Origin of the sequence: Actinoplanes sp. TBRC 11911, from assembly GCF_012933445.1 — a bacterium.
Classification (GTDB): domain Bacteria; phylum Actinomycetota; class Actinomycetes; order Mycobacteriales; family Micromonosporaceae; genus Actinoplanes.
Genome location: NZ_JABBNC010000047.1, coordinates 1 through 57,671 on the forward strand (window position 1 = coordinate 1; position 57,671 = coordinate 57,671).

Consider the following 57,671-nt stretch of genomic DNA (forward strand, 5'->3'; position numbering starts at 1 on the left):
ATATATGGGCGCAACTCTCCAAGGTCTTGAGCAATCCCAGGATGCGGTCGGCACATCCCACGTTGCAGGATGCAAAACAGCCCGCGACGCGGGAGTCGACAGCGTCAGCCGTGCCGCGGGGGCGGGACTGGCCAAGGGCGGGACTGACCGCAGGCGGGACTGACCGCAGGCGGGACTGACCGCAGGCGGGACTGACCGCAGGCGGGACTGGCCAGGGCGTGTGACGGGACAGGAGCGGGACTGGCCAGGAGCGGGACTGGCCGGGGTGTGTGACGGGACAGCCCGGTCGGGCGTGAGGAGATGTTGTTGCACCGAAGCTGGGCGAAGCCTCGGGGACCTCTCCCCCGGGCGTACATCTTAGAGAGAAAGCACTATCCGCCGGGTGGCCTCACCGGTTGCCTGGCGCTGCCACGCGTCGGCCACCGCGTCGAACGGGACCACCTCGTGCTCCACCGTCAGCCGGCCCGATGCCGCGTACGCCGCCACCGCGGCCAATGATTCCGCGCGCTGCTCGATCGTCAGCTGGTTGTTCGTGTAACCGATGATGCGCAACGAACCGCTGCGCAGCGTGGCCGAGTCGATCGGGGCCGTCGCGCCGGCCGCGCTGCCCAGGTTGACTAATCGGCCCTCGGGACGCAGCACGCGCAGCGCCGCGGCGGCGGGGCGGCCGAAGACCGGGTCCAGCACCAGGTCGACCGGGCCCTCGGCCACCGAACGGATCCGGTCGGCCAGCACCGCCACGTCGTCCTCCTCGTACAGCGGGACGGCGACCGCGGCGCCCAGCAGCTCGGCGCGCTCGCGGGAAGCCTCGGAGCGGGCCACCGCGATCACCCGGCGCGCGCCGGCCAGCAGCGCGAGCTGGATCGCGGCCTGGCCCACGACGCCGCCGGCGCCCAGCACGACCACCTGCTCGCCGGGTGCCACGCCGCCGGCCCGGGTCAGCGCCGCGTGCGCGGCCACCGCCGAGAGGCCCAGCGCCGCGATCGCCTCCAGCGGTACGCCGTGCGGCAAGGTCACCACGTCGTTCGCCGGGACGGCCACCGCCGCGGCCATGCTGCCGTCGCCGGGACGCATTCCGGCCGAGGTGGCGAACCACACCGGCGTGCCGTCCTCGCGGTGGCCGACGCCCTGCACGCCGGGCACGTACGGCAGTTCCGGCATGCCGAAGTAGCTGGTGCCGGTGGCGCAGAGCAGGTCCAGCGGGGTGATCGGCGCGGCCGCCACGCTGATCCGCACCTGGCCGTTGCCGACCGGGGGCACCGGCCGTTCGCCGACCGCGGGGGGCCGGCCACATATCGTCAGGACGGCCGCCCGGATCATGTGGTGATATCCGGGTACGGGAGGGAGAAATGCGCGAGCCGGGCCCCGTACGCCTTCTGGTACTCCAGCGGCTCCTTGTTGTCGCGCTCGAACATCGCGATGAACAGTGTCAGCGTGAGGAACGGGTGCGCGCCGAGCTCGAACAGCTTGACGTGGTCCTGGGCGACCAATGCCTCGCGCTCGGCGGGGGCGAACGACTGCCACGTGCTGTCCTCGGCGCCGACGCTGTTGAGCAGCGAGTTGGCCATTGTGGACTCCCACCACTCGACCGTCTCGCGGGGTTCGGCCCGATAGCGTTCCACCAGTTCGGGATCGCGGTCGACCGTGTAGAGGAACTTGTCCAGCAAATACTTGCTCATGCGGGCTCCCCGTTCGGGTACCAGGTGAAGTACGCCTCCATAGTGTGGAACAGATCGAGCGTGTCCACGTGGTCGGCTTTGCGGCCGGCCCCCGCGACGCCCATCATCAGCATGAAGTCCATGAAGCCGTGGGTGGCGTTGCCGGGCGCGTGCAGCGAGTCCAGGGTGACCTCGCGCAGGCAGTTGTCGAGGTCGCCGGTCGCGATCCATTCCACGGCGCGCTGATCGAACTCGGGGTCCGGCCCGTGCGGTCCGAATTGTCGCGGCCCACCCAGCTCGAGCGAGAGGTGGCCGGTGCCGATGATCGCCACCCGGAGATCCGAGGGCCACGATGCCACTATTTCCCGAATCGTCTCGCCTAGTTGGACGAAACGCTTCGGCTGCGGCAGCGGCGGGGCGAAGATATTCGTATATATCGGGACAATGGGGAGATCGCCCTCGGGCCGCAACGTGATGATCGGGCACGTGATGCTGTGGTCGATCCGCAACTCGTTGCTGAAGGCCAGATCGAACCCGGCGTCCAATCCGGAACGCAGGATATGCCCGGACAGATCCTCCTGCCCGCGCAGCGTCATCCGCGGCAGCCCGAACTCGCGCTCCTCGTTGTACCAGTTCGCGTCGTAGAACGGCGCCTTGCCGACCAGGAACTGCGGCATGTTGTCCAGCCACAACTGGTGGAAATGATCGGAGCCGACCATCACCAGCACGTCCGGGTTCGCCCGGGTCAGCGTCTCCCGGAAGGCCAGAATCTTGCGGGTCCACTCGTCCGCGAACGGCGGCCGATCCTCCCCGGTCGACGTGCTGGCCCGGTAGTAGAAGGGGTGGTGGGTGGAGGCGATGACCGCGACGATGCTAGCCATACTCAGTCCTCTCCGGGTTCGTAAACGGCGTTGCGGTCAACGGCACGGTAGATCTCCATGCCGATCGGCCGGCGGCGCTCCTCGGCCAGATGACCGAGCAGTCCGGCGGCGCGCGCCAGCAGGGCGAAGCCGCGCAACAGGTCGGTGGGCAGTCCCAGGTCGGCGAGGGCGGCGCCGCAGACTCCGGCCCCGTTGAGCGGCAGCGTCCGCCCGAGCACCTCGGGATGCACTCGGCCGATGGCCTCGAAAAGACGCAGATGCGGGCCTTTGAGACCCTCGGCCTCGGCGATGGAGATCAGCACGGCGGTGCGTGGATCAGCTTGCTTGTGTACGGGATGTCCCAGTCCCGGAACGAACGTTCGTTTTTCCTTCGCCCGCCGCACCGCGTCCCGCGCGATCACGTCGTAGTCCCGCTCCGTCCCGGCCTCGACCAGCGTCTCCGCCAGGAAGCGCCCGGTGTCCTCGGTAACGCCCAGGAACCGCGACCCGCCACCGAGCAGCCCCGCCGCAAGCGCCCCCTGCAACGATTCCGGCGCCGACAGATACGTCAGCCGCGCCGCGATCGCCGTCGGCGTGAACCCGTGATCGGCCAGCGCGACCAGCACCGCCTCGAACACGCGCAACTCCCCAGCCGTGGGCCGCCGCCCGGCAACCAGCCAATAGGCCAGCTCCCCGAACCCCACCTTGCCCATCAGGTCGGCGGCCAGATCCTGCCCGAGCAGCGAGATCGACGTCGGGGTGGACGTGCCGATCCGGGTCGGGAAACTCAGCTCCTCAGCCACGCGCGGATCTCCTCGCCGTGTTCGTCGAGCCCGGGCGGCGGCAACTCGTACCGCGCGGGCGTGTCGGAGAACGTGATCGGATTACGTACCGAGGGAATGCCACCCACCGTGACCACCGGCGCCAGGCCGAGCTCGTCGGCCAGCGCGACCCCGCCGTCGATGGTGTTGATCGGGGCGCACGGCACGCCGGCCGCGAGCAGCTCGCGGAACCATTCGTCCTTGGTGCGTTTGGTGAGGCGCTCGACGAGGATCGGCCGCAGCTGCTCCCGGTTCGCGGTGCGGTCCTGATTGCGCCCGAAGCGGGGGTCGTCCGGCAGGCCGGGCAGCTCGAGCACCTGGCACAGCTTGCGGAACTGCCCGTCGTTGCCGGCGATGACGATCAGCTCACCGTCCGAGGTGGGCAGTGGCTCGTACGGGAAGAGGCTGGGGTGTGCGTTGCCCATCCGGAACGGGATCGTGCCGCCGGCGACGTACCCGCTGGAGTGGTTGACCAGTCCGGACAGTGCCGACGACAGCAGGTTGACCTCGACGTGCTGGCCGCGACCGGTCGTCCCGCGATGGTGCAACGCGGCCAAAATCCCGATATTCGCGTGCATGCCGGCCATGACGTCGAAGACGGAAATGCCGGCGCGATAGGGCGACCCCTGCGGGTCGCCGGTCAAGCTCATCAACCCGGAGATCGCCTGCACCATCAGGTCATAGCCGGGCATCGAAGCACCCGCCCCGGACCCGAACCCGCTGATACTGGCGTAGACGATCTTCTCGTTCGACGCCGCCACCGTGTCGTAGTCCAGTCCGAAACGGACCAACCCGCCCGGCCGGAAGTTTTCGATCATGACGTCGGCGCGATGGGCCAGTTCCCGCGCGGCGGCGAGATCGTCGTCCTCGCGAAGATCCAGGGCGATCGAGCGCTTGTTGCGGTTGATCCCCAGGTAGTACGTCGCGACACCGTCCCGGATCGGCGGCATCCAGGTGCGGGTGTCGTCGCCGCCCGGACTCTCCACTTTGATCACCTGCGCGCCGAGGTCGGCCAGCAGCATCGTCGCGTACGGCCCGGCCAGGATCCGGGAGAAATCCGCGACGATCAGGCCCGCCAGGGGTGGGTCCGACATTACCAACCGCCCGTTCTGCGGACACTTGTCCGCCGAGTCAGCGTGCCGCGCTGATCCGAACCTGTCAACACGTTCTTCATGATCCCGAAACGATCTCTTGACACCCCTTCGTGACCGGGAACACACTGGCGCCACCGCGCTGCCCGCACAGCGGACAGGCGTCCGAGAGGGGTGGAGATGAGCGCGAACGACCGGCCGGTGATCTTCCGTAACGGCCTGGTTCTCACCATGGACGACTCGCACACGGTGCTGCAGGACGCCGACGTGCTGGTCGTGGACGGCAAGATCGCTTCGGTCGGCCAGGGTCTGACCGCACCGGACGACGCGCTGGAGATCGACGCCTCCGGCGGCATCGTCATGCCCGGCATGATCGACACGCATCGGCACATGTGGCAGACCGCGATGCGCGGGTACGGCGCCGACTGGACCCTGACGCAGTATTTCGTCTGGTATTACCTCGAGTCCGGCAAGCTGTTCCGGCCCGAGGACATGTACGCCGGCAACCTGCTCTCCGCGATCGAGGCCGTCGACTCGGGCGTGACCACCACCGTCGACTGGTCGCACGGCCTGCAGTCGGCCGACCACGCCGACGCCGCCGTGGACGCCATGGAGTCGGTGCCCGGCCGGTTCGTGCTCGCCTACGGCAACATCCAGCAGGGCCCGTGGGAGTGGTCCACCTCGCCGCAGTTCATGGACTTCTACCGGCGGCGCATTGACGGCGGCAAGCTGGCCGGCTTCCAGATGGCGTTCGACGTCACCGGCGACCCGGCGTTCCCGGAGAAGGCGGCCTTCGAGGTCGCCCGCGAACTGGGCGCCGCGGTCACCACGCACGCCGGCGTCTGGGGTGCCACCAACGACGACGGCATCCGGCTCATGCACGAGAACGGCTTCATGGGTCCGAACAACGTGTACGTGCACGCGGCCACGCTCAACCCCGACTCGTACAACCGGATCGCCGCGACCGGCGGCTCGGTCTCCGTGTCGACGGAGAGCGAGCAGAGCGCCGGTCAGGGCTACCCGCCCACCTGGATGCTGCGCAAGCACGGCATCCCGGTGTCGCTGTCGATGGACACCAGCGTGTGGTGGAGCGGCGACCTGTTCTCGGCCATGCGCACCACGCTCAGCGCGGACCGTTCCCGCGAGCACCTGGAGGCGCACAGCAAGAAGGAGACGGTCACCCACCACCACCTACGCGCCGAGCAGGTCGTCGAGTGGGCCACCCGCGGCGGCGCGCAGGCGCTGGGGATGGACGCGCAGGTCGGCGCGCTGACCCCGGGCCGGCAGGCGGACGTCGTCCTGATCAAGAACGACGACTCGCCGGCCATGTTCCCGATCCTCAACCCGTACGGGCACGTGGTCTACCAGGCGCAGCGGGCGGACGTGCACACCGTGCTGGTCGGCGGCCGCGTGGTGAAGACGGACGGCAAGCTGGTCGATGTGGACCTCCCCGCCGCCCGCGCCAAGATCGAGGCAACGGTCTCGTACCTGCGCGACGCGTTAGGCGAGGACGCCTGGCAGGGCGGCATGAACCCGGACGTCCCGGAGACGAGCGTGCGCGAGAACCCGTACCAGTACACCGACTACGACGCCGGCTCGGCGCAATGGAAAAATTAGGTGGTGACCGATAACGGAAGGAGCGACTTCATCGAGGCGCTCGCACGCGGCCTCGACGTCGTCCGCTCCTTCCGGCCGGGGTCACCCTCGATGACGCTCAGCGAGATCGCCGCGCTCACCGGTCTGGCCAGGCCCACCGTGCGGCGCATTCTGATCACATTGGAGGAGCTGGGGTACGCCCGTACGGCCGACCGTGGCTACGCCCTGACGCCGCGCGTGCTCGAACTCGGCATGGCGTACGTGAACGCCCTGAACATGTGGGACGTGGCCCGGCCGCACATGGAGAAGCTGGTCGCGCAGACCAACGAGTCCACCTCGATGGCCCAGCTCGACGGCAGCGACATCGTGTACGTGGCCCGGGTCGCCGTCCCGAAGATCGTCACGCTCGCGGTGACGATCGGGACGCGGTTCCCGGCCGCCGCGACGTCGATGGGAAAGGTGCTGCTCGCGGCCCTGCCCCCGGCCGCGGTGCCGGCGGTGCTCGCGGAGCCGAGCCGCTCCGGGATCACGCCACGCTGGCAGCCCTCACCGGACGCGCTGTCGACGGCGCTGCGCGAGGTGCGCGCGAAGGGCTGGGCGCTGGCCGACCAGGATCTGGCGCCCGGCGTGCGTTCGGTGGCCACCGGCGTCCGCGACGGCGAGGGGCGCGTGGTCGCCGCGATCAACGTGACCGTGCACGCCGCCGAGACGTCGGTCGAGACGCTGCTGGAGGAGCACCTGCCCCGCCTGCTCCGCACGGCCGCCGACATCAGCCACGACTGGTCGCTGACCGCCGCGATCCCGCTCGCCTGACCGCAGCCCACCACCCGCCGACGCCCCGATTCCGCCGGCGCGTTTTGCGGCTCGGGCCGACGCCCCGATTCGGCCGGCGCGTTTTGCGGCTCGGGCCGACGCCACGATCCCGGCCGCCGACGCCCCCGTTCTCGAGGATCACCCCCGGCCCCCGAGCCGTCGATCGCTTCGATGCTGGTATGGCGGGGAGCCCAACCGATCCGGCCGGCGGGACTGCTGCGGTTGGACGCCGGTCGTGCCAGCCTTGATGTCATGAAGCTTGTCACCGACCTCTTCGACCCCGAGCCATTGCAGTGGGGCTTGCGCGGCGACCCGTGGGCTTGGCGAGCACTCCGCGAACATCTCTCCGGCATGTACCTCCCGCCATCGATGGGCGAGGTCGAGATGCTCCTGTACGCCTCGTTCGACCGCGTCGTCGGAGTGGAGCTTGCGACCGAGCCCGCTCCCTGGGTGTACCGCGACGAGTTCGCCAACGACCCGGGCCTGAGCAGCGGAAACGTCCACTTGGAAACGTGGCGCTCCACTTTGCTGCCCCTCTTGATCGACCGCGCAAGCTCCGAGATCAGGGAGTAGCGCGACTGAGCGAGGAGCCGCGCCAAGATCGCCAGCAGTACGCCCCTCGACGCAAGATCGCCAGCAGTACGCCCGTGCTCAGCGCGAGCCACGACGCCTGCACCCCTTCGGCGCCCGCATCACACAGCGCACCTTCGACGGCGCAGCATCCCACGCCACCCGGATTTGTTCCCGACCACCGCGCAGCGCGACCGACGCGATGCCCCTCAATTCCGACGGCGCGGCATCCCACGCGACCCGGATTTGTTCCCGACCACCGCGCAGCGCGACCGACGCGATGCCCCTCAATTCCGACGGCGCGGCATCCCACGCGACCCGGATTTGTTCCCGACCACCGCGGAGCGCGACCGACGCGATGCCCCTCAGTTCCGAACGCCACCCGCACCCGAAACATCGGGATAAATCGTCATAAGACGTCATTGCCTGCGAAGCTTTGGCCGGCGCCGCGGGCTGGCGAGACCGGCGCCCGACGGCGGGGATGACCAGCGCTGCAGCCGGTGCGGGGATGACGTCGGGCGCAGCAGGAAGACCGGCGACCCAAAGTGGCCGCGAAGGCGCGGCTGACCCCCTTCCGAGTCGCGATGACGAACCGACATTTGACGCCAATCCGACAGCGGTCTCACGATTCGGAAACGGAGGCCCGCATCGTGGACGACCGTCCGAACAGGACAGTCATTTCGGCCACTTTTGCCCAACTTTGCGGTCCGCCTCGACGGCCCGATTTCGAGACCTTGGAGAGTTACGCCCACATTCGAGCCCTAACTCTCCAAGGTCTCGAATCTCGCCGCTGGCAATGAAGAGGCGGCAGTTGAATAAGGTGAAAAATGCCGAAATAACGCCGCCAAGGCCACCGGCCACGGGCGATTCGTGGCAGCGACGGACACCGGCCCCGCCGCCGATGCGGAACCTGGCCGGTATCCATCCCGTCCTGCTTGCCCCAGGCTCAGGCGGGTGCGGCGACACTCCCTACGGACGTTCGACGAGCAGAATTCGGAACTCGCGCCGCCCGAGCAACTTTAGAACGATCTCCCCCGCCAGCCCAAAAGCCCGGATCCCCTCCCGATACGGATATTTCCGGATTTTCCCGATCGGGTACTCGACCTCGCCCAGTGCCACCACGCAGCCGCCAGCCACCGCGTTGCGATACCAGTCCGCGCTCTCGCCATAGGTTAATTCCGCCACGAACCCGCCGTCGACGCGGACGAGAAGCATCGGCGTCTCGTACATTTTGCCGGTGCGGCGCCCCACGTGACGCACGACGGCGACGGGTCCGATCCCCGCATGCGCCATCCGCAGCGCGACCCGGTTGATCGTGTTCCGGACGACCCACAGCCACGCGCGGCGCGCCGTCTTTCGCTTTTGAGCGTTACCACTCACGCAGGTCGCCGGGGTGGGGTGAGCGTTTTGGACGCGCCAGCGGCCAGCTCGCCACGCCCCGGCCCTCGGCGTGAGCAGCGATCCGTACCCACCACCCCGCTACGACATCTGGATCTTGATCTTGGGGGGCTAATGGCCGTTGAAGGCGTCTCGCATCCGGCTGAAGAAGCCGCCCTGCTTGCTCAGCTCCGCGATGTCCTCGCCGCGGGTCTTGGCGAAGTCGCGCAGCATCCGCTCCTGATCCGAGGTCAGCTTCGTCGGCGTCTTCACGTCGAGGTGCACGAACAGGTCGCCGCGACCCTGGCCACGCAGGTGCGGCACGCCCTTGCCCCGGATGCGCAGCGTCGAGGCCGGCTGCGTCCCGGACTTGACCTCGATGTTCTCCTCGCTGTCCAGCGTCTTGATGGTCAGCCGGGTGCCCAGCGCCGCGGCCGTCATCGGCAGCGTCACCCGGCAGTGCAGGTCGTCGCCCTTGCGGGAGTAGACGTCGTGCGGCCGCTCGTGGATCTCCACATACAGGTCGCCGGGGGTGCCGCCGCCGGGGCCCACCTCGCCCTGCTGCGCCAGCCGGATCCGCATGCCGTCCTCGACCCCGGCCGGGATCTTGACGGTGAGCGAGCGGCGGGTGCGCACGCGCCCGTCGCCGCCGCAGGTCGGGCAGGGGTGCGGGATGACCGTGCCGTGGCCCTGGCAGACCTGGCACGGGCGGGAGCTGACCACCTGGCCCAGGAACGTGCGCTGCACGCTCTGCACCTCGCCACGGCCGCCACACGTCTCACAGGTGGCCAGATGGGTGCCGGGTGCGGTGCCCGCCCCGGAACACTGGGTGCACAGCACCGCGGTGTCGACCGTGATCGGCGCTTCCACCCCGAACGACGTCTCCACCAGGTCGAGCTCGAGCCGCAGGATCGCGTCGGCGCCCGGACGGGTGCGCGGGCGCGGACCCCGCGCGCCGCCGCCGGCCGCGGTGCCGAAGAACGCGTCCATGATGTCCTGGAAACCGACGAACGGGCCGCCGGCACCACCGGGACCGCCGGGAGCGCCACCGCCGCCGGGCGCGAGCGGGTCACCCCCGAGGTCGACGATCTGCCGCTTCTTGTCGTCGGACAGGACCTCGTACGCGGCGTTGATGTCCTTGAATTTCTCCTGCGCGTCCGGATCCGGGTTGACGTCCGGGTGGTACTGCCGAGCCAGCTTGCGGTAGGCGCGCTTGATCTCGTCGTCGGTCGCCTCCCGGCTCACGCCGAGAATGCCGTAGTAATCCTTGGCCACGGGGTTTGAGGTCCTCAATGTCAGTTCTGTGCCAGTAGGTCGCCCACGTAGCGTGCCACCGCGCGAACCGTCGCGATGGTGCCGGGGTAGTCCATCCGGGTGGGGCCGAGCACGCCGAGCCCCCCGACGATCGTCGCCCCCGGCCCATAACCGGTGCTCACCACGGACGCCGACCTCAGGTTGTCGATCTCGTTCTCGTCGCCGATCCGCACCCGCGTCTTGCTGGGTTCGAGGTCGCCGATCAGCTTGAGCAGGATGACCTCCTCCTCGAGGGCCTCCAGGACGGGACGGAGTGTCCCCTGGAAGTCCAGCACACCGCCTCGTGTCAAGTTGGCCGTCCCGGCGAGAGCGAGACGTTCGTCGCTGCGCTCGACCAGAGTCTCCAGCAGCACCGAGGCCAGGCAGGCCATGGTGCCTCGGCTGTCCGGCGCGCAGTCGTCGACCAGGCCCTGGACCAGCGGCGGGGTGTCGGCGAGCTTCTGCCCCGCGAGCTTCTCGTTGACCCGGCGGCGCAGGTCGGTCACGTCGTCGGCCGGGATCGGCTGCGGCAGCTCGACCAGGCGCTGCTCGACCCGGCCGGTGTCGGCGATCATCACCAGCATGATCCGCGTGGTGGAGACCGGCACCAGCTCGAGGTGGCGCACCGAGGAGCGGGCCAGCGACGGATATTGCACGACGGCGACCTGGCGGGTGAGCTGGGCCAGCAGGCGCACCGTCCGGTGCACCACGTCGTCAAGATCAACCGCGCCGATCAGGAAGCGCTCGATGGCCCGGCGCTCGGCCGGGCTCAGCGGCTTGACCCGGGACAGGCGGTCGACGAACAGCCGATAACCGGCGTCGGTGGGCACCCGGCCCGCGCTGGTGTGCGGCTGGCGGATGTAGCCTTCCTCCTCCAGCACGGCCATGTCGTTACGCACGGTGGCCGGGGAGACACCGAGGTGATGCCGCTCGACGAGGGCCCGGCTGCCGACCGGCTCCTGAGTCTCGACGAAGTCCTCGACGATCGCCCGGAGCACCTCGAGCTTGCGGTCATCGAGACTCATATGACCCTCCCTCGTCTGGCACTCCTGGTAACAGAGTGCCAGTCTACGTCGCTGCGGGCCGGTGCGCGATGATCGAACGGCTGTCGATTGGTTGACTAGAAACGCATGTTCCACTCGACCGGTTTGAGCTGCGCTTCTACCGTGTCAGTCATGACCGAACCGCCTCGTGGACCTGGTAGCGGGAGCCCGAACGACCCGACCGAGCCGTTCAACCCATATGCGGGTAACGACCCGGCCTCCGGTTCGACACCGCCACCGCCCGGTTATTCACCGCCTTACTCACCACCACCGGGGTATTCGCCTCCGCCACCCGGTCCCGACTACGGCGGTCCTGGGTACGGCTCTCGCACCCAGGACGACCGCACCTGGATCCTCACCGCTCACTTCGGCGGCGCGGCCGGCACGTTTCTCGGCGGCGCGGTGGCCGGCTGGATCATCCCGCTGATCGTCATGCTCGCCAAGGGCAACGAATCGCCCGTGGTGCGCAACGAGGCCGTCAAGGCGCTGAACTTCCAGCTCCTGTGGTCCATCATCGGCTTCGCCGGCTGGGCGCTGATCTGCATCGGCGTCGGCTACGTGATCGTCGGCATCGCCTGGATCGTCGCGGTCGTGTTCGGCATCATCGCGGGCGTCAAGGCGGCCAACGGCGAGCCGTACACCTATCCGATGGCGGTCGCGATCGTCAAATAGTCAGACCACGTCACGGATGACGGCATCGGCCAGCAGCCGCCCCCGCAAGGTCAAGATCAGACGACCTTGCCCGTACGCCTCCGCGTCGAGCAGTCCGTCCTCCAGCGCCTGCTTCGCGCCCGCCGGGTCCACCCGGTCCAGCGTGATGCCCTCGCGCAGCCGCACCCGCAGCATGACGTCCTCGACGTGGCGGTCCTCGTCGGTCAGCACTTCGCGCCCGTGCCCCGGCGAGACGCCTTCGGCGAGCCTCTTCCCGTACGCCACCGGATGCTTGACGTTCCACCACCGCACCCCGCCGACGTGGCTGTGCGCCCCCGGCCCGAACCCCCACCAGTCCGCGCCGGTCCAGTAGAGCAGGTTGTGCCGGCACCGAGCCGCCTCGGAGGTAGCCCAGTTCGACACCTCGTACCATCCGAACCCGGCGTCGCTGAGCGCCCCTTCGGCGGCCAGATACCGATCCGCGGCGACGTCGTCCGACGGGTACGGCAGCTCCCCGCGCCGCATCTTCGCCGCCATCCGGGTGCCGTCCTCGACGATCAGCGAGTACGCGCTGACGTGATCCACGCCCGCGTCCACGACCGTACGCAAGGATTTCTCGAAGTCCTCGGCGGTCTCCCCCGGCGTCCCGTAAATCAGGTCCAGGTTGACGTGCTCGAAGCCGGCCGCGCGCGCTTCGAGGGCGGCCTGCGGCGCCCGGTTGGGGGTGTGCTTGCGGTCAAGGATCCGCAGCACGGTCGGCGAGGCCGACTGCATCCCGAGCGAGATCCGGGTGAAGCCATGCTTCCGCAGCGCCCGCAGGTAGGCGGGGTCGACGGACTCGGGATTGGCCTCGGTGGTGATCTCGGCTCCGGGCGCGAGCCCCCAGGTCCGGTCGATCCCGTCCAGGATCCGGCCCAGGTCGTCGGCGCTGAGCAGCGTCGGCGTCCCCCCACCGAAGAAGACGGTGTCCACGGCCCCCGAGCCCGTCCGAACGCCCGCACCACCCGATTTTTCCGGATTTATCACGTTTTTTGCGAGCTTAAGCTCCCGCAGCAGCGTCTCGGCGTACTCATCCCGGCTCGCCCCGCCGCCCAGCTCACTCGCCGTATACGTATTGAAATCGCAATACCCACACCGGCTGGCACAGAACGGCACATGGACATAAACGGCAAATCCGTTTTTCCCGACATGCTGCGTCGCGGATTCGGGGAGCGATCCATCCGCGGGTACGGGTTCGCCATCGGGAAGTGCGCCTGCCATCCGTCAAGTGTGCACGGCCACCGTTAGGGTCTCGGCATGGATCTGGTCCGTACCGCCACCGACGCCGGGGTGACCACAATGACCCTGGACAGCCCCGCCAACCGCAACGCCCTGTCCACACCGCTGATGCGCCATCTCCTGGCGGCTCTCGGCGAGGCGCTGACCGACCCGGCCGTACGCGTCGTGGTGATCTCACACACCGGACCGGTCTTCTGTTCCGGCGCCGACCTCAAGGAGACCGCCGAGGCCCGCGCCGCCGGCCGCGTCCCCGCCGAGTTGCTCGCCGACGTGCTCGCCGCCCTCTGGGAGTTCCCGAAGCCGGTCGTCGCGCGGATCGGCGGCCCGGCCCGCGCCGGTGGCCTGGGGTTGATCGCCGCCGCCGACATCGCCGTCTGCACCACCGAGTCGACCTTCGCCTTCACCGAGGTGCGCCTCGGCGTCATCCCCGCGGTCATCAGCGCCACCGTCCTGCCGCGCCTCTCCGCCCGCGCCGCCGCCGAGCTCTACCTGACCGGCGACGTCTTCGACGGCCCGCGCGCCGAGGCGATCGGTCTGGTCACGGCCGCGGTCCCGGCCGATCGCCTGGACGCGACGATCACCGGCTACTGCGATTCGCTCGTGCTGGGCGGTCCGCTCGCGCTTGCCGGTGCCAAACAACTTCTACGCCGTACGCCGGAAGCCTCGGTCCGTGCGGAGCTGGCAGATTTGTCCGCTCGCTCCGCCGGTTACTTCAAGTCGATCGAGGGCGTCGAGGGCGTCACGGCCTTTCGCGAGAAGCGTTCGCCATCGTGGGTTCCGGGCGGTGATTCAGTAGGCTAGGTCACCGGAGCTAGATCACAGTGGGGGGTGTGGGTGCGCAGGACCCCGGCCGTAGCGGCCCTCGTTCTTGTGCTCGTCGCCGCGCTCGGTGGCTTCGCCCTCAGCCGCTCGTTATCCCACAGCGGCATCAAGATTCCGCTGGTCATCGGACCGGAGTGCACCGTGCGCGGCGACGGCGAGGTCACTCTCGACACGGTGCAGATGGCCAACGCCGCCACCATCAGCGCGGTCGGCATCCGACGTGGCATGCCCGAGCGGGCGATCGTGGTCGCGCTGGCCACCGCGCTACAGGAATCCAAGTTGGAGAATCTCGACGACGGCGACCGTGACTCGGTCGGCCTTTTTCAGCAACGTCCCAGCCAGGGTTGGGGAACGACCGACGAGATCAAGGATCCCCGGTACGCGGCGAACAAGTTCTACGCCTCGCTCAAGCGCGTCAAGGGCTGGGAGAAGATGCGCATCACCGACGCCGCGCAGAAGGTGCAGCGTTCGGCCTACCCCAACGCGTACGAGAAATGGGCTGACGAGGCGTCCGTGCTGGCCAACGCGCTCACCGGCCGGGCGACCGCGGCCGTGGCGTGCACCGTGACCGGCGCGCCGGTGCTGCGAGGCGCCGCCGCGACGGCCGCGCTGACCGACGGCCTCAAGCTCGACTGGGGCAAGGGCCTGGCGAGGACCAAACTGGCCGAGCAGAGCGCCGGCCTGACGCTCGGGGTCGACAACGCGAGCGCCGGCTGGCGGTACGCCCACTGGCTCGTCTCGCACGCTTCGGCAACCGGTCTCGAATGGGTACGTTTCGCGGATCTCGAATGGCACGCCCCGGACGGAAAGTGGCAGCCTGTAACCGACGACAACGGCATCGATGAACGTAAAGTCATCGCCGAGGTCTTCAGCTGAGGTCGGTCTTTCGCTGCTGGCGACCGGTTTGGCCGCCGTTCGCGGGTCGCTCTGCGTAATGACGACCGATTCCGAGGCGGAATTGCACTGCGTATACATCGACGTGGACAGACAGCTACACCCCTGGTACTAAGTAGGGCGTGTCAAGGGCGATCGAATGGATCCTGCTGGGTGCGGGCAGTTGTGGCGCGCTCATCTTCGGGGTGATCCGGCACCGTCCGGCCCGGATCGTCCCCTGGCTGCTGCTCGCCGCCGCCCTGGCCAGCCTGGCCGTGGGCGACGTCTTCTATGCGCTGCGCGACATGCCGGCCGCGGACGCCGCGTACCTCGCGATGTTCGTCCTGGTCGGCGCCGCGCTGCTGCAGTTCACCCGCGGCGGCGCGCTGCTGGTCGACCGGGCCCGGCTGATCGACCTGACGGCCTTCACCTGTGCGACGTTGCTGGTCGTCTGGGTGTTCGTGATAGGCGACAAGGGACAGCTCGGGAAAATCTCCGCGTCCGATGTGATCGGTGGCCTGATCCTGGTCGGCGTGGCCGCCCGCCTGCGCTGGGCGGCCGGCCGCAACCTCGCCGCCACGCTGCTGCTGCTCGGTTCGGTGACGATGCTGCTCAGCGACATCATCTACCCGCTGGCGCCGAACCCCACGACCGAGGCCGGCTACACGATCCTCTACATCGCGTGGGGCCTGGCCGCGCTGCACCCGTCGATGGTCCGCCTGACCGAGCCGATGACGCCGCGCCTGACCCAGTGGAACGGCCGCTGGGCGGCGCTGCTGGGCGTCTCGGTGGCCGCGCCGCCCGTGGTCCTGCTGATCGAGTCCGTCACCGGCACCGTCGAGGACGGCGTCGTGATCGCCGTGGCCAGCGCCATCACCTTGACGCTCGCCATCACCCGCCTGGCCGACTCGGTCAACTTGAGCACCCAGGGCCTGTCCCGCGAGCGCGCCTTGCGCTCCGCGACCGCCAGCCTGGTCGCCGCCGCCGACCTGCCCGCCGTGGTCGAGGCGGTGCGCGCCGCCGTCCGCGAGCTGGTCCCCGCCCAGGCGATCACCAAGGTCGTCTTCGCCACCGACGACCGCCAGCTGGCGCTGGAGGCCATCCCCGCGGTCCCGTCCGGCCCCCACCCCCGCAGCTGGTGGGCCGGCGACGACGAGGCCGAGACCCCGGCGCCCGAGGCAGCGGGTTGGCGCCGCCTCCTGCCAAGGCGCCACCCCACCGCGCTCGCTGCCAGCGAAGGCCCCCAGCCGGCCGGCCGCACCCCCAACCACCTTCACCGCGGCGACCACGCAAGCGACCCCAAGCACCCCCACAACCGCAGCCAGCCCCGCGGCAGCGACGAGGGCCGCGAGCTCAACCGGGACGGAGACCTGGACCTGGCCCGCGACGTGAACCTTGACGGCGACATGGACCTGACCCCGGACTCCGATCGCGATCACGACCGCAGCGTGCGGGGTGACCAATCTGTCTCGGACGACGGCGGTCGAACCCGCGACGCGCACGAGCCGAGGCGCGCCACCGACCGCGCATCCGCTTTATCGGGATTCCTCGCCATTTTCTGCAAGCGCCACACCGCGGCCGCAGCCACCGACCAGGAGGGCACCCTCGTCTGTCCTCTGTGGCTAGAACCACTGGCCGTGGCCCGCCCCAGCGGCGGCGCCCTGGTCCTGACCGGCCGTCGCACCGGCCTGACCTTGGCCCGCGACGCCTTGGAGGTGCTGGCCGGCCAGGCCGCCTTGGCCCTCGACCGAATCACCTTGGTGGACGCCGTAGGCAGGCGCGACAGCGACCTGTATCTAAGAGCCGTAATCCGAAACACGGCAGACTTGATGCTGGTGATCGACGAGGACCGCCGCATCCGCTACGCCAGCCCCGCGCTGCACGACCTCTTGGGCGCCGACGACCTCTCCCCGCTGTCCACCTTGGAGGACCTGGTCCACGACGACGACCGCGCCCAGATCCGCACCGCGTTCGCGGCCGAGGGCGACGGCACCCTGTTCTTCGCGCTGCGCCGCGCAGACCACTCCCAGGCCTTGGTCGAGGCCACGTACCGCGACCTGCGAGACGACCGCCTGGTCCAGGGCTTCGTCGTAACGATGCGCAACGTAACGGCCGCCCACGACCCGGTCGAGCAACTCCCCCAGCTGAGCCACGTTGACGAACTCCCAGCCTGGGTAAACCGCCGCAGCGCCCAGCACAAGTTCCGCTACTAGCTGCCCCCGCGCACCCCGGAACCCTTGGTGGGCGGGCGTTCCGACTATGCCTGGACGGCACCCGATACATCGCCCTCGAACCAGCCGGGCAGCTGGAGCGTCGGGTGCCCCGACCTACATGGAAAACGCGCCCAGACCGTGGATTTTGCGAACCTTGGAGAGTTGCGCCCACATACGAGCCATAACTCTCCAAGGTTCACATCTGGCCGGAAAAACCTGCCGGACAAAAGCCGCATCGCATCACGAAAGCATCCTCTACAGTGGACGCGAGTCTCACATGGCGGACGGTGGTTTCAAGACGTGGTCACCGGTCCCAGTACGCGGGCGCAGGTCCCACAGAATGGACCCTCGGCCCGTCACTCGCCGGGCCCCCCTGCAGCGCTGCGACCCAACCGACCCACCTGATCACCAGAAATATCGGATATGTGCGGCATGGGTGGGGGCACACGCCGGTTCCCAGCCACTCCGCCAACTGTTCGACGGGACGCTGACCGCGCGACGTGCGCCGACCGCGGCTCGTCCACCGCGTGAGCCACCTAGCCGCCCGGGGCGCCCCACTCGCCGCGTCCGGGGGTGTGGGGAATCCGGGGGCGCGAATCCCCGCATAGGGGCCGGCGAATTTGGGGTTGGGCGCGGCCATTCACTCACGTCGCCGGGGTGGGGTGAGTGTTTTGGACGCGCCAGCGGCCAGCTCGCGCCGCCGCGGCCCTCGGCGGGAGCAGCGATTCGTACCACCCACCCCGCTACGACATTGAGATTTTGAATGTGGTCCGGAAATGACCACTCGGATATCGAAGAACGACAATTCACAGACATGGCGAAGCGCCGGGCCGAAGGGGCCCGGCGCTTCGTGCGCGCGTTATCGGGTGAGCCGGCGGCGGCTGCCCATGCCGGCGACCAGCGCGACGCCGATCGCGGCCAGCACCACCTGGAAGAGCAGCTCGATCCAGTCGATGCCGTTCGTGTCGCCGACGCCGACCGCGTTGGCGATGACCGTGCCGAGCAGCGCGGCGACGATACCGATCACGATCGTCAGCCAGATCGGGATGTGCTGCTTGCCGGGTACGACCAGACGGCCGAGCGCACCAATGATGAGACCGACGATGAGCGCGGAGATGATGCCGGAGACAGTCATGGGGGTTCCTCCTCGGGTGGAGCTTGTTGCGTCCGTCGAGCCCCAGAGTTCCCGAGGGAATCAGAAACCAAACCGCCCTATTTTTTGCTCGCTCCCTTGACGTCCGCGGAGTCGGAAGTCGACAACGCGGCGATGAAGGCCTCCTGCGGCACTTCGACGCGGCCGACCATCTTCATCCGCTTCTTGCCTTCCTTCTGCTTCTCGAGCAGCTTGCGCTTTCGGCTGATGTCACCGCCGTAGCACTTCGCGAGCACATCCTTGCGGATGGCGCGAATCGTTTCGCGGGCGATGATCCGGCTGCCGATGGCCGCCTGGATCGGCACCTCGAACTGCTGCCGCGGAATGAGTTTCTGCAGCTTGGCGGCGATCGTCACGCCATAGTTGTACGCCTTGTCCTTGTGCACGATCGCACTGAACGCGTCGACGGGCTCGCCGTGGAGCAGAATGTCCACCTTGACCAGTTCGGCGACCTGCTCGCCGGAGGGTTCGTAGTCGAGCGACGCGTAGCCCTTGGTCTTGCTCTTCAGCTGGTCGAAGAAGTCGTAGATGATCTCGGCGAGGGGCAGCGTGTAGCGGAGCTCGACCCGTTCGGAGGACAGATACTCCATGCCGAGCAGGCTGCCGCGCCTGCTCTGACACAGCTCCATGACCGCGCCGACGTAGTCGTTCGGCACCAGGACCGTGGCGCGCACGACCGGCTCGTGGATCTCCGCGATCTTGCCGCTGGGGAACTCGCTGGGGTTGGTGACCACGTGCTCGACGGCGTCGTCGGTGAACACGCGATAGACCACATTGGGCGCCGTGGAGATCAGGTCGAGGTTGAACTCGCGCTCCAGCCGCTCCCCGATGATCTCCAGGTGGAGCAGGCCGAGGAAGCCGCACCGGAAACCGAACCCGAGCGCCGCGGACGTCTCCGGCTCGTACACCAGGGCGGCGTCGTTGAGTTTCAGCTTGTCGAGGGCGTCGCGGAGGGCCGGGTAGTCCGAGCCGTCGATCGGGTAGAGACCCGAGTAGACCATCGGCTTCGGATCCTTGTACCCGCCGAGCGGCTCCTTCGCCGGGCGCGCGTTGCCGGTGACCGTGTCGCCGACGCGGGACTGGCGCACGTCCTTCACGCCGGTGATCAGGTATCCGACCTCCCCGACGCCGAGCGCGTTCGCCTTCTCCATCTCGGGCGAGACCACGCCGATCTCGAGCAGCTCGTGGACCGCGCCCGTGGACATCATCCTGATCCGGTCGCGCGCCTCGATCCGGCCGTCGATGACCCGGACGTACGTGACGACGCCCCGGTAGACGTCGTACACCGAGTCGAAGATCATCGCGCGCGCCGGGCCGTCCGCGTCGCCCACCGGCGGCGTGAACTGCCGGACGATCTCGTCAAGCAGGTGGTCGACGCCGACGCCGGTCTTTCCGGACACGCGGAGCACGGTGTCCGGCTCGACGCCGATCAGACCGGCGAGCTCGTCGGCGTACTTCTCGGGCTGCGCCGCCGGCAAGTCGATCTTGTTGAGCACCGGGATGATGTGCAGGTCGTTCTCCATCGCCAGATACAGGTTGGCGAGGGTCTGCGCCTCGATCCCCTGCGCGGCGTCGACCAGCAGGATCGCGCCCTCGCACGCGGCGAGGCTGCGGGACACCTCGTACGTGAAGTCGACGTGTCCCGGCGTGTCGATCATGTTGAGGACCGCGGTGTCGCCCTTCCGGTCGCCCTCGCGGACGGTCCAGGGCATGCGCACGGCCTGCGACTTGATCGTGATGCCGCGCTCTCGTTCGATGTCCATCCGGTCGAGGTACTGCGCGCGCATCTGACGCGGGTCGACCACCCCGGTGATCTGCAACATCCGGTCGGCCAGCGTCGACTTGCCGTGGTCGATGTGGGCGATGATGCAGAAGTTACGGATGCGCGCGGGATCGGTAGAGCCGATCACGTTCACTCCGGGGTCGAGCGGTCCTGGCACGTTCCACCGTTCTTCGCAAGCTGAAGGATGCCGGGCATGACGCCCGGCGCGTTCTATCGTCCCACGTCCGTGCGGGCGGCCCGCTCACACCCGCTCAAGGGGCGCGTGCGGCGGCGGCGGGAACTCGACGTGGACATGGTCACCAGCGCGGATGTGACCACCCCGCAGCACCACCGCCATGATCCCGGCCTTCCGGACCAGGCTGCCGTTCTCGTCGTGCCCCACCACCTCCTTCAGAAGCCCTTGCTGGAAGCCGTTGATCTGCGCACACGGGTTGCGCAGTCCGGCGATGACGACGGCCGGGCGGGGGTCGTCGCCGGTTTCTCGGGCGGCCGCTGTCGCGACGGCAGCGGCGGCCTTGGTCGTGGACTCGTCAAGCACGGCCGCCGAGGCGGCCGCCAGCACAGCCCGTACGGCTGTCGCGGGCTCTGCGGCTATCGCAGGCCCTTCGCTCCGGCGCGCGGTCGCTCCGCCGCCGGCAGCCGGTCTCGTGTGCGCCTCAGCGCCCGGCCCGGCCGTCTCTCCAGCCGGTGGACCGAAGCGCAGGATCGTCCCCAGCGGCAGCGCTAGCAGATCGATACCACTTGTCGTCACGTTCTCGCCCAGATCGCCGGGCGTGACCGCGTAACCCTTCTCCCCGACCTCCCCGAACAGCTCCGCCTGCATCAGGTGCACCTGACGAAGGTTCGGCTGAGTCGGGTCGGCTTTCACCCGCGAGCGGTGCCTCACACGCACTCCCGCGTGCACGTCTCCCTCGACCCCGAAGCCTGCGACCAGGACGATCTCGTCCCGGACCGGCTTCGTGAACGAATAAACGTCGTTACAACTGACCGAAACCACCGAACCGCGCCGCGAACTCATAGCGCGATCCTCCCCGAGCGGCGGCCCGGGGTTCGACCCGTTATTTGCTAGATGATCGTCACTCCGGCGGCGCCAGGAACAGCCCGGAAAGCCGGGGCAGCCGGCGCTGCATCTCCTCCTCGTTGTCGAAATCCCACAGATCGGCGGCATCGGGCCTGGTCACCGGCGTCTCTCCCACCGGCATCTCCGACCCCGTGGCCTGCGCATAAGCCTCCGCGGCGATGGACAGCACCTCCTCCGCCTCGAAGACCGCACCGCTGTCCGCGGCCGAGCGGACGGCCGGCAGGTCGGCCAGCGCATCAGGGGACTTCACCGAGCGCGCGACGGCCTCCCGCCCGTGCGCGATCAGCCAGCCCCGGAAATTGTCGAATCCCTCCTCGGAGCATCCGCCGTTGATCAAATAGGCGGCCGCCCACAAATCCTGCGTGCCGGAGGCGACCATGACCTTGTCGAGGTGCCGAGCCCACGCGACGATCTCCTCCGGGTCTCGGGTGGCCAGGTCGGCGGCGGCGCGTTTGGCCACCTCGGCGGGCGAGGAGGGCCGGTCGGCCGTCGCCCGGTCGATGACGGCCCAGAAGTCGTCGGTTCTCATGGCCTGGATACTGCCAGCGGGGTACGACAAAAATCGGCCGGGAGGATGGCGTGGTGCGACCGATTTCGCTTCCGGACGTCGCGTACGGGACCACCGCCGTACGCCCAAGCTGGTCTGACCTGCCAAAACGCCTGCAGAAAGCGATCTCCGACCGGCTCGGCTCACCAGTTTCCGCGGCGCGCAGCGCAGGCGGTGGCTTCACTCGCGCCTTCGCCGCGGTCCTCACCACGTCGGCCGGCATCAGCGTCTTCGTCAAGGCTGCACCGCTCAGCAACCCCAATTCCCGCGCGTACGCCCGTGAAGCGTCGATCACCGCGGCCCTGCCCCCGGCGGTCACCGCGGCCCGCCCGCTCTGGACGATGGTGGAATCCGACTGGTTTGTCCTTTGTCTCGAGGCGATCGACGGCCACGTGCCGGCCCTCCCGTGGGAGCCCGCGGAGTTACGGTCGGCGCTCGACGCCTGGTCAGCGGCCGCCGCGGCGCTCGCAAAGCCGACAAACGAGCTGCTCAAGACCGGTGTGCCGGCGCTTCCCGAGATCGTGCGAGCCGAGATGTCCTGGTGGTCGGAGATCAAGTCAGGGCAAGAGCCATTTCCCCGTACGGCGTGGGAGACGGTCGCCCGGGATCGGATCGACGAGCTGGCCGTCTTGGAGCGCGGCCTGCCCGACCTGGTGGCCGGTGCCGGGCTCATGCACGGTGACCTGCGGATCGACAACGTGCTCGTCGACGGTTCCGGGCGGGCGTGGCTCTGCGACTGGACGTGGCCGTGTCTGGGCGCTCCCTGGTTCGACACGGTCACGTTGCTGGTCAGTGCGTACGCGAGTGGGTTGGACGCGGACGCGTACCTCTCCGGATGGAACGCTCCGCCCTCCGGTGTGGAGGGGGCGCTCGCGGCTTTGGCCGGGTATTGGCTGGTCCGCGCCGATGGCGGGCCGAGCAGCGCGTCCCCGCACAGCCGTCAGCACCAGCTCTTCAGCGGCAGGCAGGCGCTGGCCTGGCTGGCGGACCGGCGTGGCTGGTCGTAGGCCCGACCTGAGCGCCCCGCACGCGACCGCCCACCCCTGAGCAGGGCCGTCGTTTTGGTCGGCCGCGACCGGGCTGGTAGGCTGGCTAATCGCGTGTGGTGACGTGCCGCTCTTCGCTGCTTCGACTCAGCACGCTTGAGACCAGTTTCCGAACACCTAGTCAGGACAAGGCTGTCGCGTGGCGAACATCAAGTCCCAGATCAAGCGCAACCGGCAGAACGAGAAGGCCCGGCTGCGCAACAAGTCGGTCAAGTCGTCGCTGAAGACCGTGATTCGCAAGTTCCATGAGGCGAGCGACGCGGGCGACGTCGAGACGGCGACCGCGCTGCAGCGTGCCGCTTCGCGCCAGCTCGACAAGGCCGCCAGCAAGGGCGTCATCCACCAGAACCAGGCGGCGAACCGCAAGTCGGCCATCGCCAAGAAGGTCGCCTCGCTGTCTGCCTGACCCGTCAGGCTCCGACACGTGTCGCAGTGAGGCAGCACGCGTCAACGCTCGCGTAGTCGCGAGCCGGTCGACGACCACAACCGGGCATCGCCGGACCAGAGCGTCCGCAGCGGTGCCCGGTGGCGTTTCCAGCGGAAAAGCCCTCAAGGTAGGGAACCTGGAGGGCATGCACGGCGCGCAGGCGCCGTCGGTCTGGGATCAGGTGTGGCTGCCGCAGGCAGTCACCGGCGGTTATTCGTAACGGCGGGTCGCTGCCTGGCGCATCCACTGCTGCTGGGCTTCCACCTTTTCCGCCCACGGCCGCTTGATCGGCTCTCCGCGATCGCCCTCGATCACCCCGGGAAGCCGAATCGTGGCATCGTCGGCGACGCGGCTGACCACATCCGGCCGCCCGGCAGCGGCGGGACGCAGCATCGGCGCGTCCGCCGGCACCGGCCGGGACGGCGCGGGCCGAGATGATGCCGGCCGCGACGGCCCCGGCCGCACCGGGGCTGCGGCCCGCACCAGCGAACCCGCGATCAGATCGTTGAGCTTGACCATCAGCGCCACCGTCACGGGCAGTACCAGGACGCCCCACCAGCTCACCAGCTCGGCCAGGGCGAGCAGCAGCCCGAGCGCGATCGAGCCCTCGAGAAAGACGAAGCACAGCAGCCCGGTCGGAGCGATGTGCCGCAGCCGGAGCATGCGCGCGTAGAGCGGGCGGCGTTCCGCGCGCTTCATCGCGAACCCCCCGACCGCCGGGCCTCGGCAACGGCGAAGAGGGCCTGTTCCAACGCGTACCCCCGGTCTTCCGCGCCGCCCTTCACCGCGGCGTTGCAGTCGGCCGCGGCCTGCATGGCGTCGACCAGGCCCTCGGGCGTCCAGCCGCGGGTGCGTTCCTGCGCGCGCTTGATCTTCCAGGCGGGCATGCCCAGCGTGGTCGCCATCTGGTACGGGTTGCCGCGACCGGCCGCCGCAACCTTGGCCACCGTACGGACGCCGTCGGCGATCGCGTCGGCGATCGGGACCGGGTCGACGCCGGTGTGCAGGGCCCAGCGCAGCGCCTCGAGCGCGCCCGGCAGGTCGCCGATCATGACGGCGTCGGCCACGTTGTAGCCGCTGACCTCGGCACGACCCCGGTAATAACGCGCCACGACCTCGGGGGTGATCTTGCCGTCGGTGTCGGCGAGCAGCTGCGAGCAGGCCGCCGCGATCTCGCGCAGGTCGTTACCCACGGCCGCGAGCAGCGCCGACGCGGCCGTTTCGTCGCAGCGGCCACCGTTGCGGCGGAACTCGTCCCGGATGAACCTGGTCAGCTCGCCCTCACCGCGCAGCTTCGCGACCGGCACCACGGTGGCCCCGGCGGAGCGGAGGCCGTCGGCCAGCGCCTTGCCTTTGGCACCGCCGAGGTGGGTCACGATGAGCGACACCTCGGGGTCGGGTGCCTTGGCATACGCGAGCAGCGCGGTCGTGAGGTCTTTGCGCGCGTCCTGTCCACTGCGGATCACCAGGACCCGGCTGCCGCCGAACAGCGACGGGCTGAGCATCTCGGCGACCTCACCGGCGGCCAGGGCGCCCGCCTCGTACTCCCGGACGTCGGCGCCGGGGTCGGCGGCACGCGCCGCGTCGACCGCCGACGTGATCGCGCGGGCGGCGAGCAGTTCCTCATCGCCCTGGACGAGCACGAGCGGGTCGGGAGGTGCGGTGTTCACGCCCAATATCGTTGCACGAGGGGCTGACGTTTCCGCGCGGCTCACTCCTACGCGCAGAGTGGCTGATCACGCAATGCGAAAGCAGACATATCGGCGCTGGCGCATGTATCCGGGAACGTAGAGTCGCTCGATCAGCCTGAATGCGTAGCGCCCGCGCGGCCCACCCCGGCACTTCGCATCGAATCCAATCATCTGGCACAAGTCATGACTGAACGGACGACCCCGGGCGTGTCGGCATCTCCTCCGGCACCATCGAGCCGATCCAGGCGTCCACGCGCTGCCCGCGATGCACGAGCCGGCGCCGCAGAACCGCCTCGAACCGGAACCCGGCCTTCTCCGCGACCCGCCGCGACGCCACGTTCCCGACCTCGGCCCGCCACTCGATCAGCCCAAGCCTGAGCGCGCCGAAGGCCCACCCGCACAGCGCCCGAACCGCAGCGGTCGCCACCCCACGACCGCGGGCGGCCGGATCCATCCAGTAGCCGATCCGCGCGCCACCAAGCAGGTCGTGGTCAGGCCCACCGGGCCGGTCGAGCCCAGGCCCGCCGAGCCGGTCGTGGTCAATCCCAACGAACTCGTCCAGGCCCAGCCCGACGCGCCCGAGCCGGGTGCCGTCGCGGACCTGCTCCACGACGAACTCGACCCGCTCCCGCCGCCCCCACGCCGCAATCGCCATCTCCCGCACGAAGTGCTCGGCGTGCTCGACCCGGTATGGCAGCGGGATCTCGAGGTACCGCTGCACGGCGGGATCCAGCGACACCGCGTACACCCAGGGAATGTCCTCCTCGGCGAACGGCCGGAGGATGATCTCGCCCGCGCTGATGGTCTCCTGCTCCACGCCCGCATTCTGCGCGATCACGGCTCCGGCGGGTCGCCGCGGGCAACCACGCCGAGACCACGACCGGTCGCCACGGCGGCGAGGTCACCCCTTTCGTCGGTACGCATCACCCGCGTCCCGCCCCGAACCAGCCGCGTGAGCAGGGCCGCATTGGGATGCCCGTAGTCGTTGTCCCGGCCGACCGAGACGAGCGCCACCGCCGGATCGATCTCGTCCAGAAACCGTGGCGACTGGTAGGCGCTCCCGTGATGCGCGATCTTGAGCACGTCCGCCCGGATCGCGTCGGCACCCAGGTGCTCGAGCAGTTCCTCCTGCTCCTCGGTCTCGGCGTCGCCGGGCAGCAGGACGGTCCGCCCCAGCGACCGGGCACGCAGGACCAGCGAGTTGTTGTTCGGATCCGAGTTGGTGCCGTGCAGCGGCTCGAACGGCCCGATCACCGTGATCTCGAGCCCGCCCACCGCGTACGACCAACCCGGCCCGACCTCGTGCACCGGCACCGGGCCCGCAGCTCGCACCACCGCGGAACGCCCGCCCGTCGGCTCGGGCCAGTCCGGTCCGACCACGGCCCGCACGTCCCGCCCCCGGAACACACCGGCCACCCCGCCCACATGGTCGGCGTGGAAATGGCTCACCACGAACAACACGATCTGCCGTACGCCAAGGCGCCGCAGGCAGTGGTCCACCGCGTTGGGCTCCGGACCGGCATCGACCACGACGGCCCGCCCCGTGCCCGCGGGCAGCACGATCGCGTCACCCTGGCCGACCGCGCAGACCACCACGACCCAGTTCGCCGGCGGCCAGCCGGGCGCGAGCACCCGCACCGGCAGCGCGCCCAGGACACCGGCGACCGCCACGATCGCGGCGAATTTGCGAACCAGGGGCCGCCGGGCCGCGACCAGCAACGCCACCGTGATGACGGCGAGCAGCAACGCGCCCGGCACGCCCTCGGGCCAGGGCAGCGCACCGGAGGGCACCCGGGCGCCGTTGGTGGCGACGAGCACCAACCACTTCACCGGCCAGTGTGCGAGCCAGGCCAGGAACTCGGCCCCGCCCGGCCAGATCGGCGAGACGACGGCCGCACCGACCCCGAGCAGGGTGGCCGGCGGGATCGCGGGCACGACCAGCAGGTTCGCGGGCACCGCGACGAGGCTGACCGCTCCGGACAACCCGGCGACCACCGGGCCGCAAGCGACCTGAGCGGCGGCCGGCACGGCAAGCGCCTCGGCCACGCCCGACGGCCACCCGCGCCGGCGTAGCGCGTCTCGCCACACCGGCGCCAAGAGCAGCAGACCGCCTGTGGCCAGCACGGACAGCGCGAATCCAACATCGGCCGCCAGTTCCGGGTCGATCAGGATCAGGATGGCGACCCCCGCACCCAGCGCCGGTAAGGCGGCGCGGGGACGCCCGGACGCGAGCCCGATCAGCGCGATCGCGCCCATCGCGGCGGCGCGGACCACGCTCGGCGACGGTCGCGCCAGGATCACGAACCCGGCCAGCGCCATCACACAGACCAGCGCCGTGACGAGCGGCCCGGCCCGGGTACGCCGCACCGCAAACACCACAACGCCCAAGATCAACGCGACGTTGGCTCCAGAAACCGCCACTAGATGGGTCAAACCGGTCGCTCGGAAATCGTCCTCCAAGGCCGGGTCCAGCCGGCTCGTGTCGCCGACGACCAGACCGGGCAGCAGTCCACCCGCGTCGTCGGGCAGCGGCTCGCAGGCACGCTGCAGCCCGGCGCGCAGTGTCCCCGCGGCCCGCTGGATCCACGGCGCTCGACCGACCAGGATGGGCGCCTGCCGCACCGAGATCACCGCGGCACGCAGATCACCGCCACGCGGCGCCAGCAGCTTCCCGGCGGCGGTCACCCGCTGGCCCGGGAGCAGCGAACGCCAGGCCGGATCGCTTCCTAGCACCAGGGCCCGCACCGACAGTCGCATCGGCGCGTGGTCATCCGCCTCGACCCGGCGCAGGTCGACGGCAACCAGGTAGGTCGGTGGCATGCCCGGCGACCCGCTCACGGCTCGCGGATCGTCGCGCACCACCGCTTCCACCCGTACGCCGCGTCCCTCGCGCACCAGAGTCGCCAGCGGTTCCGCCTCGCGGACGCCGACCCGCACCGCCGTCGCGACCGCCCCGGTGCCCGCGCCGACCAGGATCGCGACCGCGACCCACAACACGCGCCTCATCGAGGGCCGATGCCGTGCCACCGTCAGCGCGAGCACTCCGGCCGCGACAAACGCGCTCGCACCGATCACCGCACTCGCCGGCACGGGTAGATACAAGGCGGTCAGCGCCGAAAGCCAGATCGCAACCGCGAACCCGGCCAGCCGCAGGTCCGGCCCGGCCATGGCCGGCTCGCGACGACGCGCTCCCCCGCTCACACCGTCACCAGGTCCTTGAGCTGCTCGTACCGGGCGTCGCCGATCCCGTCGACCTTGCGCAGATCGCTGACCGCCCGGAAGCCGCCCTGAGAGTCGCGCGCGTCGAGGATCCGCTGGGCGAGCACCGGCCCGACACCGGGCAACGTGTCGAGGTCGGCAAGCGTCGCCGTGTTCAGGTTGATCGGACCGGCGGCCGCCGAGGCAGTGCCGCCGGCTCCCGGCGGCGCGGGCGCTGTCGTGACCCCGGGCGGCGGCGTGACACCCACCATGATCAACTCACCGTCGACCACCTTGCGTGCCAGGTTCAGCAACGCGACGTCCACGCCCGGGGCCGCGCCACCGGCCGCGGTCAGCGCGTCGGCGACGCGCGCGCCCGGAGGCAGCCGCACCAGACCGGGTTTGCGCACCTTGCCACCCACGGCGACGACCACCTCGGCCACCGCCGAGCTCGGACCGCTCCGCCCGGGCGACACCGCCGGGGTGGTCGCCACCGAGTCGAACGATGGCGGCGCCACGGGATCCACCCGAGGCCGCGCCCGCCACGCGAGCAGAGCGGCCACCACGATCGCCACGGCAGCGACCGCGGCGAGCGCTCGGACACCGCGCCGGCCAGGATCAAACGCCCGGATGCCGAGCTTGCGATCATCGCCGAACGCTCCCGCGCTCGTCAGTTCCGGCGGCTCGTCGTCGGCCTCCGGCGCCGACCAGGCGGGCCGGGATGCCAGCGCGTCCTCAAAGTCCTCTTCCGGCAGCACCCAGGTCGGTGGCGGGAGTGGCCGCCGCACGTTCCCGGCCACTCCGTCGAAGTCGTCCTTCATCGGTTCTCCCAGCCTTGGCGCAGCTGCTCGCGGGATAGTCACGGCAGGCGAGAGCGGCCCACCCGGCGGACTCGCCCAAGGTGTCCCGGCACGAAAGCCGCCGGTCGGCTCACGAAGAGCCGGGGACGGCGGAGCGCGTCCCCCGTCGTCGGAACTTGACTCCGAGGCCCGCCCGAGATCGACGTCGTCAGGCCAGGCCGGAATGATGTCCGACCAGCGCAGGGGCTCACCCAGGTCGGCAAGGTCGCCAAGACCAGGCTCAAGCCGCGCCTCGGCTCTCGCCTCGGGTCGCCCCTCGATCCGCCCAAGCGCCTCCTCGACCGGCCGATCAACCGGCCCATCGCCCACCGAACCGGACAGCACCGACCGCAGCCGTGCCGCCACGTCCTTCTCCGCGCTCTTCCGTTCTCGCACGCCAGGCACCGTAGGGATTCGGCGGCCCCGGTGCGCGGCGCCTTGTGGACAGTCGGGCAATGTGGATAACTCCGATGATCATCGGAACTGTGCTAAGGAACGGCTTGTGAGACCAGGAATTCCAGCACCCGCGATCGCCGAGGCGATCACCCGGCTACGTGCCGCGGGCTGCGTGTTCGCCGAGGAAGAGGCCGCCGTGCTCAGCGAGGCCGCCGGCGACGAGGCGACCCTCGCCGCGCTGGTGGGCCGGCGCGCGCTGGGCGAACCGCTGGAGCAGGTCGTGGGCTACGCCGACTTCTGCGGCGTGCGGGTCCGGCTGCGACCCGGTGTCTTTGTTCCCCGCGTACGCTCCGAGCTCCTGGTCCGCATCGCCACGAACACCGAGTCCGAACGCCCGGTCGTGGTGGATCTCTGCTGCGGGTCCGGCGCGCTGGGCCTGGCCGTGCGCCATCGCCTGCCGCAAGCCGAAGTGCACGCCGCCGACGTCGATCCGGTCGCGGTCGCCTGTGCACGGGACAATCTGGGCGGCAACGTCTACCAGGGCGACCTCTTCGAAGCGCTGCCCGAGGGCCTGCGCGGCCGGGTGACGATCCTGCTGGCCAACGTCCCATACGTGGCCACCGCGCACATCCCGCTGCTCCCCGCCGAGGCCCGCGATCACGAACCGCACACCGCGCTCGACGGCGGCACCGACGGTTTGGACGTGTTTCGGAGAGTTGCGTCCGGTGCACCCGATTGGCTCGCCCCCGGCGGGATCCTGCTCTCCGAGATCACCGAAACCCAAGAAGACCAGGCAGTCCAGGCCGTACGCCTCGCCGGGCTGGACGCCGACGTCATCTACGACGATGATCTCGAAGCCCGGGCGATCCTGGGCCGGAAAAATGTCGGCGGCATGCGATAAGGTCGGCGGCCACAAGGGAGAGAGACGTCGGTGGGCCTGTTTCGGAGAGTCGCTCGAGCGCGGCTGGCCGGTCAGGTCGTCCGGCGACTGCGTCGGACCGGCATGGCCGACGTGCGTTACGACCCGCTTGGCTTCCAGGTCCGCTTCACCGTGACCGGGGACGATGTGCCCACCATTCTGGAGCTTGCGCCGTTGCTTGCTGCCCGTGGCCGACGCCGCGGGGTGGAGATCAGCAGATTCGTCGCGAGTCTGGGATCGGGCGCCGGAGTGCCCCGGACGTGGACGGAAGCACGGCCATTGCTACGCCCGGTGCTGCGCGGCGGCACGCCCGGGTCGTCGCTGAGCCGGCCGGTGCTGCCGTTCCTGTCCGAGTTCGTGGTCATCGACGGCCCCGACACGATGACCTATGTCGGGCCGGAGCAGCCGGCCATGTGGGGCGTGAAGGTGAACGATGTGTTCGCGGCGGCCCGGGCGAATCTGTCCGGGGCGACGCTGCAGGGTGCTGCCACCGAGCCGGTGGTGGTGCGCTTCGTAGACGACGGGGATGCGTACTGGACGTCGCATCTCCTGCTCGAGCATTGGCTGGGACGGCTGGCCCTGCAGGTCGGCGGCACTCCGGTGGCGTTCGCGCCGGAGCGCGGGACGCTGCTGGTCACCGCCGACGGAAGCGATCATCTGCGCGGGCTGTTCGCGCAGGCAGAGGAGATCTATGCGAAAACGTCACGACCGATAAGCCCGATGGCGTACGCGAGCGACGCCGACGGCCTCCCCGTGCCGTACGCGGCGCCGCCCGGCCATCCGCTGCACCACTCGGTGGAGCGAGCCGAGCGAGTGCTGGCGGTCGAGGAGTACGCCCGCCAGGCGGCCCGCCTGGCCGAAGCGGATCGACCGGCGTCGGAGACCGTCGCCGAGTTGCTGCTCATCGGCTCCGACGAGCAGGGCTGGCGCACCCGCGCCATCTGGGAGCGTGACGAGCCGGCTCTGCTGCCGGAAGCCGACGAGCTACAGATCGGCGAGGAGATCCTCCCGTGGGCCGAGCTGGCCGCCCGGCTCAAGCCGGTGGCGGGTATGCAGCCGGCCCGCTGGGCCGCCGCCTCCTGGCCACCCGCCGGACCGCGACGCGCCTGACGGCAGCGCGCCTGACGGCAGCGCGGCTCACGGCGGCGCGGCTCACGGCGGCGCGGCTCACGGCGGCGCGGCTCACGGCGGCGCGGGGAGGTCAGGGACGCCGGTGCACGACCACGCCGGTGACGCCCGGTCCGACGTGGGCGGCCACCACCGCGCCGAGCTCCGTGATGTAGCAGTCGCGCAAGCGGTCGCCCAGGCGGATTGAGACGGCGTCCGCGAGGGCGGTGGCGCGGGCCTGGGCCTCCAGGTGGTGCACGGCTATGTCGACCTCGCCTTCGCCGGAGGCTTCCACGGCCAGTTCGACCAGCTTGGTCAGTGCGCGGCCGGCGGTGCGGACCTTGTCGCGGACGACTATCGCGCCGTCGACCACGTGCAGGATCGGCTTCACCGACAGCGCCGTGCCTAGCAACGCCGACGCCGCGCCGATGCGGCCGCCGCGGCGCAGGTACTCCAGCGTGTCCACGTAGAAGAGGGTGCTGACGTTGGCGGAGTGGGTGGCGGCCTCTTGGCGTACGGACTCGAGGTCTTGATCCTCCGCGGCCGCGCTGGCGGCTGCCAAAGCGGCGAAACCTAGGCCCATGGCGGTGGTACCGCTGTCGACCACCTGGACCTTGGCGCCCATCTCGGCGGCTGCCATGCACGCGGCCTCGTAGGTGCCGGATAATTTCGCCGACAGGTGGACCGACACGATGCCGTCGGCGCCCGCGTCCAGCAATCTCCGGTACGCCTCGGCGAACTGCGACGGCGCCGGCCGGGACGTGCTCACCGTGTGCCGTCGCGTGCGCAACGCCTGAGCCACCTCCGCCGGGTGGACCTCGAGGCCCTCCAAGCCGTCGGTGCCGTTGATGACCACCGTCAGCGGCACGACGGTCATGTCATACGTGCCACGAAGTTCGTCGGGCAGGTACGCGGTGGAGTCGGTGACGACCGCGACGGGCATGCGGGCACGGTAACCGATGGTCGCCCGGGCAACGCGCCGGAGGTGACCAGTTCCCCCGAGCCGGACCCGATAACCAGCTCAACCGCCGCTCACGGACGTCACGACAAACGGGACGCCTTGCATGCACGTCGTCATCAGCGACGGGTCGGAACGGCCGACCAAGGTCACCGTTTTCCCGATCGCGGCGGCGGACCGGGACGCCGAGTCTTTGAAGAGCAGCAGGTAGGAGCTTCCGCCCGAGGTCAGCAACCGACAATTCGGCTCGACGCCGGCGGTCACCGTGCCACTGATCGTCTGGGTGGCGCCGGGACCCGGCTTCGCGCTCGGCACCGGCAGGTCGATCACGTCCGGCGAGGACGGCGAGGACGGCAAAGGAGCTGAGCCCGGCGACGATGGCGCCGACTCGGTCACACCCGGCGACGGCGGCTCCGTCACACCCCGCGAGGACCCCGACGCGTCCGCCTGCTGCGGCGCGGCACAACCGGCAACCACGAGGACGAGCAGCAGAGCAACCGAGACACGACGAGTCAGCATGGTGGCTTGGACGCTACCGGACCGGCAGCGGTTCCCCGCCGACCACGCCGGGCCGCGGCGCTGACGCACCGTGCCGGCTGCAACACCCGACACGGCTCAGGCCACAACCAGTACGGCTCAGACGGGCGGCGGCACCGGCCGCTCCATGAACGGCCCCACGTTGTACGTGGCCAGCTGCCAGCCCCGCTTGTCGTCATGGGTCAGCTCGATCCAATGACAGTTCTGCAGCGCCCGCAGCGTCCGCAACTGCTCCGTCGGCCAGCCCAGCAGATGCCCGACCCCTTGCCGCGCCGCCGCCCCGTGCGTCGCCACCACCACGGTGCCGCCCTCGGCGGCGGCGTCGAGCAGCGCCTCCGCGACCCTCTTACCGAGGTCGTCGAGGCTCTCGACGTCGCCACCGGGATCCTTCCCAGCGGTCCACCGCGCGTGTTCCTCCGGGAAGCGCTGCGACACCTCGGGCATCGTCAGGCCCTGCCACGCGCCGAAGTACCGCTCGCGTAACCGGTCGTCCTCCCGGATCGCGAGCCCGGTGAGCGCCCCGAGTGCGGCCGCCGTCTCGGCGGCCCGGCGTAGGTCGCTGGAGACGATGGCGTCGGGTTTCCGCTTGACCAGCAGCTCGGCGGCCTCGAGAGCCTGCTCCCGACCGAGAGCGTTGAGCGGCACGTCGGTCTGCCCCTGGACGCGACTGCCCGCGTTCCAGTCGGTGTTCCCGTGCCGCCAGACGATCAGGCGCTTCACGACGCGTCCGCGTCCACCATGTCGCGGTCGACGAACGGGATCATCGGGCAGTCCTTCCACAGCTTGTCGAGGGCGTAGAACTCGCGCTCCTCGGTGTGCTGGATGTGGACCACGATGTCGACATAGTCGAGGAGCACCCACCGGCCTTGGCGCTCACCCTCACGACGGACGGGTTTCGCCTTCTCCGGGAGATTGACCAGGGCTTCCTCGACGGCGTCGACAACGGCTGCGACCTGCCGTTCGTTGCTCGCCGACGCGATCACGAACGCGTCGGTGATATAGAGCTGCTCGGCGACGTCGATAACGACGATGTCCTGCGCCTTCTTGTCGGCTGCGGCCTGGGCGGCCGCCAGCGCGAGCTCAAGAGCGCGTTCGGTAACGGGCAAGAGTTTCCCCTCGGTCGGCTTCCTGGTGCTTCAAGCCTCTCACACGGGTGTGACAATTCCCGACCCCCGATAGAGCCCCCGTTTGGCGATGTATTGCACGACACCATCCGGAACCAGGTACCAGACTGGCTTGCCGTCACCGACCCGTTGGCGGCAGGCCGTCGACGAGATGGCCATGGCCGGCACCTCCACGAGGGTGACCGTATCGGCCGGAAGGTGATCGTCGGTGAGGTCGAAGCCCGGCCGGGTAACCCCGACGAAGTGCGCGATGGACAGCATCTCTAACGCGTCTTTCCAGCTCAGAATGCGGGAAAGGGCGTCCGCCCCGGTGATGAAGTACAGCGACGCGTCGGCACCGTAGACCGCTCGCATGTCACGCAACGTGTCGATCGTGTAGGTGGGGCCGTCCCGGTCGATGTCGGCCCGCGAGACGTGGAAGCGCGGATTAGACGCGGTCGCGATCACCGTCATGAGGTAGCGGTCCTCGGCCGGCGACACACGGCCTTTCTCGTACGGCTGACCGGTGGGCACGAACACGACCTCGTCCAGGTCGAAGCGCGCCTGCACCTCGCTGGCCGCGACCAGGTGCCCGTGGTGGATGGGATCGAAGGTCCCGCCCATGATCCCGATACGACGCCCAGACATTCGTGAAATATAGATCAAGACGATGGCGAAGCGGGCAGCAGCACCGTCACGGTCGTCCCGGCGCCGAGCGATGACTCGATGCCGATCTCTCCACCAGCTTGCATGACGATCCCGTACGCCATGGCCAAGCCGAATCCGGAGCCCCCGATCGAGGCGAACGGCTCGAACGCGCGCTCTACCTCGGAGACGGTCAAGTCCTTGCCGGGGTCGGTGGCCTGAAGCGAAACCCGGTCACCGTCACGACCCGTCGACATCATCACGGGCCCGCCAAAACTTTCCACGATATTTCCGATTAATCGGGCAAGCTGCGCGGGATCGCCAACCACCAGCGGAAGGTCAGCCCCCGGCCGAAACTCAACCCCGGCAGGCTCGCCCAACCCGGCAGACAAGGCCGACCCGACCGACTCACCGACCCCGCCAGCCACACCCGACATTTCCGGCAACGACGAAGCGATCAACGCATTCAGATCGACCGCCAACGGCTGCACCACCGACCGCGACGCGAACGCCAGCAACTGCTGCGTCAAATTCGTGCCACGCGCCGTAGCCTGCACAATCTGCTGCGCATCCGCCGCAATGCTGGACATATCCGGCGTCGGTGACGACGCCTCTTCCACCACGAAGTTCGCGTAATTCACGATCACGCCGAGCATGTTGTTGAAGTCGTGCGCGACCTTGCCCGCGAGCCGCCCCAGGCTCTCCATGTGTTCGGCTCGCGAGTCAGGCATCCCCCCACGGTATCGGCAGATACCGCCCCAAAAGTCAGAAACGCGCGTTCAACGCCCGCCGCAGATCGTCATCGGCGTCCAGCACGACACGCCGCAGAATCGGATCAAGATCATCACGGGCGAGCAGCGAGGCGGCCAACTCGCGCGTCGACGGCTCCACCACCACGTCCGGATACGCCCAGGCGGCCGTCCGCTCCGCGCTCATCCCACTCCGGATCCGCATCATCCCCGGCATCTCCGCGAAGTACCGGGGAACATACGACTGAAGCAGATCAAGCTGCTCCGGCTGCCAGAACCCATTGGCCGTCAGCTCGGCCAGCCGGTTCGACAGCGACGCGTCCCCGACGATGGCCGACCACGCCTGCTCCTTGGCCGCAGCCGTTGGCACCGCCGCGCGGCATCGCGCCGCCCACTGCTCCCCGGTAGCACTGCGGTCGCGCGCGAACTCAGCGTCGATCTCCGGGAGGCCGACAGCCCCGAGCACAGCGAGTCGATACATGATCAGCCACCGCAGGTCGTCATCGATCGCCAGCCCGGATGGCACGTCCACGCCGTCCAACCACCCTTGGATCCGGCTCGTGTCGACGGTCGACCCGATCAGCCCGCGCGCCGCCGCGAGCTGCCGCGACCCACCCGGCTCGCACGCCGTGAGCAGCCGGTCGGTCGCCTGCGCCACCAGCTCGAGGGCGGCCGGCCGCGTCGCCGGCGAGGAGTAGCGATCGACCAGCCCGCGGGTCGCCCGCAGGACGTCCTCGATCACGATCACCTCGGTCTCCACCGGCAGCGCGGTGAGCACCATCGTGACCAGCTCGGCCACCGGACGCTCGCCGTCCACCACCCCGTCCAGCGTCGCCGCCCACAGCACCGCCCGGGCCAGCGAGTCGTCGAGCAGTGGCAGCATGGTCGGGACCGCCGCGTTCGAGTCGGCGTCTAGCCTGATCTTGGCGTACGTAAGGTCGCCGTCGTTGAGCAGCACCATGTCGGCCACCCGCTCGCCGGCCAGCTCGGTGATCACGGTGCGGCCGGCCGGCAGCACGTCCGCCTCGATCCGCTTGCGCCGCACCACGGAGCCGTCCGGGGTCCGGTCGAACAGGCCGATCCCGATCTTGTGGGGGCGCAGCGTCGGGTAGTCCGCGGGCGCCGTCTGCAGCACCGCCACCTCGCCGTACTTGTCCCCGTCGCGGGTGATCTCGGTGCGCAGCGTGTTGATCTGAGCGCGCCGCAGCCACACGTCCGCCCAGCCGGACAGATCCCGTCCGCTGGCCGCCGCGAACGCGCCCAGCAGGTCGGCGAGCGTCGCGTTGCCGTACTCGTGGGCCGCGAAGTGCGCGTTGATGCCGGACCGGAACGCGTGGTCCCCGATCCACGCCACGAGCTGCCGGAGGACGGCGGCCCCCTTGGCGTACGAGATGCCGTCGAAGTTCAGCAGCGCCTGATCGGTGTCGCTCACCGAGGCGGGGGCGACGGGGTGGGTCGAGGGGTGCTGGTCGGCGCGCAGGCCCCACGCCTTGCGCTGCATCGCGAACGTCGTCCACGTATCCGGGAAGCGGGTCGCCTCGGCGGTGATCCGGCTGCCCATGTACTCGGCGAACGACTCGTTCAGCCACAGGTCGTCCCACCACGCCATGGTGACCAGGTCGCCGAACCACATGTGCGCCATCTCGTGCGCCATCGTGTTGGCCCGGCGCTCCCGCTCGCTCTCGGTCACCGCGGACCGGAAGATCATCTCGTCGCGGAACACGACCAGGCCGGGATACTCCATGGCGCCGAAGTTGAATTCGGGAGCGAAGGCCTGCTGGTAGTGGCCGAACGGGTACCGGATCTCGAAAATCTCGTGGTACCGGTCCAGGCACTGCTTGGTGATCGTGAAGATCTCCTCGGCGTCCGCGTCCAGGTACTCGGCGAGCGCCTTGCGGGCGTACAGGGCCAGCGGAATGCCGTCATGCTCGTCGGTGACCGAGTGGTAGGGCCCGGCGATCAGCGAAGCCAGATAGGTCGAGATCGGCTTGGTCGGCGCGAACTCCCAGCGGCCGTCCTTGTTGGCCACCACCGGCCCGTTCGCCGCCACCAGCCAGCCGGCCGGCGCGGTCACCGCCACCCGGAACGACGCCTTGAGGTCGGGCTGGTCGAAGCTGGGCAGGATGCGACCCGCATTGTTGATGAACATGTGCTGGTAGAGATACGTCTCACCGTCCTGCGGGTCGACGTAGCGGTGCAGCCCCTCGCCGGTGTTCGAATACCGCATCGTGGCGTCCACCAGCAGCTCGTTCATCTCGGCCAGGCCGTCGAGTGCTAAGCGCCCCGAGCCGATCGCCGCCGCCTCGACAACCGTCCCGTTCAGCGTGATCGACGCGACCTCGACCGGCTCGAACTCCAGGAACGTCGCCGCACCCGGCTGAGCCGAGAACCGCACCGCCGTCCGGGAACGAAACGTGTCACCGTCCCCGGTCACGTCGAGGTCGACCTCGTATTCGTGGACTTGGATGGTCGCGGCCCGGGTGATCGCCTCGGCGCGAGTCAAGGTCGGCATGTCGAACATCATGCCGGTTTCCTGGCAGTTGGCGTACGGTACCCCGCTGCTATCATCTGTGACGTGCGCACACTGACCAACAACTGGTGGCTGCCCTGACCGGCGGTTGACCAAGCATGGCCGCCTTCTCTGGGCGGCCTTTTTTCTCTCCCGGGGACGGCGTCCACCCCCTACAGAGGAGAGAAAATGACCCGCCGACTCACCGGCTTTCAGCCCACCGGGCGTCTGCACCTCGGCAACCTGCTCGGCGCGATGCTCCCGCTCGTCGACGACCAGGCGAGCACCGAGTCGATCGCCATGATCGCGGACCTGCACGCGATGACCATGGACCACGACCCTTCCCAGGTACGCTCCGCCACGCTCGAAGTGGCTGCCGTGCTACTCGCCGCCGGGGTCGACCCGGACCGCACCCCGATCATCGCGAACTCCCAGGTCCCGGAGCACACCGAACTGCACTACCTGCTGGAGTGCGTGGCCGGCTTCGGCGAGGCCGCCCGCATGATCCAGTTCAAGGAGAAGTCGGCCGGCGATCGTCCGGTGCGGCTCAGCCTGCTCACCTACCCGGTGCTGATGGCCGCCGACATCCTGGTGCACGACGCCGGGCAGGTGCCCGTCGGCGACGACCAGAACCAGCACCTGGAGCTGGCCCGCGCGCTCGCGACCAGGTTCAACGGCCGCTACGGCGAGACCTTCACGGTCCCGGACGGGGTCCGGCCGGAGTCCGCCGCCCGGATCATGGATCTGGCCGACCCGACCCGCAAGATGAGCAAGAGCACGCCGTCGGCGGCCGGCCGGATCGGGCTGCTGGACCCGCCCGAGCTGATCCGCAAGACGATCTCGCGGGCCGTCACCGACACCGTCGGCGTGGTCCGCGACGATCCACAGAACCAGCCGGGTGTCAGCAACCTGCTGGGCATCCTGCGCGCCTGCACCGGTAAGGAGCCGGGCGATTTCACCTCGTACGGCGCGTTGAAGGCCGAGGTCACCGACGCGGTCGAGGCGTTGCTCGCGCCGATCCGGACGCGTTACGCCGAGCTCGCCGACGACCCCGCGTACATCCGTCAGATCCTGGCGGAGGGCAAGGCCCGGGTGCGTCCCCGGGCCCAGGCCACCGTACGGCGTACCCGCGCGGCGATCGGGCTACTGGACTAGAGCCGCGAGCCGCTTCTCGAAGCACACGCTGTACGGGTTCCCGACGTACTCGCCGTACACCGGGATCTGGTGGTAGCCCGACGACTGGTAGAGGGCGATCGCCGCGGGCAGGTAGCTGCCGGTCTCCAGCCGGATGACCGGCCGGTCCGCGGCGAGCGCCTCCTCCTCGATCGCGACGATCATCTGGCGCGCGATGCCGCGGTTGCGAAACGCCGGCCGCACGTACATACGCCGGAGCTCGGCCACCCCGTCCGCGACGGGCTGCCAGGCCCCGCACGCCACCGCCCGTTCATCTACGACGGCCACCAAATACGCAACGTCACCGGTCGGTGCGAATAGCGCAGTCGTCAGAGCCGGGTCGAATGCTCGCACCTCGCGCTGCTGAGCAGCGACCAAAGCGGCCAGTTCCGGGTCCAGGGCGGGGCGGGATTCGATCCTCACGGGGGTGACTCTATGCAACCATCCTTTCCGGACGGTTGCGAACGGCTGACTTACGCCCTATTCGCCGGTGTCGTCCTCATCATCTTCTTCGGTCACCAGCACCGGCCGTTGCGCCGCCGCCACGCTGCTGACCGTGCCGTCCGCGGACATGTGCAGCAGCTCGTCGTCGGAGCGCACCCGGCGGGCCTTGCGCGCGGCGAGTCGCTGCGCGGCGGTCTGCCGGCCGGTCGGCTCCTCCAGGCGGGCGTCGGTGCCGCGCGGACCCGAGACGTAGTCCCCGGCGTTCGGCTGGTAGTTGAACTCGCGGTCGCCGATGCGCACCGGGTCACCGGGCTCGGCGCCCTTCTTCCCGATGGCCGCCTCGACCCCGAGCCGCTCCAGCCGGTCGGACAGGAAGCCGACCGCCTCGTCGTTGTCGAAGTTCGTCTGCCGCACCCAGCGCTCGACGCGCGCGCCGTGCACCACGTAGACGCCGTCCTCGTCCTGCTCGATCGTGAAGCCGGTGTCGTCGACCGCGCGCGGCCGCACGATGGCTCGCGTCGGCTCCCGCACCGGCTGAGCGAGGCGATGCTCCTCGACCGTCTTGGCCAGCGCGAAGATCAGCTCCTTGAGCCCTTCCCGGGTGACCGCGCTGACCTCGAACACCAGGTAGCCGCGGGCCTGCAGGTCGGGCCGCACGATGTCGGCGAGATCCCGCCCGTCCGGAATGTCGATCTTGTTCAGCACGACCAGCCGGGGACGATCTTCCAGGCCCCCGTACGCCGCCAGTTCGGCCTCAATCGCATCGAGGTCCGCCAGCGGGTCCCGGTCGATCTCCGGCGTCGCCGCGTCCAGCACGTGGACCAGCACCGACGTGCGCTCGATGTGCCGCAGGAACTGCATGCCGAGACCCTTGCCGGTGGCCGCGCCCGGGATCAGCCCCGGCACGTCGGCGACCGTGAACGTCTGCTCCCCCGCCTGCACCACGCCGAGGTTCGGCACCAGGGTGGTGAACGGGTAGTCGGCGATCTTCGGCTTGGCCGCGGACATCACCGAGATCAGCGACGACTTGCCGGCGCTGGGGAACCCGACCAGGCCCACGTCGGCGACGCTCTTCAGCTCGAGGACGACCTCGAGATGGTCGCCCGGCTCGCCCAGCTCGGCGAAGCCCGGCACCTTACGCCGCGTGTTCGCCAGCGAGGCGTTGCCCCGCCCGCCGCGGCCGCCCTGCGCCACCTCGAACGTGGTGCCGGCGCCGACCATGTCGGCCAGCACCTCACCGTCCGGGGTCTGCACCACGGTCCCGTCCGGCACCTGGACGACCAGGTCCTTGCCGTTCGCGCCGTCCCTGTTCCCGCCCGCGCCACCGACGCCGTTGGACGCCTTGACGTGCGGGTGGAAGTGGAAGTCGAGCAGCGTGTGCAGCTGCGGGTCGACGACCAGCGTGATGCCGCCGCCGTTCCCGCCGTTGCCGCCGTCCGGACCGCCCAGCGGCTTGAACTTCTCCCGGCGTACCGAGACACAGCCGTGCCCGCCGTCACCCGCCGAAAGGTGCAGCGCGACGCGGTCGACGAACGTGGTCACAGCTCAACTCTCCCCTAAAACAAAAACGGGCCTCGGACCCCTGAGAGGTCCTCGGCCCGTTCGAGAACTACAACGCGAAAGTTACTCCGCGGCCGGAACGATGCTGACCGTCTTGCGGCCGCGGATCGTGCCGAACTGCACGTTGCCCTTGGCCAGCGCGAACAGCGTGTCGTCGCCGCCCCGGCCGACGAGCTCGCCCGGGTGGAACTTCGTGCCGCGCTGACGGATCAGGATCTCGCCGGCGCTGACCAGCTGGCCGCCGAACCGCTTCACGCCGAGCCGCTGGGCGGACGAGTCACGGCCGTTCCGCGAGCTGGAGGCACCCTTTTTGTGAGCCATGGCTGATCCCGCCCTTACTTCCCGCTGGAGATGCCGGTCACCTTGACGCGGGTCAGCGGCTGGCGGTGACCCTGGCGCTTGTGGTAGCCGGTCTTGTTCTTGAACTTGTGGATCCGGATCTTCGGACCCTTGGTGTGCTCGGCGATCTCGCCGGACACCGTCACATTGGCAAGCTTGGCCGCATCGGTCACCAGGTTGTCACCGTCGACGAGGAGAACGGCGGCGAGCGTGAGCGCATCGCCGGGCACACCCGCGAGCTTCTCGACCTCGATCACGTCGCCCTCGGCAACCTTGTACTGCTTGCCGCCGGTCTTGACGATCGCGTACATCGGACGCGGACTCCCTGAGACTTGCGCAGCGATGACCGCTGCTGGCGGATGGTGCTGACCCGGGCAGGAACTTGCATCTGCGGCACGGGGAACACGGCGCACGAAATGCGCCGTCGGCAAGCGTACTTCATCGACGGCCCGGCGCCCAAACCGGGGCGGTCAGCTCTTCCCGCAGGCCCGGTCCAGCATAGCGGCCAGATCCGCCAGTTTGCTCGAGTCGATCTTTGTCACGTCGCCTTTCAGCGCCGTGACCTCCTTGCTCATCCGGCTCAGCGCCTGCTTGAGCGCGGCGTCCGTGGTCAGCGCCGCCATGTCGGCCAGCGCGACCGAGTAGTTCTGCACGTCCCGCGTGATCTTCTGCTGGGCCTGCGCCTTCGCCTGGTCACCCTGGGCGGCCGAGTCGACCCGTAGCTGGAGATCGTCGATGAACATCTCGCCGAAACCGGCCCCGGTGCGCGCGGCCTGGTCGCAGATGGCCTGGGTGTCGCCGGTGAGCGCGCGATCGGCCGAGGCGGCGGCGGAGGGGTCGGCGGGCGCCGGCGCGGGCCGCGCCGGCGGTGCGGCGACGCCGCCGGACGTGCAGCCGGCCAGCGCGCCCAGCAGCGTGAGCGCGACGAGGTTTCGACGCATCGGAAGTTCGGTCCTCCTCGATGGAAGGGATCGACTCCGGTGAGCGTAGCCGCCCCGCCCGCCGGATGGCGGACGGGGCGGCGAACGAGCTGCCTACGGGCGGGTACGCCGTCGGGAACCACCGCGGCGGGAACGGCGGCGGCCGCCCGCCCCGGCGCCCACCGGCTCGTCGTCCTCGTCCTCGTCGTCGGCGGCGTCCGGGTCGTCGGCACCGGTGAGCCGCAGCGGCTCGACCGGTTCCGGCTCGACGGCCGGCGTCTCGTAACGGGACAGGTCGTACCCGCTCATGTCGTATTCGTCGTCGTCCGAGGTCGTCAGCGACGGCTGCACCGCGGCCCGGTTGATGATCCCGGATCCGCTGGCCGGCGGCAGGTCGGCCGCGATCGCCACCGGGTCCTCATGCTCGGTGACGGCGGGCGCCACCTCGTCGATCTCGACCTCGACCGCGGCGACGGGCTCCGCGACCACCTCGACCGGCTCCGCGACCGGCTCGGCGGCCGCGCCGCCCCGACGGCGGCGGGACTTCGCCGGCTGCGGCGGCGCCGTCTGCGTCTGTGCCGCCGCGGCAACCGCCTTCACCTGGGTCGCGGCGCCGTTCGACTTCTTCTCCGGCACCGGCTCGGTGTGGATCAGCACGCCGCGGCCCTTGCAGTGGTCGCACGTCTCGCTGAACGCCTCGAGCAGGCCCGAACCGATCCGCTTGCGGGTCATCTGCACCAGGCCGAGCGAGGTGATCTCGGTGACCTGGTGCTTGGTGCGGTCGCGGCCCAGGCACTCGGTGAGCCGCCGCAGCACCAGCTCGCGGTTGCTCTCCAGCACCATGTCGATGAAGTCGATGACCACGATGCCGCCGAGGTCGCGCAGCCGGAGCTGGCGCACGATCTCCTCGGCTGCCTCCAGGTTGTTGCGGGTGACCGTCTCCTCGAGGTTGCCGCCGGCCCCGGTGTACTTACCGGTGTTGACGTCGACGACCGTCATCGCCTCGGTGCGGTCGATCACCAGGTGACCGCCGGAGGGCAGGTAGACCTTGCGGTCCAGGCCCTTGAGGATCTGCTCGTCGATGCGCTTGTCGACGAAGAGGTCGCCGACACCCGTGTACCGGTGCAGGCGCTCGACCAGGTCCGGCGAGACCGAGTTCAGGTAGTTCTCGACCTCCGTGTAGGCCTGGTCGCCCTGCACCACGAGCTCACGGAAGTCTTCGTTGAACAGGTCGCGGACCACCCGGATGACCAGGTCGGGCTCTTCGGAGAGGGCGACCGGCGCGTGGCCTTCGGCGGACTTGCGCTGGATCTCCTCCCACTGCGCCTGCAGCCGCTTCACGTCGCGGGCCAGGTCGTCCTCGCTGGCGCCCTCGGCCGCGGTCCGCACGATGACTCCGGCGCCGTCCGGCACCAGCTTCTTCAGCACGTCGCGCAGCCGCTTGCGCTCGTTGTCGGGCAGCTTGCGGCTGATGCCGGAGGCGTTGCCGTTCGGCACGTACACCAGGTGGCGGCCGGAGAGCGCGATGTGGCTGGACAGCCGGGCCCCCTTGTGCCCGATCGGGTCCTTGGTGACCTGCACCAGCACCGAGTCGCCGGACTTCAGCGCCTGCTCGATCGAGCGGGCCCGGCCCTCCAGCCCGGTGGCGTCCCAGTTGACCTCGCCGGCGTAGAGCACGGCGTTGCGGCCGCGACCCACGTCCACGAACGCGGCCTCCATGCTGGGCAGCACGTTCTGCACCTTGCCGAGATACACGTTGCCGACCATGGTGCCGGAGGTGGCCCGGGCCACGTAGTGCTCGACCAGGATGCCGTCTTCCATGACCGCGATCTGGGTGCGGTCGGCCTTCTGCCGCACGACCATCACCCGGTCGACCGCCTCCCGGCGGGCCAGGAACTCGGACTCGCTCAGGATCGGCGGACGGGTGCGGCGCTGCTCACGGCCGTCCCGGCGACGCTGGCGCTTGGCCTCCAGCCGGGTCGATCCGGAAACACCCTGCACCTCGTCCGTACGCCTCGGCTCGCGCACCCGCACGACGGTGTGCACGCCGTCCTCGATGCCGCCGGTCTCGGCGTCGCCACCGGAACCCTTGCGACGGCGGCGACGGCGGCGCCGGGTGACGCCGTCGCCCTCGCCCTCGTCGGACTCGTCGTCCTCGGTGCCGTCCTCGTCGGCGGACGCCTCGGCGCCCTCCTCGGTGCCCATCTCGTCGGCCTCGTCGGCCGGGCCCTTTCCACGGCCGCGACCGCGGCGGCCACGGCGGCGGCGACGCCGGCCGGCGCCGTACTCGTCGTCGTCCTCGCCCTCGTCCTCGGCGCCTTCCTCGACGTCGTCGGCGCTCTCGTCGACCTCGTCGACGACCGGCTCGGCGACCTCGGTGGTCTCGGCGACCTCGGCCGGCTCGTCGGCGGCAGCGCCACGACGGCGGCGCCGGCTGCGGCGGGTGACCTCGGCCGGTTCCTCGGCGACGGGCGCCTCGGCGACGGTGGCCTCGACCTCGGGCTCGGCCTCGGTGACCGCCGCGACCGGCGGGGTGGCCGCGGCACCGCGGCGCGAACGGCGGGGCGTGGGCTCGGCCTCGGTCGGGTCCGGCGGCATGAACAGGACGGCCGGGGGCAGAGCGGCGGCGCGCCGGGTGGTGCGCTTGGCCGGCTCGGCCTCGACGAAGTCGTCGTCCAGCGGCAGCACGCCGATGATCGGGACCGCGGCGACCTCGTCCTCCTCGGTCGCGGCCACCGACTCCTCGTCCAGGACCAGCTCCGCGACCTCCTGCGGGGCCGGCGGCACCGGAAGCTCGGCGACCGGCTCCGCGGCGGCCGCGGGCGCGGCCTTCTTGCGGCGGCTGCGGGTCGCCTTCACCGGCGCCGGAGCCTCCTCGGCGGCCGGAGCCTGGGCGGCACCGGCGGCCGGAGCCTGGGCGGCACCGGCGGCCGGAGCGGCAGCCTCGGCGACAGCGGCGACGGGCGCGCCGGCGGCGGCTGGGGTGTCGGCGGGAGCCTCGGCCGGGGCCGCCGCAGCGGCAGCCGCTGCCGGCTTGCGCCGGGTGCGGGTCGCCTTGGCCGCTTTGACCGGCTTTACGGGTGCTTCGGCGGTGGCGTCGGTCACGTCGGAAGACGCGGCGGCCACCGGCTCGGCGCCGGGGCTGTCCGCCACCGGCTCCGCGGCCGGGGCGGCGGCCTTCTTGCGTGCCCGCGTACGGCGGACAGGGGTAGTGCTTGCGGCGGTATCGCCGGGCGGAGTAACTCCGTCCCGTTCACCGCCCTGTGGCTCGTTCTCGAGCATGGGCGCTCTCCAGTTCTGGCGACCCCGGGCGCGTGTGAGCGCTGCCACGCAGGGCCGCCGTAAGTATTCGGGCCCGACCGGATGATCGGACGAGCTGCCGAAGTCTCCAACGGACGCCGGCTGCGGGAAGCAGCTAGCGCCCTCCGATGGCGGCGTCCTCGCGATCCGCGTCCAACGGATCGACGATCTCCCCCTGCGCGGTAAGCGTGCCCTGGGCCAGCCGGGTCACGCGAGGCGGGACCGGCGGCTCCAGGCCAGCCACAACACGCAGGCCGGAAAGGACGTCATCGGGACGTACGGCGGGCGTTACCAGTCGTACGACAAGGTCGATTATCGCACACGGTGTGCCGTCCGCCTCGGAAGGTAGGGCGGACTGCTCCGTCACTGCGACGAAGTTAACTGCCTGACGGGCGTCGAACGTCCGGCGCCCCTGCTTGGTCATGCGTTCGACCTGCACTTCCTCCGCGTCGAGGAAGGCTTTGACAGCGGCCGAGGCCACCGCCGGGTCGACCGACGGCAGCTCCAGCCGCCAGTGGGAGGCGTCGATCCGGTCGGCGAGGCTGCCCTCGCCGGCCACCACCGCCTCGAGGACGTCCAGGCCGGGCGACAGGGCCGCGTCCAGGGCGAGCCGGAGCTGCTCCGGATCGACCTCGGCCTGCAAGCCGATCTCCAGGTACTCCGCCTCACTCCCGACGCCGGTCGGTGCCGCACTGGCGTACGAAATCTTGGGGTGTGGGGTGAAGCCCTGGGAGAACGCGATCGGCACGCCCGCGCGGCGCAACGCCCGCTCGAAGGCACGAGCGAAGTCCCGGTGCGACGTGAAGCGCAACGGGCCGCGCTTGGCGTACCGGATTCGGATGCGCTGGACGACCGGGGCCTGGCCGCCCGCCGGCTGGTTCTTGGGGGGAATGACGCTTCTCCTAAGCGGGAACCCGGAGGTTGTTTACCGGGGTCAGGGGCAAAAGCTTCTTGCCGGTGGGACCGATCTGGATCTCGGTGTCCATCGACGGGCAGACACCGCAGTCGAAGCACGGCGTCCAGCGGCAGTCGTCCTGCTCGTACTCGCTGAGCGAGTCCTGCCAGTCCTGCCAGAGCCAGTCCTTGTCGAGACCGGAGTCGAGGTGGTCCCAGGGCAGCACCTCGGCCTGGTCCCGCTCGCGCGTGGTGAACCAGTCCAGGTCGACGCCGAACTCGGGCAGCACCTCGGCGGCCGAGTCGATCCACCGGGCGTACGAGAAATGCTCGCTCCACCCGTCGAACCGTCCGCCCTTCTCCCAGACCCGCCGGATGACCGCACCGACGCGCCGGTCACCGCGGCTGAGCAGGCCCTCGATCAGCGAGGGCTGGCCGTCGTGATAGCGGTAGCCGATCGCGCGGCCCAGCGAGCGGTCGCTGTTGATCGCGTCCTTGAGCAGCTTGAGCCGGTTGTCGATGACCTCGGGGCTCGCCATCGGCGCCCACTGGAACGGGGTGTGCGGCTTGGGCACGAACCCGCCGATCGACACCGTGGCACGGATGTCCTTGGTGCCGGCGGCCTGGCGACCCGCCTTGATCACCTCGTGCGCCATCCGGGCGATCTGCACCACGTCGTCGTCGGTCTCGGTGGGCAGGCCGCACATGAAGTACAGCTTGACCTGGCGCCAGCCGTTCGAGTACGCGGTGACGACCGTCCGGATCAGGTCCTCCTCGGTCACCATCTTGTTGATGACCTTGCGGATCCGCTCCGAACCGCCCTCGGGTGCGAAGGTCAGGCCGGTCCGGCGCCCGTTCTTCGACAGCGTCTGGGCGAGATCGATGTTGAAGGCGTCCACCCGGGTCGACGGCAGCGACAACGACACGTTCGAGTCGGAGTACTGCTCGGCGAGCCCGGAGCACATGTCGCCGATCTCCGAGTGGTCGGCGCTGGACAGCGAGAGGAGGCCGACCTCGGAGAAGCCGGAGAACTCCAGGCCCTCCTTGACCATCTGGCCGACCGTGGTGATCGACCGCTCTCGCACCGGGCGGGTGATCATGCCGGCCTGGCAGAAGCGGCAGCCCCGCGTGCAGCCGCGGAAGATCTCCACCGCGTACCGCTCGTGGACCGTCTCGGCGAGCGGGACCAGCGGCTTCTTCGGGTACGGCCAGGCGTCGAGGTCCATCGTCGTGCGCTTGGCCACCCGGAACGGGACGTCCGGCCGGTTCGGCACGACGCGCTGGATCCGGCCGTCGCTCAGGTAGTCGACGTCGTAGAAGCGCGGCACGTAGATGCTCTCGGTGCGCGCCAGGCGCAGCAGCAACTCGTCGCGGCCGCCCGGGCTGCCCTCGGCCTTCCACTCCCGGACGATCCCGGTGATCTCGAGAACCGCCTCCTCGCCGTCGCCGAGCACGGCGGCGTCGATGAAGTCGGCGATCGGCTCCGGGTTGAACGCGGCGTGGCCGCCGGCCACCACGATCGGGTGGTCGATGGTGCGGTCGGCCGAGTCCAGCGGGATGCCCGCGAGGTCGAGCGCGGAGAGCATGTTCGTATACCCGAGTTCGGTGGCGAACGAGATGCCGAACACGTCGAACGCCTTGACCGGGCGGTGCGCGTCGACGGTGAACTGCGGGACGCCGTGCTCTTTCATGAGCGATTCAAGGTCGGGCCAGACCGCGTACGTGCGTTCGGCGAGCACGTCGGGCTGCTCGTTGAGCACCTCGTACAGAATCTGGACGCCCTGGTTGGGCAGGCCGACCTCGTAGGCGTCCGGATACATCAAAGCCCAGCGGACCGCGGCGGCGTCCCAGTCCTTGGTTACGGCGCCGAGCTCGCCACCCACGTATTGGATGGGTTTGCTGACCCGTGGCAGCAGTGGCTCAAGCTGCGGAAAGACGGAACGTACGCTCATGGGCCTCTAGACTACGCGGTTCAAAGCTTGAACCCGGCCGCGGCCTTGGTCAGGTCGGTGGCCATCAAATCCTCGCGAAACGCGCAAAGTTTCAGTGTCATCCGCGCCGGGCCGCGTTCGCCGACCACGAGCCGCGCCTGCTTGCCGTGGTCCTGGAGATCACCGACCAGGGCGTCCAGCAGCCGCACCCCGGCGCTGTCCAGGAACGAGACGGTGGTCAGGTCGATCAGCACCTTCCCGGCGCTCTGCAGCCGCCGCACGATCGCGCGGCCGATCTCCGGCGCGTTGGCGAGATCGATCTCGCCGGTCAGGCTGACCAGCTCGGCGTCGCCGAACGTGGAGAAACTCACCGATTCGTCGGTCACTTCTCGGCCTCCCGCCGGCCCCGCCGCATCGTCACCGTGGTGCCGTCGCCGCCGCGGTCGAAGAGCACCTGATCCATCGACTCCCGGATGAGCTGCAGGCCGCGGCCCCGCCCGACGTCCGCCATCGGGCCGCTCCAGGTGCCGTGGTCGGTCACCCGCACCTCGACCGCGTCGTCGGTCACCGTGGCGGCGACCTCGATCGAGCCGAACGGGTCGTCCCGGTAGCCGTGCTCGATCGCGTTCGCCACCGCCTCCGAGCAGGCCAGCAGCACCGCGTCCAGGCAGTCCGGCTCGACCGCGTGGGAGACCATCCAGGCGCGCAGGTCGGCGCGCAGCAGGGCGATCTGGGCGCGCTCGGCCCCGATCCGGCGGTGGATCCGCTCCTCGGTGCCGAGCGTGAGGCTGAGCAGGCAGACGTCGTCGGCGTGCTCCCGGCCGACCAGCGTGTCGGCCAGCGCGGCGGTCAGGCCCTTGGTGGGCGCGTCGCGCAGCCGGGCGAACTCGCGCGCCAGGATCTCGAAGCCCTTGTCGATCGTGCGGGTGCGCCGCTCGATCAGGCCGTCCGTGTAGAGCAGGAGGCGGGTGCCGGGCTGCAGATGCCGGGTCGTCTCGGTACGCGTCGTGTCGCCCGCCCGCGAACCCAGCGCCGCGGACCGGGCGTCGAGCAGGTATTCCGGGGCGCCGACCGGCTCGTGCACCAGCGGCGGCAGGTGGCCCGCACAGGCGTACGTGAGATCGCCGGTGGTCAGGTCGACCTCGGCGTACGCCACGGTGGCCATCCGCGCCGAATCGACCCGCGTGACGAAGCGGTCCAGGCCCTGCAGCACCCGGGCCGGGCCGGCCTCGTCGGTGGCCAGCGCCCGCACCGCGCTGCGGAGCTGACCCATCGTGGTGGCCGCCTCGATGCCCCGGCCCACGACGTCGCCGACCACCAGCGCCAGCCGATCCGCGGTGATCATGAAGGCGTCGAACCAGTCGCCGCCGACCTCCAGATCCTGCGAGCCGGGCTGGTAGTGGGCCTCGAGCGCGAACCGCTTGTCGCCGCCGGGCAGGTTGCCGGCGAGCAGGCTGCGCTGCAGCGTCCGGGCGATCATCCGTTCCTGCTCGTAGAGCCGCGCGTTCTCGAGCGAGAGCGCGACCCGTTCGGCCAGGTCCCGCAGGAAGATCTCGTCAGTGGGGCCGCCCTTGCGGTCCGGTTCCATGCGCAGCGAGAGCGTGCCGAGGATCCGGCCGCGGGCGGTCAGCGGCAGCACGACACAGCCGACCTGGTCGCCCTCCGGCGGGAAGTACGGCTCGCTGCTCGAGGTCACCACCGTGATGCGGGCGGCGAGCAGGTCCTCGTCCGGTTCCGGGCCGCCGGCCTGCTCGTCGATGCCCTGCGGGCCGACCGCCAGCCGTACGCCACCCCAGTCGGCGATCTCCGGCACCAGGTGGTCGATGAGCCGGCGGACCCGCGGAAGCAGCCGGTGCAGCTCGTCCATCGAGCCGGTCAGGTCGCCCAGGAACGTCGCTCGCTCCTCGCGGCGGCGGGCGTCGTCGTACAGCCGGGCGCGGTCCAGGGCCTGGCCCGCCTGCTGCCCGAGCAACCGCACCACGCGCAGCTCGCCGTCGGACAGCTCATGCTCGCCGGTGAAGCTGAACGCGAGCACGCCGAGCGTCTCCGCGCCCAGACTCTCGTCGGCCGGGCCGGTGGTCAGCGGCAGCAGCACCACGGTGTCGCGCCCGGACCTGCGCATGTTCTCCACCAGGTCGGGGAAGTGCTCCTTGGCCTCGGTGAGCGAGCCGATCACGTGCAGGTCGCCGCGCTGCGCCACCCGGGCGACCGCACGCGCCGACGAGCGCGGCATGTCGTCCCAGTCGCCGGTGGTCGGATCGGTCGAGGCCACCGCGACGATCTGGTCGTGTTCGACATCGACCAGGTAGATGCTCGCGCTGGCCGCGCCGAACGCCGGCTCGGGCGCGCGCAGCACGGCCTCGGCCACCTCGGCCACGGTCGGCGCCGCGGCGAGGTCGGCCACGATCTGCTGGAGCACCTGAACCCGCTTCTCGGACGCCTCGGCGAACTTGCGGGCGTGCAGCAGCTCTTTCTCGTAGCCGCGCCGCTCGGTGGCGTTGAAGACGGTCGTGCGGATCGCGCGGGGCTCGCCGCCCGGCCCGCGGCCCAGCACCGAGTTGATCAGGGTGGGCAGCTCCTTGCCGTCGGCGCAGACCAGGTCGAACGCGATCTCGTGCACGTCGTCCTGCATGCGCAGCAGCGGCGCGTAGTGGGTCTCGTGGTAGATCTGGCCGCCGGAGGTGAGCAGGTCGCGGAACCGCCGATGCCCGACCAGGTCGCTACGCGCGTACCCGGTCCAGGTCAGGAATGTCTGGTTGACCTTGACGATGGTGCCGTCCGGGAGCGTGGTGAGATAACCGCACGGCGCGTGCTCGTACAGGTCGTTCGGATCGTCGTCCCAGGGCAGCCGTAACTCCTGTGTCACGTCCTGCCCACCCGAATCACTCACGGTTCGCTTCTGCTTCGTCTCACAGCCAGGCCTTGATGGCGTCGATCGTCTCCTCCGGTGCGCTCAGGTTCGGGCAGTGCCCGGTCGCGTTCAACCGCACCAGGGAGCTGCCGGCGGTGTGCCTGTGAACGTAGTCGCCGACGACCTCCGGCGCGATCACATCGTCCGAGCATTGCAGGATCAGCGACGGCGTACGGAGTTTGAGCAGGTCGTCGCGGTTGTCGGAGAGGAACGTGACGCGCGCGAACCGCTTGGCGATCTCCGGATCCGTACGGCAGAAGCTGTTGGTCAGCTCCTCGCCGAGCTCGGGACGGTCGGCGTTTCCCATGATCACCGGGGCCATCTGGCTGGACCAGCCCAGGTAGTTGCTGTCCAGCGAGTCGAGCAGCGACTCGATGTCGGCGCGGCCGAAGCCACCGACATAGCCGTCGGCGGGCTCGTCGATATAGCGCGCGGACGGACCGACCAGGACCAGTTTGGCGAAGCGCTCGGGCTCTTTGTTGGCGGCGAGCACGCCCATGATCGCGCTGACCGAGTGGCCCACGAAGACCACGTCCCACAGATCGTTCTCGTGCAGGATCTCCAGGATGTCGTCGGCGTACCCGTCGAGCGATGAGTAGCGATCAACGTCATATGCCGACAAGTCGGACTTGCCGTTTCCGACGTGATCGAACAGGACGAGCCGATGAGTGTCCGAAAAGGCCGGAGCGACGAAGCGCCACATGTTCTGGTCGCAGCCATAGCCGTGGGCGAACACCATCGGCTGACCGAGTGCGTTCCCGGTCAACGTGACGGCATTTCTCTCTGTCGTTCTCATGTCCCGGTAACCATACGGCTCCAGAGCGTCTTGCACATCGCCCACGTTGTCCGCCATTCGCATTTGCCCGGCCAGCGCCGGCCGGGGCCGGCCGCGCGGACCCGTCGTCCCGGACGCCCGGCCCTGTAGGCCCCGGCGCCCGGCCCTGTTGTCCCAGGTAGAAGTGGCGCACCGGCCTTAACCTGGTCTTGGAAGCCTCGCCGGGCGCACCTCCCGGCACAGCTAAGGAGACCGACGGATGTCCGACCAGAAGCCGGGCGAGCCCACGGCGGCCGGGGCCGACGACCCCGCCCCCACCGAGGCGGGCACCGAAGCGTCGACGGTGGACGCTCCCGCGCGGTGGAGCGGGTCCGCCGCGGTGCCGCCACCCGGGCCGAAGAAGTCCCGGTTCGCGCGTCGCCAGGCCCGCCTGCAGGACGACGGGACGGCCGCGGACGACGAAGAGGACTGGAAGGACGTGACGCCGGTCGATCCGTGGGCCGGGCTGGACGCGGATTGGGACGCGTTCCCGCTGGCGCCGGAGTCGCCGACGCTGCCGCCCACGCGCATCGACCAGCCGGTCATGCCGCCGCCGATGCCGCCGCAGTGGCACCCACCGGCCACCGGCATGCCACCCACCGGAATGCCACCCACCGGAATGCCGCCGATGCCACCCACCGGGATGCCACCCGCTGGGATGCCGCCCACCGCCGCGGCCCTTCCGCCCACCGCGCCGGCCGGCCTGCCGCCCTGGATGGCGCCCGCCGCCTGGGCGCCGCCGTCGCAGAACGGCGCGCCCCCGTGGGCACCGCCGCCGCCGGCACCGCCCGCGAAGCCCCGGAAGAAGAAGCGGGACAAAACGGCCCCGCCGCCACCTCCCCCGCGCACGCCCGCACCGCCGACCCAGCGACCGCTCCCGCCCCCACCCAGGCGCCGCAAGCGGCACTGGGGACGCCGCTTCCTGCTGCTCAGCCTGCTCGGCGTGGTCTGCTGCTGCGGGGTCCCGTTCGCGTACTTCCAGGTCCCGGCCTTGCGGCAATACCCGGTCTCGGCCGTCCTGCCGAAGGAGTTCGCCGACCTGCAGCGCCAGGACGACGACGAGAGCACGCAGGCCGCCGAGCGCCTCGCCGAGGAACTACGCGGACCGAACGCCAGCACCAGGGGCGTCTTCACCGGCGTCTACGGGGACGAGCTGGGCAAACAGGTCACCGTGTTCGGGGTGACCGGGTTCCGCCTGGCGCCGGCCACCGACGTGCGGACGCAGCTCAACCGGGTCGCCGACGCCGTCGACCTGACCGACGTCGAGCCGTTCGACCTGGGTGAGCCCGGCGCGCACGAGCGCTGCGGTGTCGGCCGCGTCGACGACACCTCGACGGTGGTCTGCGCCTGGGCCGACCACGGCAGCCTGGCGACCGTGCTGCTCACCCGCCGCTCGGTCGATGACAGCGCGGCCCTGGTGGCTCAATTGCGAAGCACGGTTTTGACCCCGCTCCGGTAGGGCAACCCGGGGATCATGAAGCGTCGCTGGCTGTTCGCCGACCAGCTCGGGCCGCACTTCCTGGACGAGCCCGGCCAGCCCGTGCTGCTCGTCGAGTCCAAGGCGGTGTTCCGGCGCCGCGTGTTCCACCGTCAGAAGGCGCACCTCGTGCTCTCCGCGCTGCGGCACCGCGCGGCCGGCGACGACCGGGTCCGGCTGGTACGCGCCGAGACGTACGCGGAGGCGATCACCGAACCGGTCAGCGTCTGCCATCCCACCTCACGCGGCGCGCGCCGCCTGGTGCAAAGACTGAAAAATACGGAAATGTTGCCGCCGCGCGGGTTCGCCACCACGCCCGAGGACTTCGTGACCTGGGCCAACGGACGGAAAAGCCTGCGCATGGAGGACTTCTACCGGGACGCGCGGCGACGGCACGGCGTGCTGATGGAGGGCGACGAACCCCTGGGCGGCGTGTGGAACCTGGACGCCGAGAACCGGGAGCCCCCGCCCCGCGGCGCCGGCCACCTGGACGTTCCGCCCCCGCCACCGATCGCCGACGACGAGATCGACGCCGAGGTCCGCGCCGATCTGGACCGCTGGCAGCACGAGGACGGCATCGAGTTCGTCGGCACCGACGGCCCGCGGCTGTTCCCGGTGACCCGCACCGAGGCCCTCGCCCGGCTGCGGCACTTCATCGAATACCGGCTGCCCGCGTTCGGCCCGTACGAGGACGCGATGCTGGCCGGCGACCCGCTGATGGCACACAGCATGCTGAGCGCCTCGATGAATCTGGGACTGCTCGACCCGCTGGAGGTCATCGGGCGCGTCGAACGGGCGTACCGGGAAGGCTCTGTGCCGTTGCGAAGCGCCGAGGGGTTCATCCGGCAGATCCTCGGCTGGCGCGACTTCGTCTGGCATCTGTACTGGTATTTCGAGCCCGGCTACCGCGCCTCCAACGAGCTACGGGCGCGTCGGGAGCTGCCGAAGTGGTTCGCCGAGCTGGACGCCGACGCGGTGCAGGCGCGCTGTCTCAGTAACGTGCTGGCGGGCGTGCGCGATCGCGGCTGGGTGCACCACATTCCGCGGCTCATGGTGCTCGGCAACTACGCCATGCAGCACGGCTGGCGTCCGGCAGCGGTGGCGGACTGGTTCCATCGCTGCTTCGTGGACGGCTACGAGTGGGTGATGACGGCGAACGTGGTCGGCATGAGCCAGTACGCCGACGCGGGCCGGATGAGCACGAAGCCGTACGCCGCGGGTGGGGCCTACATCAACCGGATGAGCGACTACTGCGGAGGCTGCCGCTACGACCCGAAGGCGCGCACCGGGGACGCCGCCTGCCCGTACACGGCCGGCTACTGGAGCTTCCTGGCCCGCAACGAGGAGGCGCTGGCCGGTAACCATCGGATGCGCCAGCAGCTGCGCGGACTGCACCGCCTCGACGATCTGGACGCCATCGTGGAGCGACCGAGGCCCTAGACGTCCTTCGGTGGCTTGGCCGGGGCGTACGTCGGGACGTACTCCTGGCCGGTCAGTTTCTGGATCTCCGACATGACGTGGTCGGTGAGCGTCCGCAGCGACGTCCTGTCCTCCGGATGCCCGACCGTCTCGATCGGCTTGCCGAACTTGATGGTGACCGTGCCGCGGGAGAATTTTGGATACATCCGCCCGATCGGCTGCACCTTGTCGGTGCCGAGCGTGCCCACCGGGACGATCGGCACGCCGGCCGCCACCGCGAGTCGTGCCACCCCGGTGCGCCCACGGTAGAGCTTGCCGTCCGGCGAGCGGGTGCCCTCCGGATAGATCACCACGGCGTCGCCGCCCTTCAGCACCGGGACCGCGCCGTCGAAGGCCTCGAGCGCCGCCCGGCCACCTTTGCGCTCGACCGGGATCGCGCCGAGGCCGTGCATCAGGTTGCGGCTGAACCAGCCGTTGATGCCGGTGCCCTCGAAGTAGTCGCTCTTCGCCCAGAAGGCCAGGTGCCGCGGCACGGTGGCGCCGATGAACAGCTCGTCCGCCACCGAGAGGTGGTTGCCGGCGAAGATCACACCGCCGCTGCGCGGGACATGCTCGAGGCCCTCGACATGCGGATGCCAGCCGTACGTCAGCGCACTGCCGACTGTCAGCCTGCCGATCGTATAGAGCAGCGGCAACGGGGTCCTCCGGAACGAAATACTTGACGGTGGAGCATGAGGGTAGCGGAGCGAGCCCGGACAAGCATCATGCCCGGGCTCGCCAGCAGCTCATTCACTCGGTCCGGGACACCGTCACGGTCACCCGCTCGTCGTCGCCGACCTCACCGTCGAAGCCCCGCTCGATCCGGTCGAAGCTCACCGCGGTCGCCAGCGTCTCGCCGGCCACGAAGTCGCGGTGCGCCTCGACCGCCTGCCGCACGCCGTCGGAGGCCGACACGACCAGCGCGATCCGGTCGGACACGTCCAGGCCGGCGTCGCGCCGGGCCTGCTGCACCACCCGGATCACGTCCCGGGCCAGGCCCTCCGCGGCCAGTTCCGGGGTCACCGCGGTGTCCAGCACGACCACGCCCGCGCCACCGGCCAGCGGCGCGGAGTTCGCCACGTCGGCGGCGACCAGCTTCAGCTCGTACTCACCATCCTGGAGCGTCACCCCGGCGGCGACCGGCGCGCCGTCGACGAGCTCCCACTCCCCGGCCTTGACCGCCTTGATCACCTGCTGCACCTGCTTGCCGACACGCGGGCCGAGCGCCCGGGGCACGACCGTGAGGACCCGCTGCGAGAACGCGGCCACGTCGCCGGTGAAAACGACATCCTTGACGTTCACCTCGTCTTTGAGCAGATCACCCAGGTCGGCCAGCCGCGGCGCGTCGGCGGTGGCCACCGTCATCCGGGCCAGCGGCAGCCGCACCCGCAGCGCTCGGGCCTTGCGCAGCGACAGGCCGGCCGAGGCCACGTCGCGGATCGCGTCCATCGACGCGACCAGGTCGTGGTCGGCGGGGAACGCGTCCGCGGACGGCCAGTCGGCCAGGTGCACCGAGCGGTCGCCGGTCAGGCCGCGCCAGATCTCCTCGGTGGTCAGCGGCGCCAGCGGGGCGACCACCCGGCACAGCGTCTCGAGGACGGTGGCCAGGGTGTCGAACGCGTCGACGTCGCCGGCCCAGAAACGGTCCCGGGAGCGGCGCACGTACCAGTTGGTCAGCGCGTCGAGGTAGGAGCGCACCGAGTTCGCCGCGCCCGAGATGTCGTACTCGTCCATCTGCTTCTCGACGTCGCTGACCAGCTCACCCGTCTTGGCGAGGATGTACCGGTCGAGCAGATGCGTGGAGTCCGTCCGAAATGTCGCGAAATGTCCCGAAGCATTTGCATAAAGGCTGAAGAAGTACCAGACGTTCCACAGCGGAAGCAGCACCTGACGCACCGAGTCCCGGATCGCCGTCTCGGTGACCGCCATGTCCCCACCCCGTAGCACCGGCGACGACATCAGCATCCAGCGCATGGCATCCGACCCATAAGTGTCGAAAGCCTGGTACACATCCGGATAATTCCGCAAAGACTTGGACATCTTGCGACCGTCCTCGCCCAGCAGGATGCCGTGGCTGAGACAGTTCCGGAAGGCGGGCCGGTCGAACAGCGCCGTCGCCAGCACGTGCATCGTGTAGAACCAGCCGCGGGTCTGCCCGATGTACTCGACGATGAAGTCACCCGGGTAGTGGTGCTCGAACCAGTCCTTGTTCTCGAACGGGTAATGCACCTGGGCGAACGGCATCGACCCCGACTCGAACCAGCAGTCCAGCACCTCGGGCACGCGCCGCATCATCGACTTCCCGGTCGGGTCGTCCGGGTTCGGCCGCACCAGGTCGTCCACATAGGGCCGGTGCAGATCCTTGATCGACACCCCGAAGTCCCGCTGCAGTTCCTCGTACGACCCGTAGACGTCCACCCGCGGATAGGCCGGATCGTCCGACTTCCACACCGGGATCGGCGAGCCCCAGAAGCGGTTCCGGGAGATCGACCAGTCCCGCGCGTTGGCCAGCCACTTACCGAACGAGCCGTCCTTGATGTGTGCCGGCGTCCAGGTGATCTCCTGGTTCAGCTCGACCATCCGGTCCCGGAACGTCGTCACCGCCACGAACCACGACGACACCGCCTTGTAGACCAGCGGGGTGTCGCAGCGCCAGCAGTGCGGGTACGAGTGCGTGTAACCCTCGTGCCGCAGCACCACCTTCTTGTCTTTCAGCACGGCGATGATCGGCTTGTTGGCCTCGAAGACCTGCACGCCCTGCCACGGCTCGACCAGCGAGGTGAACCGGGTGTGCTCGTCGACC

The 57,671-nt window shown here is 69.9% G+C and carries 52 protein-coding genes (1 of these 52 running past the window's edge); 14 read left to right on the plus strand and 38 right to left on the minus strand.

Annotated elements, in window-relative coordinates; translation table 11 throughout:
* Nucleotides 1-357 precede the first annotated feature (357 nt).
* The 5 genes from HH310_RS39220 to HH310_RS39240 are packed head-to-tail and all read right to left on the minus strand — an operon-like array spanning nt 358 to nt 4,433.
* On the minus strand, nt 358-1,320 hold the full coding sequence (locus HH310_RS39220) for a zinc-binding alcohol dehydrogenase family protein (protein ID WP_169180832.1): 963 nt from the start codon (nt 1,318-1,320) through the stop codon (nt 358-360).
* Nucleotides 1,317-1,679, minus strand: coding sequence for a hypothetical protein (locus tag HH310_RS39225; protein WP_169180833.1), 363 nt, complete (start codon nt 1,677-1,679; stop codon nt 1,317-1,319). The genes HH310_RS39220 and HH310_RS39225 overlap by 4 nt, the downstream gene beginning before the upstream one ends.
* On the minus strand, nt 1,676-2,539 hold the full coding sequence (locus HH310_RS39230) for an extradiol ring-cleavage dioxygenase (protein ID WP_169180834.1): 864 nt from the start codon (nt 2,537-2,539) through the stop codon (nt 1,676-1,678). Before HH310_RS39230 ends, HH310_RS39225 begins: the two co-directional genes overlap by 4 nt.
* A gap of 2 nt (nt 2,540-2,541) precedes the next feature.
* Nucleotides 2,542-3,321: a citryl-CoA lyase gene (locus HH310_RS39235; protein ID WP_169180835.1), complete on the minus strand. Its 780-nt coding sequence runs from the start codon at nt 3,319-3,321 to the stop codon at nt 2,542-2,544.
* Entirely contained in the window at nt 3,306-4,433 is a 1,128-nt protein-coding gene (locus HH310_RS39240; protein WP_169180836.1) for a CaiB/BaiF CoA-transferase family protein, read from the minus strand. Before HH310_RS39240 ends, HH310_RS39235 begins: the two co-directional genes overlap by 16 nt.
* Before the next feature lie 177 nt (nt 4,434-4,610).
* Here HH310_RS39240 and HH310_RS39245 point away from each other — a divergent pair, with 177 nt between their 5' ends.
* The 3 genes from HH310_RS39245 (at nt 4,611) to HH310_RS39255 (ending at nt 7,412) form a co-directional block, all read left to right on the plus strand.
* A complete protein-coding gene (locus tag HH310_RS39245) occupies nt 4,611-6,047 on the plus strand; it encodes an amidohydrolase family protein (protein WP_169180837.1) in 1,437 nt (478 codons plus the stop codon).
* Between the two features lie 3 nt (nt 6,048-6,050).
* Entirely contained in the window at nt 6,051-6,839 is a 789-nt protein-coding gene (locus tag HH310_RS45655) for an IclR family transcriptional regulator C-terminal domain-containing protein (RefSeq protein WP_169180838.1), read from the plus strand.
* Between the two features lie 252 nt (nt 6,840-7,091).
* Nucleotides 7,092-7,412, plus strand: a complete 321-nt coding sequence (locus HH310_RS39255) for a hypothetical protein (RefSeq protein WP_169180839.1) — start codon at nt 7,092-7,094, stop codon at nt 7,410-7,412.
* Between the two features lie 966 nt (nt 7,413-8,378).
* Here the strand turns inward: HH310_RS39255 and HH310_RS44510 are convergent.
* The 3 genes from HH310_RS44510 to hrcA form a co-directional block, all read right to left on the minus strand.
* Nucleotides 8,379-8,789, minus strand: a complete 411-nt coding sequence (locus tag HH310_RS44510) for a nitroreductase/quinone reductase family protein (RefSeq protein ID WP_211193208.1) — start codon at nt 8,787-8,789, stop codon at nt 8,379-8,381.
* A gap of 129 nt (nt 8,790-8,918) precedes the next feature.
* Entirely contained in the window at nt 8,919-10,061 is a 1,143-nt protein-coding gene (gene dnaJ / locus HH310_RS39265; RefSeq protein WP_169180840.1) for a molecular chaperone DnaJ, read from the minus strand.
* Between the two features lie 20 nt (nt 10,062-10,081).
* Nucleotides 10,082-11,104 carry a heat-inducible transcriptional repressor HrcA gene (gene hrcA / locus HH310_RS39270; RefSeq protein ID WP_169180841.1) on the minus strand — a complete coding sequence of 341 codons (1,023 nt, stop codon included), beginning with the start codon at nt 11,102-11,104 and terminating at the stop codon, nt 10,082-10,084.
* A 150-nt stretch (nt 11,105-11,254) separates the two neighbouring features.
* On the opposite strand from hrcA, the gene HH310_RS39275 reads away from it, so the two are divergent.
* Nucleotides 11,255-11,794, plus strand: coding sequence for a DUF4870 domain-containing protein (locus HH310_RS39275; protein WP_169180842.1), 540 nt, complete (start codon nt 11,255-11,257; stop codon nt 11,792-11,794).
* On the opposite strand, the gene hemW is transcribed toward HH310_RS39275, so the two are convergent.
* On the minus strand, nt 11,795-13,033 hold the full coding sequence (gene hemW, locus HH310_RS39280; RefSeq protein ID WP_169180843.1) for a radical SAM family heme chaperone HemW: 1,239 nt from the start codon (nt 13,031-13,033) through the stop codon (nt 11,795-11,797).
* Nucleotides 13,034-13,069: 36 nt separating this feature from the next.
* Here hemW and HH310_RS39285 point away from each other — a divergent pair, with 36 nt between their 5' ends.
* From HH310_RS39285 to HH310_RS44515, 3 genes are all read left to right on the plus strand, one after another.
* Entirely contained in the window at nt 13,070-13,852 is a 783-nt protein-coding gene (locus tag HH310_RS39285; protein ID WP_169180844.1) for an enoyl-CoA hydratase-related protein, read from the plus strand.
* Between the two features lie 27 nt (nt 13,853-13,879).
* Nucleotides 13,880-14,749: a hypothetical protein gene (locus tag HH310_RS39290; RefSeq protein WP_169180845.1), complete on the plus strand. Its 870-nt coding sequence runs from the start codon at nt 13,880-13,882 to the stop codon at nt 14,747-14,749.
* 140 nt (nt 14,750-14,889) lie between these two features.
* Nucleotides 14,890-16,959 carry a PAS domain-containing protein gene (locus HH310_RS44515; protein ID WP_312034618.1) on the plus strand — a complete coding sequence of 690 codons (2,070 nt, stop codon included), beginning with the start codon at nt 14,890-14,892 and terminating at the stop codon, nt 16,957-16,959.
* Between the two features lie 859 nt (nt 16,960-17,818).
* Here HH310_RS44515 and HH310_RS39300 read toward each other — a convergent pair.
* The 4 genes from HH310_RS39300 to HH310_RS39315 all read right to left on the minus strand — a co-directional run bounded on the left by HH310_RS39300 (nt 17,819) and on the right by HH310_RS39315 (nt 21,505).
* The gene (locus tag HH310_RS39300; protein WP_169180846.1) at nt 17,819-18,094 is read right to left on the minus strand and encodes a GlsB/YeaQ/YmgE family stress response membrane protein; all 276 of its coding nucleotides are present in this window, start codon (nt 18,092-18,094) and stop codon (nt 17,819-17,821) included.
* 77 nt (nt 18,095-18,171) lie between these two features.
* Nucleotides 18,172-20,052 (minus strand): translation elongation factor 4, encoded by a 1,881-nt coding sequence (lepA, locus tag HH310_RS39305; protein ID WP_169180847.1) that lies wholly within the window; start codon nt 20,050-20,052, stop codon nt 18,172-18,174.
* Nucleotides 20,053-20,136: 84 nt separating this feature from the next.
* Nucleotides 20,137-20,913, minus strand: a complete 777-nt coding sequence (locus HH310_RS39310) for an MOSC domain-containing protein (protein ID WP_169180848.1) — start codon at nt 20,911-20,913, stop codon at nt 20,137-20,139.
* Between the two features lie 58 nt (nt 20,914-20,971).
* Nucleotides 20,972-21,505: a DUF4240 domain-containing protein gene (locus HH310_RS39315; protein ID WP_169180849.1), complete on the minus strand. Its 534-nt coding sequence runs from the start codon at nt 21,503-21,505 to the stop codon at nt 20,972-20,974.
* A 50-nt stretch (nt 21,506-21,555) separates the two neighbouring features.
* Between HH310_RS39315 and HH310_RS39320 the strand changes: the two genes are divergently transcribed.
* The gene (locus HH310_RS39320; protein ID WP_312034620.1) at nt 21,556-22,530 is read left to right on the plus strand and encodes a phosphotransferase; all 975 of its coding nucleotides are present in this window, start codon (nt 21,556-21,558) and stop codon (nt 22,528-22,530) included.
* A gap of 178 nt (nt 22,531-22,708) precedes the next feature.
* Nucleotides 22,709-22,975, plus strand: a complete 267-nt coding sequence (rpsT, locus tag HH310_RS39325) for a 30S ribosomal protein S20 (RefSeq protein WP_169180850.1) — start codon at nt 22,709-22,711, stop codon at nt 22,973-22,975.
* A 231-nt stretch (nt 22,976-23,206) separates the two neighbouring features.
* Here rpsT and HH310_RS39330 read toward each other — a convergent pair whose 3' ends face one another.
* The 5 genes from HH310_RS39330 to HH310_RS39350 form a co-directional block, all read right to left on the minus strand.
* Entirely contained in the window at nt 23,207-23,695 is a 489-nt protein-coding gene (locus HH310_RS39330; RefSeq protein WP_169180851.1) for a hypothetical protein, read from the minus strand.
* Entirely contained in the window at nt 23,692-24,675 is a 984-nt protein-coding gene (holA, locus tag HH310_RS39335; RefSeq protein WP_169180884.1) for a DNA polymerase III subunit delta, read from the minus strand. The genes HH310_RS39330 and holA overlap by 4 nt, the downstream gene beginning before the upstream one ends.
* A gap of 193 nt (nt 24,676-24,868) precedes the next feature.
* The gene (locus HH310_RS39340) at nt 24,869-25,504 is read right to left on the minus strand and encodes a GNAT family N-acetyltransferase (RefSeq protein ID WP_169180852.1); all 636 of its coding nucleotides are present in this window, start codon (nt 25,502-25,504) and stop codon (nt 24,869-24,871) included.
* A gap of 17 nt (nt 25,505-25,521) precedes the next feature.
* The gene (locus HH310_RS39345) at nt 25,522-27,855 is read right to left on the minus strand and encodes a ComEC/Rec2 family competence protein (protein ID WP_169180885.1); all 2,334 of its coding nucleotides are present in this window, start codon (nt 27,853-27,855) and stop codon (nt 25,522-25,524) included.
* A 29-nt stretch (nt 27,856-27,884) separates the two neighbouring features.
* Entirely contained in the window at nt 27,885-28,706 is an 822-nt protein-coding gene (locus HH310_RS39350) for a ComEA family DNA-binding protein (RefSeq protein ID WP_169180853.1), read from the minus strand.
* A gap of 520 nt (nt 28,707-29,226) precedes the next feature.
* Between HH310_RS39350 and HH310_RS39355 the strand changes: the two genes are divergently transcribed.
* Nucleotides 29,227-30,021, plus strand: a complete 795-nt coding sequence (locus tag HH310_RS39355; RefSeq protein WP_312034621.1) for a putative protein N(5)-glutamine methyltransferase — start codon at nt 29,227-29,229, stop codon at nt 30,019-30,021.
* Nucleotides 30,022-30,123: 102 nt separating this feature from the next.
* Nucleotides 30,124-31,149 carry a hypothetical protein gene (locus HH310_RS39360; protein ID WP_248294863.1) on the plus strand — a complete coding sequence of 342 codons (1,026 nt, stop codon included), beginning with the start codon at nt 30,124-30,126 and terminating at the stop codon, nt 31,147-31,149.
* 91 nt (nt 31,150-31,240) lie between these two features.
* On the opposite strand, the gene HH310_RS39365 is transcribed toward HH310_RS39360, so the two are convergent.
* The 7 genes from HH310_RS39365 to pepN all read right to left on the minus strand — a co-directional run bounded on the left by HH310_RS39365 (nt 31,241) and on the right by pepN (nt 37,650).
* Nucleotides 31,241-32,089 carry a DegV family protein gene (locus HH310_RS39365; protein ID WP_169180856.1) on the minus strand — a complete coding sequence of 283 codons (849 nt, stop codon included), beginning with the start codon at nt 32,087-32,089 and terminating at the stop codon, nt 31,241-31,243.
* Between the two features lie 78 nt (nt 32,090-32,167).
* Entirely contained in the window at nt 32,168-32,623 is a 456-nt protein-coding gene (locus HH310_RS39370) for a hypothetical protein (RefSeq protein ID WP_169180857.1), read from the minus strand.
* Between the two features lie 117 nt (nt 32,624-32,740).
* Nucleotides 32,741-33,361, minus strand: coding sequence for a histidine phosphatase family protein (locus tag HH310_RS39375; protein ID WP_169180858.1), 621 nt, complete (start codon nt 33,359-33,361; stop codon nt 32,741-32,743).
* Entirely contained in the window at nt 33,358-33,747 is a 390-nt protein-coding gene (gene rsfS, locus HH310_RS39380) for a ribosome silencing factor (RefSeq protein WP_169180859.1), read from the minus strand. The genes HH310_RS39375 and rsfS overlap by 4 nt, the downstream gene beginning before the upstream one ends.
* Before the next feature lie 39 nt (nt 33,748-33,786).
* On the minus strand, nt 33,787-34,392 hold the full coding sequence (nadD, locus tag HH310_RS39385; protein ID WP_169180860.1) for a nicotinate-nucleotide adenylyltransferase: 606 nt from the start codon (nt 34,390-34,392) through the stop codon (nt 33,787-33,789).
* Between the two features lie 14 nt (nt 34,393-34,406).
* On the minus strand, nt 34,407-35,120 hold the full coding sequence (locus tag HH310_RS39390) for a sensor histidine kinase (RefSeq protein ID WP_169180861.1): 714 nt from the start codon (nt 35,118-35,120) through the stop codon (nt 34,407-34,409).
* Between the two features lie 34 nt (nt 35,121-35,154).
* Entirely contained in the window at nt 35,155-37,650 is a 2,496-nt protein-coding gene (pepN, locus tag HH310_RS39395; RefSeq protein ID WP_169180862.1) for an aminopeptidase N, read from the minus strand.
* A gap of 186 nt (nt 37,651-37,836) precedes the next feature.
* On the opposite strand from pepN, the gene trpS reads away from it, so the two are divergent.
* On the plus strand, nt 37,837-38,802 hold the full coding sequence (gene trpS, locus HH310_RS39400; protein WP_169180863.1) for a tryptophan--tRNA ligase: 966 nt from the start codon (nt 37,837-37,839) through the stop codon (nt 38,800-38,802).
* On the opposite strand, the gene HH310_RS39405 is transcribed toward trpS, so the two are convergent.
* The 11 genes from HH310_RS39405 to HH310_RS39455 all read right to left on the minus strand — a co-directional run bounded on the left by HH310_RS39405 (nt 38,791) and on the right by HH310_RS39455 (nt 51,915).
* Nucleotides 38,791-39,243: a GNAT family N-acetyltransferase gene (locus tag HH310_RS39405; RefSeq protein WP_169180864.1), complete on the minus strand. Its 453-nt coding sequence runs from the start codon at nt 39,241-39,243 to the stop codon at nt 38,791-38,793. The genes trpS and HH310_RS39405 overlap by 12 nt on opposite strands.
* 57 nt (nt 39,244-39,300) lie before the next feature.
* Nucleotides 39,301-40,806 (minus strand): GTPase ObgE, encoded by a 1,506-nt coding sequence (gene obgE, locus HH310_RS39410; RefSeq protein WP_169180865.1) that lies wholly within the window; start codon nt 40,804-40,806, stop codon nt 39,301-39,303.
* An 81-nt stretch (nt 40,807-40,887) separates the two neighbouring features.
* Nucleotides 40,888-41,145, minus strand: coding sequence for a 50S ribosomal protein L27 (gene rpmA / locus HH310_RS39415; RefSeq protein ID WP_169180866.1), 258 nt, complete (start codon nt 41,143-41,145; stop codon nt 40,888-40,890).
* Nucleotides 41,146-41,159: 14 nt separating this feature from the next.
* On the minus strand, nt 41,160-41,474 hold the full coding sequence (gene rplU, locus HH310_RS39420) for a 50S ribosomal protein L21 (RefSeq protein WP_169180867.1): 315 nt from the start codon (nt 41,472-41,474) through the stop codon (nt 41,160-41,162).
* A 159-nt stretch (nt 41,475-41,633) separates the two neighbouring features.
* A complete protein-coding gene (locus HH310_RS39425) occupies nt 41,634-42,104 on the minus strand; it encodes a hypothetical protein (protein ID WP_169180868.1) in 471 nt (156 codons plus the stop codon).
* A gap of 93 nt (nt 42,105-42,197) precedes the next feature.
* Nucleotides 42,198-45,365 carry an Rne/Rng family ribonuclease gene (locus tag HH310_RS39430; protein WP_169180869.1) on the minus strand — a complete coding sequence of 1,056 codons (3,168 nt, stop codon included), beginning with the start codon at nt 45,363-45,365 and terminating at the stop codon, nt 42,198-42,200.
* A 133-nt stretch (nt 45,366-45,498) separates the two neighbouring features.
* Complete coding sequence (locus HH310_RS39435) at nt 45,499-46,218, minus strand: TIGR03936 family radical SAM-associated protein (protein ID WP_312034627.1); 720 nt, start codon at nt 46,216-46,218, stop codon at nt 45,499-45,501.
* A 67-nt stretch (nt 46,219-46,285) separates the two neighbouring features.
* On the minus strand, nt 46,286-48,229 hold the full coding sequence (locus HH310_RS39440) for a TIGR03960 family B12-binding radical SAM protein (RefSeq protein ID WP_169180870.1): 1,944 nt from the start codon (nt 48,227-48,229) through the stop codon (nt 46,286-46,288).
* 20 nt (nt 48,230-48,249) lie between these two features.
* On the minus strand, nt 48,250-48,594 hold the full coding sequence (locus HH310_RS39445; protein WP_169180871.1) for an STAS domain-containing protein: 345 nt from the start codon (nt 48,592-48,594) through the stop codon (nt 48,250-48,252).
* A complete protein-coding gene (locus HH310_RS39450; protein WP_312034622.1) occupies nt 48,591-51,098 on the minus strand; it encodes a SpoIIE family protein phosphatase in 2,508 nt (835 codons plus the stop codon). Before HH310_RS39450 ends, HH310_RS39445 begins: the two co-directional genes overlap by 4 nt.
* A gap of 19 nt (nt 51,099-51,117) precedes the next feature.
* Nucleotides 51,118-51,915, minus strand: coding sequence for an alpha/beta fold hydrolase (locus HH310_RS39455; protein WP_169180872.1), 798 nt, complete (start codon nt 51,913-51,915; stop codon nt 51,118-51,120).
* Between the two features lie 238 nt (nt 51,916-52,153).
* Between HH310_RS39455 and HH310_RS39460 the strand changes: the two genes are divergently transcribed.
* Complete coding sequence (locus tag HH310_RS39460) at nt 52,154-53,392, plus strand: hypothetical protein (protein WP_169180873.1); 1,239 nt, start codon at nt 52,154-52,156, stop codon at nt 53,390-53,392.
* Between the two features lie 15 nt (nt 53,393-53,407).
* Complete coding sequence (locus tag HH310_RS39465) at nt 53,408-54,850, plus strand: cryptochrome/photolyase family protein (RefSeq protein WP_169180874.1); 1,443 nt, start codon at nt 53,408-53,410, stop codon at nt 54,848-54,850.
* Here HH310_RS39465 and HH310_RS39470 read toward each other — a convergent pair.
* Together HH310_RS39470 and ileS are read right to left on the minus strand one after the other, a co-directional pair.
* Nucleotides 54,847-55,524 (minus strand): 1-acyl-sn-glycerol-3-phosphate acyltransferase, encoded by a 678-nt coding sequence (locus HH310_RS39470; RefSeq protein ID WP_169180875.1) that lies wholly within the window; start codon nt 55,522-55,524, stop codon nt 54,847-54,849. The two genes, HH310_RS39465 and HH310_RS39470, sit on opposite strands and share 4 nt — an antisense overlap.
* 94 nt (nt 55,525-55,618) lie before the next feature.
* A protein-coding gene (gene ileS / locus HH310_RS39475; protein WP_169180876.1) for an isoleucine--tRNA ligase crosses the window boundary here: on the minus strand, nt 55,619-57,671 show its 3' portion. The gene runs 1,067 nt beyond the window's last position; only the last 2,053 of its 3,120 coding nucleotides appear in the window; the start codon falls outside the window, past its right edge; it ends in the stop codon at nt 55,619-55,621.

Coding starts and splice junctions, on each gene's coding strand:
- HH310_RS39240 (WP_169180836.1), bottom strand. CDS start 4,433: ATGTCGGACCCACCCCTGGCGGGCCTGATCGTCGCGGATTTCTCCCGG.
- HH310_RS39425 (WP_169180868.1), bottom strand. CDS start 42,104: ATGCGTCGAAACCTCGTCGCGCTCACGCTGCTGGGCGCGCTGGCCGGC.
- hemW (WP_169180843.1), bottom strand. CDS start 13,033: ATGGCAGGCGCACTTCCCGATGGCGAACCCGTACCCGCGGATGGATCG.
- HH310_RS39430 (WP_169180869.1), bottom strand. CDS start 45,365: ATGCTCGAGAACGAGCCACAGGGCGGTGAACGGGACGGAGTTACTCCG.
- HH310_RS39365 (WP_169180856.1), bottom strand. CDS start 32,089: ATGCCCGTCGCGGTCGTCACCGACTCCACCGCGTACCTGCCCGACGAA.
- HH310_RS39245 (WP_169180837.1), top strand. CDS start 4,611: ATGAGCGCGAACGACCGGCCGGTGATCTTCCGTAACGGCCTGGTTCTC.
- hrcA (WP_169180841.1), bottom strand. CDS start 11,104: ATGAGTCTCGATGACCGCAAGCTCGAGGTGCTCCGGGCGATCGTCGAG.
- HH310_RS39220 (WP_169180832.1), bottom strand. CDS start 1,320: ATGATCCGGGCGGCCGTCCTGACGATATGTGGCCGGCCCCCCGCGGTC.
- HH310_RS39460 (WP_169180873.1), top strand. CDS start 52,154: ATGTCCGACCAGAAGCCGGGCGAGCCCACGGCGGCCGGGGCCGACGAC.
- pepN (WP_169180862.1), bottom strand. CDS start 37,650: ATGCCGACCTTGACTCGCGCCGAGGCGATCACCCGGGCCGCGACCATC.
- HH310_RS39300 (WP_169180846.1), bottom strand. CDS start 18,094: ATGACTGTCTCCGGCATCATCTCCGCGCTCATCGTCGGTCTCATCATT.
- HH310_RS39465 (WP_169180874.1), top strand. CDS start 53,408: ATGAAGCGTCGCTGGCTGTTCGCCGACCAGCTCGGGCCGCACTTCCTG.
- HH310_RS39345 (WP_169180885.1), bottom strand. CDS start 27,855: ATGGCCGGGCCGGACCTGCGGCTGGCCGGGTTCGCGGTTGCGATCTGG.
- HH310_RS39255 (WP_169180839.1), top strand. CDS start 7,092: ATGAAGCTTGTCACCGACCTCTTCGACCCCGAGCCATTGCAGTGGGGC.
- HH310_RS39330 (WP_169180851.1), bottom strand. CDS start 23,695: ATGAAGCGCGCGGAACGCCGCCCGCTCTACGCGCGCATGCTCCGGCTG.
- HH310_RS39315 (WP_169180849.1), bottom strand. CDS start 21,505: ATGAGAACCGACGACTTCTGGGCCGTCATCGACCGGGCGACGGCCGAC.
- rplU (WP_169180867.1), bottom strand. CDS start 41,474: ATGTACGCGATCGTCAAGACCGGCGGCAAGCAGTACAAGGTTGCCGAG.
- HH310_RS39225 (WP_169180833.1), bottom strand. CDS start 1,679: ATGAGCAAGTATTTGCTGGACAAGTTCCTCTACACGGTCGACCGCGAT.
- HH310_RS39455 (WP_169180872.1), bottom strand. CDS start 51,915: ATGAGAACGACAGAGAGAAATGCCGTCACGTTGACCGGGAACGCACTC.
- HH310_RS39285 (WP_169180844.1), top strand. CDS start 13,070: ATGGATCTGGTCCGTACCGCCACCGACGCCGGGGTGACCACAATGACC.
- HH310_RS39350 (WP_169180853.1), bottom strand. CDS start 28,706: ATGAAGGACGACTTCGACGGAGTGGCCGGGAACGTGCGGCGGCCACTC.
- HH310_RS39440 (WP_169180870.1), bottom strand. CDS start 48,229: ATGAGCGTACGTTCCGTCTTTCCGCAGCTTGAGCCACTGCTGCCACGG.
- HH310_RS39275 (WP_169180842.1), top strand. CDS start 11,255: ATGACCGAACCGCCTCGTGGACCTGGTAGCGGGAGCCCGAACGACCCG.
- HH310_RS39390 (WP_169180861.1), bottom strand. CDS start 35,120: ATGCCTGACTCGCGAGCCGAACACATGGAGAGCCTGGGGCGGCTCGCG.
- HH310_RS39360 (WP_248294863.1), top strand. CDS start 30,124: ATGGCCGACGTGCGTTACGACCCGCTTGGCTTCCAGGTCCGCTTCACC.
- nadD (WP_169180860.1), bottom strand. CDS start 34,392: ATGTCTGGGCGTCGTATCGGGATCATGGGCGGGACCTTCGATCCCATC.
- HH310_RS39310 (WP_169180848.1), bottom strand. CDS start 20,913: ATGAGTTCGCGGCGCGGTTCGGTGGTTTCGGTCAGTTGTAACGACGTT.
- rpmA (WP_169180866.1), bottom strand. CDS start 41,145: ATGGCTCACAAAAAGGGTGCCTCCAGCTCGCGGAACGGCCGTGACTCG.
- HH310_RS39370 (WP_169180857.1), bottom strand. CDS start 32,623: ATGCTGACTCGTCGTGTCTCGGTTGCTCTGCTGCTCGTCCTCGTGGTT.
- trpS (WP_169180863.1), top strand. CDS start 37,837: ATGACCCGCCGACTCACCGGCTTTCAGCCCACCGGGCGTCTGCACCTC.
- HH310_RS39230 (WP_169180834.1), bottom strand. CDS start 2,539: ATGGCTAGCATCGTCGCGGTCATCGCCTCCACCCACCACCCCTTCTAC.